52 protein-coding genes, 1 tRNA gene, 1 other RNA gene and 4 pseudogenes (2 of these 58 cut by a window edge) are annotated in these 56429 nt (G+C 71.4%); 26 read left to right on the plus strand and 32 right to left on the minus strand.

Annotation, left to right across the window (positions count from 1 at the left end):
• From RAN62_RS35955 to RAN62_RS35970, 4 genes are all read right to left on the minus strand, one after another.
• A protein-coding gene (locus tag RAN62_RS35955) for a type 1 glutamine amidotransferase (protein ID WP_305789323.1) crosses the window boundary here: on the minus strand, positions 1 to 729 show its 5' portion. 57 nt of this gene lie to the left of the window's left edge; 729 of the gene's 786 nt are visible here — the first part of the coding sequence; its start codon is at positions 727 to 729; the stop codon falls past the left edge of the window.
• Positions 730 to 738: 9 nt separating this feature from the next.
• On the minus strand, positions 739 to 1182 hold the full coding sequence (locus RAN62_RS35960; protein WP_305789324.1) for a GNAT family N-acetyltransferase: 444 nt from the start codon (positions 1180 to 1182) through the stop codon (positions 739 to 741).
• A gap of 1 nt (position 1183) precedes the next feature.
• Entirely contained in the window at positions 1184 to 1609 is a 426-nt protein-coding gene (locus RAN62_RS35965) for a DUF350 domain-containing protein (protein WP_305789325.1), read from the minus strand.
• Between the two features lie 221 nt (positions 1610 to 1830).
• Entirely contained in the window at positions 1831 to 3183 is a 1353-nt protein-coding gene (locus RAN62_RS35970; RefSeq protein WP_305789326.1) for a glutamine synthetase family protein, read from the minus strand.
• Between the two features lie 252 nt (positions 3184 to 3435).
• Between RAN62_RS35970 and panB the strand changes: the two genes are divergently transcribed.
• Genes panB through RAN62_RS35985 form a run of 3 tightly spaced genes read left to right on the plus strand, consistent with a single transcriptional unit; the run spans position 3436 to position 5645 of the window.
• Positions 3436 to 4260, plus strand: coding sequence for a 3-methyl-2-oxobutanoate hydroxymethyltransferase (panB, locus tag RAN62_RS35975; RefSeq protein ID WP_305789327.1), 825 nt, complete (start codon positions 3436 to 3438; stop codon positions 4258 to 4260).
• Between the two features lie 40 nt (positions 4261 to 4300).
• Complete coding sequence (locus RAN62_RS35980; RefSeq protein ID WP_305789328.1) at positions 4301 to 4648, plus strand: VOC family protein; 348 nt, start codon at positions 4301 to 4303, stop codon at positions 4646 to 4648.
• 10 nt (positions 4649 to 4658) lie between these two features.
• Positions 4659 to 5645 (plus strand): NADPH:quinone reductase, encoded by a 987-nt coding sequence (locus RAN62_RS35985; protein WP_305789329.1) that lies wholly within the window; start codon positions 4659 to 4661, stop codon positions 5643 to 5645.
• Here RAN62_RS35985 and RAN62_RS35990 read toward each other — a convergent pair.
• Both RAN62_RS35990 and RAN62_RS35995 read right to left on the minus strand, forming a co-directional pair.
• Positions 5632 to 7032: an RNB domain-containing ribonuclease gene (locus tag RAN62_RS35990; protein WP_438874594.1), complete on the minus strand. Its 1401-nt coding sequence runs from the start codon at positions 7030 to 7032 to the stop codon at positions 5632 to 5634. The two genes, RAN62_RS35985 and RAN62_RS35990, sit on opposite strands and share 14 nt — an antisense overlap.
• Before the next feature lie 117 nt (positions 7033 to 7149).
• Positions 7150 to 7431, minus strand: a complete 282-nt coding sequence (locus tag RAN62_RS35995) for a hypothetical protein (RefSeq protein WP_305789331.1) — start codon at positions 7429 to 7431, stop codon at positions 7150 to 7152.
• Positions 7432 to 8310: 879 nt separating this feature from the next.
• On the opposite strand from RAN62_RS35995, the pseudogene RAN62_RS41310 reads away from it, so the two are divergent.
• Positions 8311 to 8529 (plus strand): annotated as a pseudogene (locus RAN62_RS41310) (hypothetical protein); the annotation flags it as partial.
• A 573-nt stretch (positions 8530 to 9102) separates the two neighbouring features.
• Here RAN62_RS41310 and RAN62_RS36005 read toward each other — a convergent pair.
• Together RAN62_RS36005 and RAN62_RS36010 are read right to left on the minus strand one after the other, a co-directional pair.
• Positions 9103 to 9309 (minus strand): hypothetical protein, encoded by a 207-nt coding sequence (locus tag RAN62_RS36005; protein ID WP_305789333.1) that lies wholly within the window; start codon positions 9307 to 9309, stop codon positions 9103 to 9105.
• Between the two features lie 289 nt (positions 9310 to 9598).
• Complete coding sequence (locus RAN62_RS36010) at positions 9599 to 10624, minus strand: aspartate-semialdehyde dehydrogenase (RefSeq protein WP_305789334.1); 1026 nt, start codon at positions 10622 to 10624, stop codon at positions 9599 to 9601.
• 111 nt (positions 10625 to 10735) lie between these two features.
• Between RAN62_RS36010 and RAN62_RS36015 the strand changes: the two genes are divergently transcribed.
• From RAN62_RS36015 to RAN62_RS36040, 6 genes and pseudogenes are all read left to right on the plus strand, one after another.
• Entirely contained in the window at positions 10736 to 11536 is an 801-nt protein-coding gene (locus RAN62_RS36015; RefSeq protein ID WP_305789335.1) for a methyltransferase domain-containing protein, read from the plus strand.
• Positions 11537 to 11636: 100 nt separating this feature from the next.
• The gene (locus RAN62_RS36020; RefSeq protein ID WP_305789336.1) at positions 11637 to 12521 is read left to right on the plus strand and encodes a hypothetical protein; all 885 of its coding nucleotides are present in this window, start codon (positions 11637 to 11639) and stop codon (positions 12519 to 12521) included.
• A 10-nt stretch (positions 12522 to 12531) separates the two neighbouring features.
• Positions 12532 to 13662 (plus strand): sensor histidine kinase, encoded by a 1131-nt coding sequence (locus RAN62_RS36025; protein WP_369077234.1) that lies wholly within the window; start codon positions 12532 to 12534, stop codon positions 13660 to 13662.
• A pseudogene (locus RAN62_RS36030) lies at positions 13659 to 14285 on the plus strand (response regulator). The gene RAN62_RS36025 and the pseudogene RAN62_RS36030 overlap by 4 nt, the downstream one beginning before the upstream one ends.
• Positions 14286 to 14425: 140 nt before the next feature.
• Positions 14426 to 14701, plus strand: a pseudogene (locus RAN62_RS41315) (RICIN domain-containing protein); the annotation flags it as partial.
• A 44-nt stretch (positions 14702 to 14745) separates the two neighbouring features.
• On the plus strand, positions 14746 to 15093 hold the full coding sequence (locus RAN62_RS36040; protein ID WP_305789339.1) for a rhamnogalacturonan lyase family protein: 348 nt from the start codon (positions 14746 to 14748) through the stop codon (positions 15091 to 15093).
• 406 nt (positions 15094 to 15499) lie between these two features.
• On the opposite strand, the gene RAN62_RS36045 is transcribed toward RAN62_RS36040, so the two are convergent.
• The 4 genes from RAN62_RS36045 to RAN62_RS36060 all read right to left on the minus strand — a co-directional run bounded on the left by RAN62_RS36045 (position 15500) and on the right by RAN62_RS36060 (position 19352).
• On the minus strand, positions 15500 to 16582 hold the full coding sequence (locus RAN62_RS36045) for an NADH:flavin oxidoreductase/NADH oxidase (RefSeq protein ID WP_305789340.1): 1083 nt from the start codon (positions 16580 to 16582) through the stop codon (positions 15500 to 15502).
• Positions 16583 to 16628: 46 nt separating this feature from the next.
• Positions 16629 to 17255, minus strand: coding sequence for a M15 family metallopeptidase (locus RAN62_RS36050; RefSeq protein ID WP_305789341.1), 627 nt, complete (start codon positions 17253 to 17255; stop codon positions 16629 to 16631).
• Positions 17256 to 17501: 246 nt separating this feature from the next.
• On the minus strand, positions 17502 to 18116 hold the full coding sequence (locus RAN62_RS36055) for a GTP cyclohydrolase II (RefSeq protein ID WP_305789342.1): 615 nt from the start codon (positions 18114 to 18116) through the stop codon (positions 17502 to 17504).
• A gap of 99 nt (positions 18117 to 18215) precedes the next feature.
• Positions 18216 to 19352 (minus strand): ABC transporter permease, encoded by a 1137-nt coding sequence (locus tag RAN62_RS36060; protein WP_305789343.1) that lies wholly within the window; start codon positions 19350 to 19352, stop codon positions 18216 to 18218.
• 486 nt (positions 19353 to 19838) lie between these two features.
• Between RAN62_RS36060 and RAN62_RS36065 the strand changes: the two genes are divergently transcribed.
• The 4 genes from RAN62_RS36065 (at position 19839) to RAN62_RS36080 (ending at position 22934) form a co-directional block, all read left to right on the plus strand.
• Complete coding sequence (locus RAN62_RS36065) at positions 19839 to 20909, plus strand: type I glyceraldehyde-3-phosphate dehydrogenase (RefSeq protein ID WP_305789344.1); 1071 nt, start codon at positions 19839 to 19841, stop codon at positions 20907 to 20909.
• Positions 20910 to 20918: 9 nt separating this feature from the next.
• A complete protein-coding gene (locus RAN62_RS36070; RefSeq protein WP_305789345.1) occupies positions 20919 to 21830 on the plus strand; it encodes a serine/threonine dehydratase in 912 nt (303 codons plus the stop codon).
• A gap of 67 nt (positions 21831 to 21897) precedes the next feature.
• Positions 21898 to 22533, plus strand: a complete 636-nt coding sequence (locus tag RAN62_RS36075) for a hypothetical protein (protein WP_305789346.1) — start codon at positions 21898 to 21900, stop codon at positions 22531 to 22533.
• A complete protein-coding gene (locus RAN62_RS36080) occupies positions 22530 to 22934 on the plus strand; it encodes a hypothetical protein (protein ID WP_305789347.1) in 405 nt (134 codons plus the stop codon). Before RAN62_RS36075 ends, RAN62_RS36080 begins: the two co-directional genes overlap by 4 nt.
• A 516-nt stretch (positions 22935 to 23450) precedes the next feature.
• Here RAN62_RS36080 and RAN62_RS36085 read toward each other — a convergent pair.
• The gene (locus tag RAN62_RS36085; protein WP_305789348.1) at positions 23451 to 25427 is read right to left on the minus strand and encodes a sensor histidine kinase; all 1977 of its coding nucleotides are present in this window, start codon (positions 25425 to 25427) and stop codon (positions 23451 to 23453) included.
• A 121-nt stretch (positions 25428 to 25548) separates the two neighbouring features.
• On the opposite strand from RAN62_RS36085, the gene RAN62_RS36090 reads away from it, so the two are divergent.
• Entirely contained in the window at positions 25549 to 25881 is a 333-nt protein-coding gene (locus tag RAN62_RS36090) for a hypothetical protein (RefSeq protein WP_305789349.1), read from the plus strand.
• A 234-nt stretch (positions 25882 to 26115) separates the two neighbouring features.
• On the opposite strand, the gene RAN62_RS36095 is transcribed toward RAN62_RS36090, so the two are convergent.
• The 4 genes from RAN62_RS36095 to RAN62_RS36110 all read right to left on the minus strand — a co-directional run bounded on the left by RAN62_RS36095 (position 26116) and on the right by RAN62_RS36110 (position 29593).
• Entirely contained in the window at positions 26116 to 26364 is a 249-nt protein-coding gene (locus tag RAN62_RS36095) for a hypothetical protein (RefSeq protein ID WP_305789350.1), read from the minus strand.
• Positions 26365 to 26433: 69 nt separating this feature from the next.
• Positions 26434 to 27837 (minus strand): sugar porter family MFS transporter, encoded by a 1404-nt coding sequence (locus tag RAN62_RS36100; protein WP_305789351.1) that lies wholly within the window; start codon positions 27835 to 27837, stop codon positions 26434 to 26436.
• Between the two features lie 58 nt (positions 27838 to 27895).
• Complete coding sequence (locus RAN62_RS36105) at positions 27896 to 28780, minus strand: helix-turn-helix transcriptional regulator (protein ID WP_305789352.1); 885 nt, start codon at positions 28778 to 28780, stop codon at positions 27896 to 27898.
• A gap of 30 nt (positions 28781 to 28810) precedes the next feature.
• The gene (locus tag RAN62_RS36110; RefSeq protein WP_305789353.1) at positions 28811 to 29593 is read right to left on the minus strand and encodes an SDR family oxidoreductase; all 783 of its coding nucleotides are present in this window, start codon (positions 29591 to 29593) and stop codon (positions 28811 to 28813) included.
• An 882-nt stretch (positions 29594 to 30475) separates the two neighbouring features.
• On the opposite strand from RAN62_RS36110, the gene RAN62_RS36115 reads away from it, so the two are divergent.
• Positions 30476 to 30715, plus strand: coding sequence for a DUF3311 domain-containing protein (locus tag RAN62_RS36115; RefSeq protein ID WP_305789354.1), 240 nt, complete (start codon positions 30476 to 30478; stop codon positions 30713 to 30715).
• The gene (mctP, locus tag RAN62_RS36120) at positions 30708 to 32354 is read left to right on the plus strand and encodes a monocarboxylate uptake permease MctP (RefSeq protein WP_305789355.1); all 1647 of its coding nucleotides are present in this window, start codon (positions 30708 to 30710) and stop codon (positions 32352 to 32354) included. The genes RAN62_RS36115 and mctP overlap by 8 nt, the downstream gene beginning before the upstream one ends.
• Here mctP and RAN62_RS36125 read toward each other — a convergent pair.
• A complete protein-coding gene (locus RAN62_RS36125; protein WP_305789356.1) occupies positions 32341 to 32790 on the minus strand; it encodes a MarR family winged helix-turn-helix transcriptional regulator in 450 nt (149 codons plus the stop codon). The two genes, mctP and RAN62_RS36125, sit on opposite strands and share 14 nt — an antisense overlap.
• 100 nt (positions 32791 to 32890) lie before the next feature.
• Between RAN62_RS36125 and RAN62_RS36130 the strand changes: the two genes are divergently transcribed.
• The 3 genes from RAN62_RS36130 to RAN62_RS36140 all read left to right on the plus strand — a co-directional run bounded on the left by RAN62_RS36130 (position 32891) and on the right by RAN62_RS36140 (position 35078).
• A complete protein-coding gene (locus RAN62_RS36130) occupies positions 32891 to 33622 on the plus strand; it encodes a VOC family protein (protein ID WP_305789357.1) in 732 nt (243 codons plus the stop codon).
• A 95-nt stretch (positions 33623 to 33717) separates the two neighbouring features.
• An RNA gene (gene rnpB, locus RAN62_RS36135) (RNase P RNA component class A) lies at positions 33718 to 34134 on the plus strand.
• Between the two features lie 236 nt (positions 34135 to 34370).
• Entirely contained in the window at positions 34371 to 35078 is a 708-nt protein-coding gene (locus RAN62_RS36140; protein WP_305789358.1) for a hypothetical protein, read from the plus strand.
• Positions 35079 to 35139: 61 nt separating this feature from the next.
• Here RAN62_RS36140 and RAN62_RS36145 read toward each other — a convergent pair.
• The 6 genes and pseudogenes from RAN62_RS36145 to RAN62_RS36170 form a co-directional block, all read right to left on the minus strand.
• A pseudogene (locus RAN62_RS36145) lies at positions 35140 to 36408 on the minus strand (glycoside hydrolase family 18 protein).
• A gap of 69 nt (positions 36409 to 36477) precedes the next feature.
• Complete coding sequence (locus RAN62_RS36150) at positions 36478 to 37557, minus strand: histidine phosphatase family protein (RefSeq protein WP_305789359.1); 1080 nt, start codon at positions 37555 to 37557, stop codon at positions 36478 to 36480.
• A gap of 85 nt (positions 37558 to 37642) precedes the next feature.
• Positions 37643 to 38377 (minus strand): zinc ribbon domain-containing protein, encoded by a 735-nt coding sequence (locus RAN62_RS36155; RefSeq protein WP_305789360.1) that lies wholly within the window; start codon positions 38375 to 38377, stop codon positions 37643 to 37645.
• Positions 38374 to 39186, minus strand: coding sequence for a Nif3-like dinuclear metal center hexameric protein (locus tag RAN62_RS36160; protein ID WP_305789361.1), 813 nt, complete (start codon positions 39184 to 39186; stop codon positions 38374 to 38376). Before RAN62_RS36160 ends, RAN62_RS36155 begins: the two co-directional genes overlap by 4 nt.
• Before the next feature lie 21 nt (positions 39187 to 39207).
• Positions 39208 to 39780 carry a flavoprotein gene (locus RAN62_RS36165; RefSeq protein ID WP_305789458.1) on the minus strand — a complete coding sequence of 191 codons (573 nt, stop codon included), beginning with the start codon at positions 39778 to 39780 and terminating at the stop codon, positions 39208 to 39210.
• 16 nt (positions 39781 to 39796) lie between these two features.
• The gene (locus tag RAN62_RS36170; protein WP_305789362.1) at positions 39797 to 41026 is read right to left on the minus strand and encodes a helix-turn-helix domain-containing protein; all 1230 of its coding nucleotides are present in this window, start codon (positions 41024 to 41026) and stop codon (positions 39797 to 39799) included.
• Between the two features lie 242 nt (positions 41027 to 41268).
• Here RAN62_RS36170 and RAN62_RS36175 point away from each other — a divergent pair, with 242 nt between their 5' ends.
• Complete coding sequence (locus tag RAN62_RS36175; protein ID WP_305789363.1) at positions 41269 to 42015, plus strand: bifunctional DNA primase/polymerase; 747 nt, start codon at positions 41269 to 41271, stop codon at positions 42013 to 42015.
• A gap of 172 nt (positions 42016 to 42187) precedes the next feature.
• Here RAN62_RS36175 and RAN62_RS36180 read toward each other — a convergent pair whose 3' ends face one another.
• The 4 genes from RAN62_RS36180 to RAN62_RS36195 form a co-directional block, all read right to left on the minus strand.
• Positions 42188 to 42619 (minus strand): hypothetical protein, encoded by a 432-nt coding sequence (locus RAN62_RS36180; protein ID WP_305789364.1) that lies wholly within the window; start codon positions 42617 to 42619, stop codon positions 42188 to 42190.
• Positions 42620 to 42708: 89 nt separating this feature from the next.
• On the minus strand, positions 42709 to 43572 hold the full coding sequence (locus tag RAN62_RS36185) for a hypothetical protein (RefSeq protein ID WP_305789365.1): 864 nt from the start codon (positions 43570 to 43572) through the stop codon (positions 42709 to 42711).
• A gap of 270 nt (positions 43573 to 43842) precedes the next feature.
• Positions 43843 to 44313 (minus strand): GNAT family N-acetyltransferase, encoded by a 471-nt coding sequence (locus RAN62_RS36190; RefSeq protein ID WP_305789366.1) that lies wholly within the window; start codon positions 44311 to 44313, stop codon positions 43843 to 43845.
• A 392-nt stretch (positions 44314 to 44705) separates the two neighbouring features.
• The gene (locus RAN62_RS36195; protein WP_305789367.1) at positions 44706 to 45572 is read right to left on the minus strand and encodes a TIGR02569 family protein; all 867 of its coding nucleotides are present in this window, start codon (positions 45570 to 45572) and stop codon (positions 44706 to 44708) included.
• A gap of 257 nt (positions 45573 to 45829) precedes the next feature.
• On the opposite strand from RAN62_RS36195, the gene RAN62_RS36200 reads away from it, so the two are divergent.
• The 3 genes from RAN62_RS36200 (at position 45830) to RAN62_RS36210 (ending at position 48992) form a co-directional block, all read left to right on the plus strand.
• Entirely contained in the window at positions 45830 to 46453 is a 624-nt protein-coding gene (locus RAN62_RS36200; protein WP_305789368.1) for a maleylpyruvate isomerase family mycothiol-dependent enzyme, read from the plus strand.
• Positions 46454 to 46750: 297 nt separating this feature from the next.
• Positions 46751 to 47665 (plus strand): hypothetical protein, encoded by a 915-nt coding sequence (locus tag RAN62_RS36205; RefSeq protein ID WP_305789369.1) that lies wholly within the window; start codon positions 46751 to 46753, stop codon positions 47663 to 47665.
• Between the two features lie 1033 nt (positions 47666 to 48698).
• Positions 48699 to 48992, plus strand: coding sequence for a barstar family protein (locus RAN62_RS36210; protein ID WP_305789370.1), 294 nt, complete (start codon positions 48699 to 48701; stop codon positions 48990 to 48992).
• Positions 48993 to 49310: 318 nt separating this feature from the next.
• Here RAN62_RS36210 and RAN62_RS36215 read toward each other — a convergent pair.
• From RAN62_RS36215 to RAN62_RS36230, 4 genes are all read right to left on the minus strand, one after another.
• Positions 49311 to 49385: transfer RNA gene (locus RAN62_RS36215), tRNA-Val, on the minus strand.
• Positions 49386 to 49722: 337 nt separating this feature from the next.
• Complete coding sequence (locus RAN62_RS36220; protein WP_305789371.1) at positions 49723 to 50187, minus strand: peroxiredoxin; 465 nt, start codon at positions 50185 to 50187, stop codon at positions 49723 to 49725.
• A 187-nt stretch (positions 50188 to 50374) separates the two neighbouring features.
• Positions 50375 to 50806 (minus strand): DUF3052 domain-containing protein, encoded by a 432-nt coding sequence (locus RAN62_RS36225; RefSeq protein WP_305789372.1) that lies wholly within the window; start codon positions 50804 to 50806, stop codon positions 50375 to 50377.
• A 95-nt stretch (positions 50807 to 50901) separates the two neighbouring features.
• Positions 50902 to 53187, minus strand: coding sequence for a transketolase C-terminal domain-containing protein (locus RAN62_RS36230; RefSeq protein ID WP_305789373.1), 2286 nt, complete (start codon positions 53185 to 53187; stop codon positions 50902 to 50904).
• Between the two features lie 68 nt (positions 53188 to 53255).
• Between RAN62_RS36230 and RAN62_RS36235 the strand changes: the two genes are divergently transcribed.
• On the plus strand, positions 53256 to 53660 hold the full coding sequence (locus RAN62_RS36235) for a YjbQ family protein (protein WP_305789459.1): 405 nt from the start codon (positions 53256 to 53258) through the stop codon (positions 53658 to 53660).
• 147 nt (positions 53661 to 53807) lie between these two features.
• Positions 53808 to 56429, plus strand: the 5' portion of a protein-coding gene (gene aceE / locus RAN62_RS36240; protein ID WP_305789374.1) for a pyruvate dehydrogenase (acetyl-transferring), homodimeric type. Its footprint extends 117 nt past the window's final position; 2622 of the gene's 2739 nt are visible here — the first part of the coding sequence; its start codon is at positions 53808 to 53810; its stop codon lies beyond the right edge, outside the window.

A 56429-nucleotide genomic window follows, 5' to 3' on the forward strand; every position in this document is an offset into this window, starting at 1 on the left:
CGGCAGCTGCCCCAGCGCCAGCGCGGCGAACCGGGCGGCGAACGGTTGCCACGACTCCTCGACGTCGGCGAGCACTCCCTCGACCGCGTCGACCACGGCCTGCGGGTCGTAGCCCAGCTCGTCGAGGCTGGCCCGGTCGGTGCGGGCCCACTCCTCGATCATCGCGGCGTCGCACTCGAGGTGGAACTGCACGCCCCACGCCCGGTCGCCGAGCCGGAACGCCTGGTGCGGGTAGCGCGTCGAGGCGGCCAGCAGCACCGCCCCGGCGGGCAGCTCGGTGATCTCGTCGCTGTGCCACTGCACCACGTCGGGCAGCAGCGGCACCCACTTGAACAGCGGGTCGGTGTCGGCCGCGTCGCGCCGCCCCACCAGCGCCGGGCCGATCTCCGGACCGGACGGGCTGCGTTCGACCAGGCCTCCGTGCGCCCGCGCGAGCAGCTGCGCCCCCAGGCAGACCCCCAGCGTCGGTACGTGATGCCGGACCGCCTTGCGCAGCAGCCCCTCCAGCGCCGGGAACCACGGGGCGCCCGGCTGCCCGTCCGCGCCCGGGTAGGCCCGCTGCTCCCCGCCGAGCACGACAAGCGCGGCGAACCCGTCCAGTGTCTCGGGGAGCGGATCCCCGGCGTGCGGCCGGACCACGGTCAGCGGCAGCCCCGCTTCGGTGAACCACTCCCCCAGCCGGCGAAGATCGTCGGACGGATCATTCTCGACCACCAGTGCTGTGCCCACGTGTCGAGGCTAACCGGCGGGCGGAGTCCAGCGCGCGATGACCTCGTCGTCCTCGGTCTCGCCGGTCTCCACGAACCCGAGCGACAGATAGAGCGCCCGGGCGCCGGTGTTCCGCGGCAGGTAGCTGAGCGCCACGTTCGGGGTGCCGGGCTGGGCCGCGAGCTGGTCCCGCAACGTCTTGACCAGCGCCCGCCCGATGCCCTGGCGCTGCCGGGACGCGCCGACGACCACCCCGCCGATCCACCGGCTCCGATCGTCGTCGACGGCCCACATGCAGAAGCCGGCCACCTGCCCGTCCACGGTCACCGCCAGCGGGTGCCACAGCTCGCCGTAGTGGCACAGCAGGAGATAGTGCGACGTGTCGTTGACGAAGTCGCGCTGCTCGGGATGCACCTTGAGCCCGGCGACGGCCCGCCAGTTGTCCTTGGTGACGGGCTCGAGATCCACCAGCATGTCAGGCGATGCACGCGCAGACGATGAGGGCGGCGCCGAAGTGGCTGGCCGCGCTGACGATCGCGCCCGGGTGCCGGTCCTCGGAGCAGATGACCTCGCCCAGCTTGCCCGGCGTCATCCAGTCGAGCACCAGGAACGCCAGCCCCATCACCGCGATGCCGAGCAGCCCGAAGAGCGCCGTGGAGGCCAGCCCCTCGGCGAAGTTCTCATAGCTGGTGAACACCGCCGTGAACACGATGCCGGCGATCCCGAGCTGGTTCGCCGCGAGCAGCAGCGCCGCGTTCCGGTTCTTGTCGACCCAGATCAGATCGCGCAGTTTGCCCGGGGTCAGCAGATCCACCAGCACGAACCCGACCGCCATCAGGCCGATCCCCAGCGCACCGAACACGATGCTGCGCCCGGCACCCTCGAGCAGATTCTCCAGCACGTTTTCCCCCTCGTCGCGGCGTTTCCGCAGGCACCGTACCGAACGAATGCTCGTCCGTGATCCACCGGCCGGGTGTGGTTCGTGCTTTTCGAGGTCTTGGATCACGCAGGTAGCCGTGCGGGCGGTGCCGTTCAGGGGCGCTCAGCGCCCCTGGCACCGCCCGTGCGAGCCCTCGGCGGGAGCGACGGTCTGTGATGACCACCCCGCTGCGACATCTGCTTCTAAAGGGTCCCCAGGTAGCGCTCGCGCTCGAACGGGGTCACCTCGCGGCGGTACTGCTCCCACTCCTGCCGCTTGTTGCGCAGGAAGAAGTCGAAGACGTGCTCGCCGAGCACCTCGGGGATCAGCTCCGACTTGGCCATGACGTCGATCGCCTCGGACAGGTTCTCCGGGAGGGCGTCGTAGCCGGCGGCCTTGCGCTCCTGCGGGGAGAGCGACCACACGTCGTCCTCGGCGCCCGGGGGCAGCTCGTAGCCCTCCTCGATGCCCTTGAGGCCGGCGCCGAGCATGACGGCGAAGGCCAGGTACGGGTTGGCGGCGGAGTCGATCGAGCGGATCTCCACGCGGGCCGAGCTGGGCTTGCCGAAGGCGGGGACGCGGACCAGGGCCGAGCGGTTGAGAGCGCCCCAGCTCACGAACGCCGGCGACTCGGTGATCCGGTCCGGCAGCTGCATCGGGAAGAGGCGCTTGTAGCTGTTGACCCACTGGTTGGTGATGGCGGTGTATTCGCGGGCGTGCACCAGCAGCCCGGCGATGAAGGACCGCGCGGTCTTGGAGAGCTTGAGCGGGTCCTGCGCGTCGTGGAAGACGTTGCGCTCGCCCTCCATCAACGACAGGTGGGTGTGCATGCCGCTGCCGGGCTGATCGGTGTACGGCTTCGGCATGAACGTGGCCCGCACGCCCTGGGACAGCGCCACCTCCTTGACCACGTGCCGGAAGGTCATGATGTTGTCGGCGGTGGTCAGCGCGTCGGCGTAGCGCAGGTCGATCTCCTGCTGGCCGGGGGCGACCTCGTGGTGGCTGAACTCGACCGAGATGCCGATCCGCTCCAGCGCGAGCACGGCCTGGCGCCGGAAGTCGCGCGCGACCGAGTGCGTGGTGTGGTCGAAGTAGCCGCCGGCGTCCACCGGCACGGGCACCGAGCCGTCGAGCGGGCCGTCCTGCAGCAGGAAGAACTCGATCTCGGGGTGGGTGTAGAAGGTGAAGCCCTTCTCGGCCGCCTTGGCCAGCATGCGGCGCAGCACGTGGCGCGGGTCGGCCCAGGCCGGGCTGCCGTCGGGGAGCAGGATGTCGCAGAACATCCGGGCGCTCTCGCCACTGGCGCCACCCTCGAACGGGAAGACCTGGAACGTCGTCGGGTCGGGCATGGCGACCATGTCGGACTCGGTGACCCGGGCGAAGCCCTCGATGGCCGAGCCGTCGATGCCGATGCCCTCCTCGAAGGCGGACTCCAGCTCGGCGGGCGCGACCGACACGCTCTTCAGGGTGCCCAGCACGTCGGTGAACCAGAGGCGGACAAAACGGATGTCGCGCTCTTCCAAGGTACGGAGCACGAACTCCTGCTGTCGGTCCACGTCAACCCCTCTGTCGCCCGGCGGCCAGTCTCCCCCGGTCCCGTTACGCCGAGATTACGCTGCCCACGGCCGTCCGGCGCGTCCCGGGTAAGGGCCGATGTCGATCTCAGACAGTACGTTAGGCGCCACGGCCGTGGGGCGAAGAATAAGTGACCGTTTCCACTACTCCCTGACGGGGGCGCCGCCTCCGGTGCGACGCTGGATTCCACACCCGGGGACCGCGCAGTGCGGCCTCGAGGGAAGGAGACAGTGATGTCCGAAGCTCTCTACGGCGGACCGCCCACCCGGCGCGTCCGCACCCGTGACCTGATCGCCGCCAAGGAGCGCGGCGAGCGGTGGGCGATGCTGACCTCGTACGACCAGTACACGGCCGCGCTCTTCGACGCGAACGGCATCCCGGCGCTGCTCGTCGGCGACTCCGCGGCGAACAACGTCTTCGGCCACGAGACGACCCTGCCGATCACGGTCGACGAGCTGCTCCCGCTGGTCCGCGCCGTCGTCCGCGCCACGTCGACGACGCTGGTGGTGGCCGACATGCCCTTCGGCTCGTACGAGGAGGGGCCGGCCCAGGCGCTGCGTACGGCCGTCCGCTTCATGAAGGAGGGCGGCGCGCACGCGGTCAAGCTGGAGGGCGGCCGGCGGATCGCGCCGCAGATCGAGGCCATCACCGGCGCCGGGATCCCGGTCATGGCGCACGTCGGGTTCACGCCGCAGCGCGAGCACGCCATCGGCGGCTACCGGGTGCAGGGGCGCGGCGACGCGGCGGAGGAGGTCGTCGACGACGCGCGGGCCGTCACGGAGGCGGGCGCCTTCGCGGTGGTGCTGGAGATGGTCATGGGCGACGTCGCCGCCCGGATCACCAAGGAGCTGCCGATCCCGACGGTCGGCATCGGCGCGGGCCCCGACACCGACGCCCAGGTGCTGGTCTGGCAGGACATGGCGGGATTGCGGCAGGGCAAGGCGCCCCGCTTCGTGAAGCGCTACGCGGATCTCCACGGCGTCCTCGGGGCGGCCGTCAGGCAGTACGCGGACGAGGTGCGCGCCGGCGAGTTCCCGGCGGCCGAGCACACGTTCTAGATCAACTAAGGTGGCACCTCCGTCCCCTCGGAGGTGCCCCATGTCCGTTCCCGCCCGCATCGGTGTCGCCACCCTCGGCGTGGCCGACGTCGCGCGCGCGAGCGAGTTCTACGCGTCGCTCGGCTGGCGGCTGTCGCCGGACTCGGTGCCCGGCGTGGTGAGCTGGTTCGACACCGAGGGCACGGTGCTCGCCCTGGTTCCCGCCACCGGCGCCCGGCCCGGCGCGGCCATGCTCACCATCGCGGCCGGCAGCCCGGCCGAGGTGGACGAGGTGCTGCGCGCGGCCGTGCGGGCCGGCGCCTCCCTGGTCGAGGCGGGCGGCCACCACGGACGCTTCGCCGATCCGGACGGGCACTTGTGGGAGGTCGCGCACCGCCCGGTCCCGTAATGTCCGTCCCATGAAGGCCATTGTTCTCAGCGACTCCGGGCTGCGGCTCGAGGACCGGCCGGTGCCCGAGCCCGGGCCGGGGCAGATCCGGGTGCGCGTCGAGCGCTCCGGCGTCAACCCGACCGACTGGAAGCGCATCAGCACCGGTCAGACCACCGCCGCCGCCACACCGAACATGGACGGCGCCGGCGTCGTCGACGCCACCGGGCCGGGCGTGCTGTCGCACCGCGCCGGCGACCGGGTGTGGGTGATGCTGGCGTCGCACGGCAGCCCGCACGGCACCGCCGCCGAATACACGGTCGTGCCGGCCGAGCACGCGTTCCCGCTGCCGGAGGGGGTGTCGTTCGACACGGGTGCCGCGCTGGGCGTACCGGCGATCACCGCGCACCGCGCCCTCACCGTCGCCGAGGCCGGGCCCGCGCGGCTCTCCCCCGGCGCGCTCGACGGCCGGACCGTGCTGGTCGCGGGGGGCGCGGGCGCGGTCGGGCACGCCGCCATCCAGCTCGCGCGCTGGGCCGGGGCGACGGTCCACACCACGGTCTCGAGCCCGGCGAAGGCCGCGCTCGCCACGGCGGCCGGCGCGCACCACGTGCACAACTATCGCGACGGCGACCCGGCGAAGGAGATCCGCGCGGCGTCGCCGGACGGCGTCGACATCGTCGTCGAGCTCTCCCCCGGGCCGAACGCGGCGCTCAACCAGGCCGTCGCGGCCAACCACGCGTCGATCGCGATCTACGCCGGCGACACGGCCACCTTCGAGGTACGCCCGCACATGCTGCTCAACACCCGCATGCAGTTCCTCATCCTCTACACGCTCGGCGAGGACCTGCTGCAGGCGGCGGCTGAGGACGTCGGCGCGGCCCTGCGCGACGGCGCCCTGCCGGTCGGCGACGACGCCGGCCTGCCGCTGCACCACTTCCCGCTGGCGGAGACGGCCGCGGCCCACGACGCGGTCCAGCAGGGCGCGGTCGGCAAGGTGCTGATCACTCTGCCCTGACGAATTTCACCGTACGGGTCCGGGGCTCGGCTTCCACCAGACGTACGCGCACCCGCTCGCCCAGCGGCAACGTCCCCGAGCACCGGGCCACCACGGCCGGGTCGTCGATCGCCACGGTCCCGCCCGGCCGCTTGTCGTCCACGTCGAGCACCGCCGCGTCGAAGGTCTCGCCCACCCGGCCCTCGAGCAGCACCGCCTCGGCCAGCGCGACCGCGCCCCGGGCGGCGGCCCCGGCGACCTTGTCCGTGGCCGCCATCGCCGCGGGCAGTCCGGGCAGGGCGGCCCGGGCCCAGTCCGGCACCGGCCGTCCCTCGTGCAGGGCGAGGCAGACCTCGGTCGCGTAGCGGTCGGCCAGCCGGCGCAGGGGCGCGGTCACGTGCGCGTACGGGGCGCCGACGCCGCCGTGCCCGGTCAGCTCGGGCGGCGTACCGTCGAAGGCCGTGTAACCCGCGCCCCGCAACATCTCCGCCGCCTGGTCGAGAAACGCCGCCCCGCGCGGGCTGCCCGGATCCACCGCCGGCAGCGGCGCCCCGGCGGGCCAGTCCAGACCCAGAGATTCCGCCGTACGCCGCAGCGCCTCGACGGTCTCGGCCCGCGGCGGTGGCATCGTGCGCAGCAACCCGACCCCGCCGTCCAGCATGATCCGCGCGGCCGCCCGCCCGGTGAGCAGCGAGATCTGCGCGTTGTGCTCCTCCACGGCGAGCGGGGCCCGCAGCACGAGCCGCCAGCCGTCCCCGTCCCGCTCGACCTCCTGCTCCGGCAACCGCAGATCCACGGCCCCGCGCTCGGCGGCCCGCGCGGCCAGCAACGCCCCGATCTCGGGCAGCAGCGTCACCGCCTCCGGCGCGGTCCCGGCGTCGAGGGCCCGCTGAAGACCTTCGTAATCCAGCTTGGCCCGGCTGCGTACGGTCGCGCGCTCCAGCCGTACGGACGTGGTCTCGCCTCGCGCGTCCAGCTCGATCGTCCACAACACCGCGGCCCGGTCGCCGTCCGGCAGCAGGCTCGCCGCGTCCTCGCTCAGCACCGGCGGATGCAATGGAACCCGCCCGTCCGGCAGATAGATCGTCTGCCCCCGCTTCCACGTCTCCTGCTCGAGCGCACCCCCGGGCCGCACAAAGCTCGCCACGTCCGCGATGGCATACCGAACCACGAACCCGCCGTCCCGCCGCGCCAGATGCAACGCCTGATCCAGATCCCGCGACGTCGGCGGATCCACCGTGACGAGCGGAACATCGGTCCGATCAACCGGCGGCAACGAGGTGGAGCCGGCCGCCGCCTCGGCCTCCCGCCCGGCCGCCTCGGGATAGTCGCCGGGCAGCGACAGCTCCTCGCGGAGCACGGAGAAGTCGATCTGCGGAGCAAGCACGCGAGCAATAGGCACGCTCATTCCTAACCCGTCCCGCCCCATTTCGCTCGGCGCCGCGCTCCCGCCCTTCTCCACACCGCCGGAAAGCAGCAGGGGCCGCGCCATCGTCCGGCGCGGCCCCTGCTGACTGTGTGATTATCAGCGCTTGGCAGCCGCCTTGCGCGCGACGGTTTTCCCCGCCGACCCCGCCCGCCCGTTGCTGGCCGCCGTGGCCTTCCGCGCCGCCCCCGCGTCGGCCGGCCGCGCCACCCGCCCGGCGTTGGTGGCCGAGCTCTTGGTCATCCCGGCCGGCTTCGCGTTGCCGGCCTTGGTGGCCCGGCTCGCCCCGGCCGCCCGCGCCGCCCCGGCCGCGGTGTTCCCGGCCGACCCCTTGGCCGCACTCTTCGCCACCGCACCCTTGGCCGCCGCGCTCTTCGCCACCGCACTCCTGGCCGCCGTGCTCTTCGCCGCCGTGGCCTTCGTCGCGGTCGGCTTGGCGGTGGCCTTCGTGGCCTTGGCCGCGGTTGACTTCGCGCCGGTCGCCTTCGTCGCCGTGGCCTTCGCGCCGGTCGCCTTCGTCGCCGTGGCCTTCGTGGCGGTGGCCTTGGTCGCCGTGGCCCTCGCCGGCGAAGACTTGGACGCTGTCGCCTTGGAAGCAGCGGACTTCGACGCCGTCGCCTTGGACACCATGGGCTTGGAAGCAGTGGCCTTGGACGCCGTGGTCTTCGAAGGAGTGGCCTTGGTGGCTGTGCTCTTGGCCGCGGTGACCTTCTTGGCCGCGCTGCCGGCTGCGGAGGCCGCGCTCTTCGCCGCCGTAGCCGCCTTCTTCGCCACCGCCGTCGCCTTCGTGGCCGTCGCCTTGGTCGCCTTCGTCGCCGTGGACTTGGCCGCCGCGGGCTTGGCCGCCGTGGACTTGGCCGCCGTCGTCTTGGTGGCGGTGGTCCTGCCCGCGGTTGCCTTGGCCGGAGCCGCCTTGGCCGCGCTCTTCGCCACGGTCTTCTTCGCCGGCATGCTCTTCGCCGCGCCCGCCTTCGTCGCCGCAGCCTTGCTCGCCGTCGCCTTAGCCGCCGATGCCTTACCCGCCGTCGCGTTGGTCGCCGTTGCCTTGGCCGCCGTGGACTTGGACGCCGTTGCCTTGGTGGCGGTCGCCTTGGTGGCGGTCGCCTTCTTCGCGGTGGTCTTGCCGGCCGGGGCCTTCTTCGCGGTCGTCTTGCTCGCCGGAGCCCGCTTGGCCGCCGGCCGTCCCGCCTGCGCCGAGCCCGTCGTCGTCTCCGCCGTCGTGTCCGCCGGCATCTCATCGGCCGCCGCGGTGACAATCGGGTGCGCGAGCGTGGAAGTGGCCGCCACCGTCTTCGCGGTCACCGCCTTCGAAGCCGCCGTCCGCCCGGTGGCCCGAGCCGCCGCCGTCGTCTTCCGGGCCGCCGCGACCTTCCCCGCGACCGCCTTGCCCGCCCCAGCCCCAGCCTTCACGCCACTCGCCTTGCCCGCGCTCGTCTTCGCCGCACTCGGCTTGGGGGCACTCGCCTTGGCCGTGCTCGTCTTCGGGCTGCTTGCCTTCGTCGCGGTGGTCTTCGCGGTGCCGACCTTCGCCGTGCCGGGCTTCACCGTGCTCGCCTTGGCCGCGCTCCCCTTGACGGTGCTCGCCTTGGTGCTCGCGGTCGTACCCGCCTTCGCGGCAGTGGCCTTGGCGGCAGTGGCTTTCGTGGCAGTCTTCGCCGTCGTCTTCTTCGCGGGGGCGACGGCGGCAGCGGCGACGGACTTGGTCGCGGTCTTCGCAGCAACCGTCTTCGCGGCGCCGGACTTCGCGGGCGCGGACTTCGCAGCCGCCGACCGCGCCGGCGCGGACTTCGCAGCCGCCGGCTTGGCCGGGGCGGACTTCGGGGCGGCGGACTTCGGGGTGGCGCGCTTGGCGGCCGTGGGCTGGGCGGGCACCGCCTTGCCGGTCGCGCGCGTGGCCGGGGCGCCGGCGGCGGCCGTGCGTCTGGCGGCGGCCCGCGCCGGGGCTGCCTTCTTGGTAGCGGCCATGGGGAAGCTTCCTCCTTGCGAATGACTGCGGGCTCGTCTCCGCCTGGAGACCGACGATTCCGGCGTGGACGTTGGTCCGCAGCCGGCCTAGCTCTCTTCCCCGGTCCAGCGGGCGTCCTCGGCCTCCCACGCCTGGTTGCGCTTCTCGACGGTGTCGAGTGCCCGCGTGGCGTCGTCGGCGGAGGGGTACGGACCGAGCCTGTACTGAGCGGCGCACACGTCGCCGCCGGACTCGACCCGCTTGTGGCGGAGGCACCAGAAGTAGCCGCCCCCACCAGGCCCACTGTCGTTCATGCCATCACTGTGCACCTCAAACCGACCATGCGCTACCGATTCACGCAAAAAGCCCCAGTTTTCCATAGTGGATCGACAGAAAGACCCCCCGAAGGAACGACCGCGGGAAGCCGGGTTGGCGGAGACACGCCGGGGTCAACGCCCACCCGACGCCGAGGACACGCCTGGCACCCCGAAAGGACGCACCGACTAGTGCAAATCCGACAATGCGCCGCGCACAGGTCGGCGTACGCAAGAAAAAAGCGCCCCGCCCACCGAACGGTGAGCGGGGCGCGGGAGAAGGAGCGGATCAGCGCAGGCCGGCCGCGACCACCTCGGCGACCTGAACCGCGTTGAGGGCGGCGCCCTTGCGCAGGTTGTCGTTGGACAGGAAGAACGCGATGCCGTTGTCGACGGTCTCGTCCACGCGGATGCGGCCCACGAACGTCGGGTCCTGACCTGCGGCCTGCAGCGGCGTCGGCACGTCGGTCAGCGCGACGCCGGGCGCCTCCGCCAGCAACGCGCGGACCCGGTCGACCGCCAGCGGCCGGGCGAAGCGGGCGTTCACCTGGAGCGAGTGACCGGTGAAGACCGGGACGCGGACGCAGGTGCCGGAGACCTTGAGGTCCGGGATGCCGAGGATCTTCCGGCTCTCGTTGCGGAGCTTCTGCTCCTCGTCGGTCTCGCCGAGGCCGTCGTCGACGATCGAGCCGGCGAGCGGCAGCACGTTGAAGGCGATCGGCCGGGCGAAGCTGCGCGGCGCCGGGAAGTCGACCGCGCTGCCGTCGTGGGTGAGCTCGGTGGCGCGGTCGGCGACCTTCTTCACCTGCTCGTCGAGCTCGGCCACGCCGGCCAGCCCGGCCCCGGAGACGGCCTGGTAGGTGGTGGCCACCATCGCCACGAGCCCGGCCTCGTCGTGCAGCGGGCGCAGGACGGGCATGGCCGCCATGGTCGTGCAGTTGGGGTTGGCGATGATGCCCTTGGGGCGCTGCGCGGCGGCGTCCGGGTTGACCTCGGCCACGACCAGCGGGACCTCCGGGTCCATGCGCCAGGCGGAGGAGTTGTCGATGACGACCGCGCCGGCGTCGGCGACCTTCGGGGCGAACTCCTTGGAGCTGCCCTTGCCCGCGGAGAACAGGACGATGTCCAGCCCGCGGAAGTCCGCCGCGGCGGCGTCCTCGACCGTCACCTCCCCGTCCCGCCAGGGCAGGGTGCGGCCCGCCGAGCGGGCGGACGCGAAGAGCCGGAGCTGGTCAACGGGGAACTCGCGCTCGGCCAGGATGCGGCGCATGACGCCACCGACCTGTCCCGTCGCGCCGACGATGCCGATCCTCATGCGCACAAAGTTACGGCCCCGCCTGCGCAGACGGAAATCTTTTTGCCGCCCTCGTCTCAGATATCAAGAAAAGTCTCCCGATATTCGAGACACGGTTCTAGCGTCGGGGACATGGCTGCTGTCTACACCCACGGGCACCACGAGTCGGTCCTGCGCTCACATCGCTGGCGGACCGCAGAAAATTCGGCCGGCTACCTGCTGCCCCACCTGACCTCCGGCGCGACGCTGCTCGACGTCGGCTGCGGGCCCGGCACGATCACCGCCGACCTGGCGACGCGAATCACACCCGGGCGCGTCACCGCCCTCGAGCACACCGAGGACGCGCTTGCGCTGGCCCGGGCCGAGATCGCCCGCCGCGGGCTCACCACGGTCGACTTCACGGTCGACGACGTGCACGCCCTCGACTTCCCGGACGACTCCTTCGACGTCACGCACGCCCACCAGGTGCTGCAGCACGTCGCCGATCCCGTACGGGCGCTGCGCGAGATGGCCCGGGTCACGAAGCCGGGCGGCACCATCGCCGTACGCGACAGCGACTACGCGGCCTTCGCCTGGTTCCCGAAGCTGCCCGAGCTCGACGAGTGGCTGGACCTCTATCAGAGAGTCGCCCGGGCCAACGGCGGTGAACCGGACGCCGGGCGCCGCCTGCTGTCCTGGGCCCACGCCGCCGGTCTCACCGATGTCACCGCCACGTCGAGCACCTGGTGCTTCGCCGACGACGAGGACCGCGCCTGGTGGGGCGGCATGTGGGCCGACCGGATCCTCAAGTCGGCCATGGCCACCCAGGCCCTCGCCTCCGGCGCCGCCGACCAGGCCGCCCTCGACCGCATCTCCGCGGGCTGGCGGCGCTGGTCGGAAGAGCCCGACGGCTTCTTCTCCCTGCTGCACGGCGAGCTGATCGTCCGCGTCTGACAAGCCTCCTCCCCAGGGAGGAGACAGCCTCCGCCCCCGGGTCGTAAGTGCGGCCCCGGGGCGGGCGATCCGGCGCCCGGCGGGAACAACGCTGAAAGCCATGACCACCACCTCGAGAACGCTGCTGGGCTTCACCGCCGCCATGGTCGCCCTCGCCGTCGTGTGCCTCGCCGGCCTCGGCCTCGACGACCGGATCATCACGGGCGCGCCGGCCTGGCTGAAGCCGTTCAAGTTCTCCGTGTCGCTGGCGGTCTACGCGGGCACGCTCGCCTGGCTGCTCACCCTGCTACCGGAGCGCAGCCGCCGGGTCGAGCGCGCGGTCGTCGTCATCGTGGCGGCCGGCGCGGTGGAGATGGTGGCGATCGCCGGGCAGGTGCTGAGCGGGCAGACCAGCCACTTCAACGGGACGACCGTGCTCAACGGCGTCATCTTCCAGGCCATGGCGGTCTCGATCATGTCGCTGTTCGTGGCGCAGGCCGTCCTCGCGGTGGCGGTGCTGCGGGCGCGCATCGCCGACCGGGCGGCCGCGGCGGGCGTACGGCTGGGGCTGGGGTTGTCCCTGCTCGGCATGGCCGCGGCGATCCCCATGGTGCTGCCCACGGCCGCGCCCGGCGTCGACGGCATCACCGGCGCGCACAGCGTGGGCACGCTCGACGGCGGGCCCGGCCTGCCGCTGCTCGGCTGGAGCACGGTCGGCGGCGACCTGCGCGCCGGTCACTTCCTCGGGCTGCACGCACTCCAGGCGCTGCCTCTGCTCGCGCTCCTCCTGATCCGGTACGCCCCCCGCCTCACCGCCACCACGAAGGTCCACCTCCTCCGCGTCGCCGGCGCCGCCTACGGTGCCGTGACGCTCCTGCTCACCTGGCAGGCCCTGCGCGGGCAGCCGGTCGTACACCCGGATGGTCTGACGTTGTCAATCCTCGCCGCGATCCTGCTCGGCACGGCGGCCGCGGCCGCGACGGCCGTCGTCAAGAACCCCGCATAGGGTGTGGCTCGTGGGCTGGCTGACCCTGCTGTTCGCGCGACGCGGTGCGCTCGTGCGCATGGTGCTGCTCGATCTCAGCGGGGTCGGCTATCTGATCTTCGTCGCGGCGCCCGGCGCGTGGCAGTGGACCCTCGCCGGGATCGCCTTCGCCGCCGCGCTGGTGCTGCACCGGCGGCCGGCGATCAACCTCGCGGTGCAGGCGGTGCTGTTCGCGGTGGCCACCGCCTGGCTCGACGACCCGACCATCAACGCGGTCGGCGCCGGCTGGGTTCTGCTCGAGGCAACGGTCCGGTCGGCGCCGCCGGTGCGCTGGTGGGGCGCGGGGGCGCTCGCCGTGGTCCAGCTGGCCGGCGGCCCGGGCGACTCGCTGCGGGGCCAGCTCTACAGCCTGGTGCCGCTGGTCGGGCTGCCCCTGCTGGTGGGCGCGCTCGTGCGGGCCACCGGCGAGCGGACCGCCGAGGAGCAGCGCCGCCGGGAAGCCGAGGCTCGCGAGGCCCGCATCGCCGAACGCGGTGCCGTCGCCCGCGAGCTGCACGACGTGGTCGCGCACCAGGTCGCGTCCATGGTGCTGCGCGTCGGCGTCGCGCGGCACGTGCTGCCGGGGCTGACGCCGCCGGTGCAGGAGGTGTTCGACGACGTGCACGCCACCGGCACCACGGCGCTGGCCGACCTGCGCCGGCTGGTCGAGGTGCTGCGGGCCCCGGACGGTGTCCGCGACGACGCCGCGCTCACCGTCATCGAGCCGGCCGCCCTGCCCGCCGCGTTCGACGGCGCGGTGGAAACGGCCCGCCGGGCCGGGCTGGTCGTGGACGCCGACATCGCGCCGGAGGTGCGCGAGCTGGACGCCGTACGCGGCCTCGCCCTGCTCCGCCTGACCCAGGAGGCACTGACCAACGTGGCCAAGCACGCCGGCGTGGGAGCCAAGGTCCACCTGCTCGTGGCGGTCGGGCCGGAGACCGTGACGTGGGAGGTCACCGACGACGGCGGGGCACCGGCGATGGGCGGGCCGGTGGTGCAGGGCGGCGGGCACGGGCTGACCGGCATGCGGGAACGGGTCGCCGTGCTGGGCGGCGAGCTCGAGGCCGGGCGGCACGGCACCGGCTGGCGGGTCCGGACCGTCCTGCCCCGGGCGGCGGCATGATCCGCGTCCTGATGGTGGACGACCAGCAGCTGATCCGGGCCGGTCTGCGCATGCTGTGCGACGCCCAGCCCGACCTGGAGGTGGTCGGCGAGGCCGGCGACGGCCGGGAGGCGGTGACCCTGGCCGAGCGGCTGGTCCCCGACCTGATCGTCATGGACCTGCGCATGCCCGGGCTGGACGGCATCACGGCGACCGGGCGCATCCTCGCGGCGCGACCGGCCGCGCGGGTGCTGGTGCTGACGACCTTCGGCGACGACGACCACCTCTATCCCGCGCTGACCGCCGGCGCCTGCGGGTTCCTCCTCAAGGACGCGTCGCCGGAGGAGCTGCTGGACGGCATCCGCCGGGCCGCCGCCGGCGAGAGCCCGTTCAGCCCCGAGGTGCTGCGCCGGCTCGTGCACCGGGCCGTGTAGGCGCGCGCCCCGCAGGCCGTACCGGCGGCGGGGCTGACCGACCGGGAACGGGACGTGCTCGCGCTGGTGGGCGAGGGGCTCGGCAACACGGAGATCGCCGAGCGGCTGCACATCGGCGTGACCACCGTGAAGACGCACGTCACGAGCCTGATGGCGAAGACCGGGAGCCCGAATCGCGTACGCCTGGCCCTCTTCGCGCACGGAGCTTGACCCCCGGACTTCTGTTGTCGCCGGGCGGCGGGCGCGTCTTCGAGGTGTCCACCCCCTGCGAAAGGAACGTCATGCGCCGACTATTGATGGCCGCCGGTGTGCTGGCCGTCGCCGTGCCGGCCGGGATCGTCGCGGTGTCCATGCTCCCCGCCGGAGCCGCGGTGACCCCGATCGGCGGCGGCGTCTACACGCTGGCCGCGGCGGCCAGCGGCAAGTGCGTCGACGTGCCGAGCTCGTCCACCACGAGCGGGACGCAGCTGCAGCAGTACGGCTGCGGCGACGGCACGAAGACCAACCAGCTCTGGACGTTCACGGCGTCGGCCGCGGCGTCCGGCAAGTTCCTGGTGAAGAGCGTCGCCACCGGGCTCTGCGTCAGCACGAAGGACGGGTCGACGGCCCGCAACAACCCGATCGTCGAGGGAACCTGCTCCTACGTCGCCCGGATGCGAACGACACGTCGGTGGGCGACGCGGACGGCGACGGCAAGGACGAGATTGTCTACGGCGCCGCCGCGATCGACGACAACGGCAAGCTCCTGTGGCGCAGCGGCCTCGGCCATGGCGACAGCCTCCACGTCGGCGACCTGATCCCGTCGCGCGCCGGCCTCGAGGTCTACCGCCCGTCGGAGAGCACCTCCCAGCCGACCGACGCTCGCACGGGCGCCGTCATCTGGTCCCACCCCTCGTGCGGCTGTGACAACGGCCGCGCCGTCGCGGGTGACGTCTACGCGGGCAGCGCCGGCGCTCACCGACTCCTCGGCGCGGCGCAGCAAAAACCAACCCCGCGACCCGGTCGCGCCCGGAGGTGACCCACTCACCCCCGGGCGCGACCATCGCAAGCGCAAAGGCACAGTTGCGGGCGGAGGTGCGGGAACAGTCACGCCGCCGCGCAATCGTCATGAACGCAAGACGCACGTGGCGAAGCCCCGAACGACGCACCTGACGCGCTCGACGCCGGCGCGACCGTCACGGGCCCAAAGCCCAGGCGGCGCGGACGCAGGCGACACACTCGAAGCCGGCGCAGACGTCAACAGCGCAGCGCCCGAGCACGCGCATGTCCGAACGCCACAGGCGCAACGCTCAAGCCCGCGCAGAACCCGAACGCCAAGCGCGCAAGTCAACCCGAGCCCGCGCGGGCCCAACGTCAAAAGCGCAACGCCCAAGCCCCCGCCGACCCGAACGTCAGCAGCGCCCGAACCGGCGCCGGCGGGCAGGTCAGGGGTGGAGGGCGCGGGCGGCGCGGGCGTACTGCGGGGGCAGCGGGTGGTCGGCGCCCAGCTCGAGGGCGGCGCGGCGCGGCCAGAAGGGGTCGACGAGGAGCTGGCGGCCGAGGGCGACCGCGTCCGCCTGGCCCTCGGTCAGAATCTTCTCCGCCTGGTGGGGGTCGGTGATGACGCCGACGGCGGCCGTCGGGAGGCCGGTCTCGCGGCGGATGCGCTCGGCGAACTCGACCTGGTAGCCGGGGCCGACCGGGATCGTGGCCGCCGGCACGTTGCCGCCCGTGGACACGTGGATCAGATCGGCGCCGTCCTCGCGGAGCAGGGCGGACAGCCGCACGGTGTCGTCGGCGGTCCAGCCCTCGGGCTCGACCCAGTCGGTGGCCGAGACCCGCACGAAGAGCGGCAGCCCGGGCCCGATCTCGGCCCGGACGGCGGCCACCACCCGGCGGGCCAGCCGCACCCGGTTGTCGAAGGAGCCGCCGTAGGAGTCGTCGCGCCGGTTGGAGAGCGGCGACAGGAACTCGTGGATCAGGTAGCCGTGCGCCGCGTGCACCTCGATCACCTGGTAGCCGGCGTCGACCGCGCGCCGGGCCGCCGCCGCGAAGTCGGCCACCACCCCGTCGAGCTCGCCGGCGGTCAGCGCGTGCGGCACCGGGCGGGTCTCGTCGAAGGCCACCTCGCTCGGGCCGACGACCTGCCACCCGCCCTCGTCGAGCGGCAGGACGCGGCCGCCCTCGAACTCCTTGGCCGTGCCGCCCTTGCGCCCCGCGTGGGCGAGCTGGATGCCGGGGACCACGCCCTGCGCCGCCATGAGCGCGGTCAGCCGGCGGTGCCCCGCGACCTGCTCGGACGACCAGATGCCGAGGTCGGCGTGCGAGATGCGGCCCTCGGGCGACACCCCGGTCGCCTCGACGAGGATCAGGCCGGGCCCGCCCGTCGCGCGCGCCCCGTAGTGCTGGACGTGCCAGTCGACCGGCTCCCCGGTGACCGGAGCGCTGTATTGGCACATGGGCGCCATCCACACCCGGTTGGGCAGGGTGACGTCACGGATGGTGAACGGGTCGAAGAGCGCGGCCATGATTCGACGCTAGGCCGCGATCAGGCGCAGCGGCCAGAGACGACCGTCACGCCGACTGCGGCTTGTACGCCCAGTGCCACGACTCACGCGGGACATTCTCCACGAAACCGTACTTGTCGGCATTGGCCCGCATCCACTTCAGCGCCTTGCCGTCCAGGTCGAGGTCGGTCGCCATGCCCCAGCCGTGCTCACTGGTGCCGGGCTTGGCCGCTAGCCCGCCCTGCGAGTAGAGGCCCTTGCGCCGGGCCAGATCGACCTGTTCCTCGTACGGACGGTAGCTGTCGGTGATCCCGATGTGCACGCCCTGGGCCTTGGCGTCCTGCATCATCCGGTTGAGGTTCTCGGCCGCCGGCGCCCACAGCTTGTGGCCGGTGCTGCCGACCTTCTCCAGCGCGCCGGCCGGGATCTTCCCGTTCCCGTACGCCGCCAGCTCGGTCGGAATCCCCTTGCTGTTCAGCGTGTACGTCTTGTTCGCCGCACTGGCCGGCGTCGCGTTCTGCGCGCCCATGGCGTTCTGGAGCACCGACGCGAACGCCGCGCCCGAGGCGGTCGTGGCCCCGGGGGCGCCGGCGGCCGTCGTGGCCGGAGCGGTCTTCGTCGCCTGCGCGGTCTGCAGCGCGATCATCCGGCTCTGGATGTCCGCGATCCGGTTGTTGATCCTGTCGATCCCCACGGCGGGTCCTCCGGCTGCTCGGCGGGCTAGGGTCTGTTTCGGACGGGATCGCCGGGCTGCGTCCGGCCCAGCTTCCGCCTGGCCGCACGCCGCGAACATCCCCATCCAACACCGGGATGAGGGCGCCCGCGGCGCACACCCAGACGAAACCTGGACTCGGCCTCGCTCCGACGCCCCGGCCGAAACAGACCCTGACCCCTGCCTCTTCGGCGCAACCGGAGGACAACTGAGCTGCTACCGCCGGTTTCACACCGCCAGCGGCAGATCGATCGTGTGCGCGGTGTGGGAGATCTTGGCCTGGAGATAGCGGACGTTCGCCGCGGAGGCGTGCACCCCGGTCGGCACGACGTGGCGCACGTCCACCCCGAGACCGCGCAGCTGGGCGGCCTTGTCCGGATTGTTGGTGAGCAGGTCCACGGCCGGCGCGCCGAGCGTGGTGAGCATCTGGGCGGCGGCGGTGTAGTCCCGTTCGTCGTCCGCGTGCCCCAGTGCCCGGTTCGCCTCGTACGTGTCCATGCCCAGGTCCTGGAGCGCGTACGCGTCGAGCTTGCTGTAGAGCCCGATGCCCCGACCCTCCTGCCGCAGATAGAGCAGGTAGCCGCCGACGCCGGCGATGCGCTCGACGGCCTCGCGCAGCTGGGGGCCGCAGTCGCAGCGCTGCGAGCCGAACACGTCGCCGGTCAGGCACTCCGAGTGTGGTCGCACCAGCGGCACCGCGGCGTTCTCCACGTCGCCGAGCGCCAGCGCGAGGTGCTCCTTGCCGTCGGCGAGGCCGTGGAACGTGACAACCTGCGCGGTGGTGCCCCACCCGTCCGCGAACTGCAGCGGGACGGTGACACGGCTACGGATACCCAGCGGCATGACGACTCCTTAAGCACTTGACGCTTCAAGTACGAGGTCGACCGTACCCCGCACTTGTTAAGGAGTCCACGCAGCAAACGTCACAACGGATCAAGAAAGTCAGGAAGGAATAGTGGCGGGCTCGCGGACCTCGTTGCCCTCGATGCGGTCCCGGACCTCCAGATCGAGCTCCGAGACGCGGTCGCTGCGGTTCGGCAGCAGGTTCGTGACCAGCACCAACAGGCAGCCGACGCCGGCGTAGAGGCCCAGCACGAGCAGGTGGCCGCCGATCGGCGCCGCCGGGAAGTACAAGTTGTCGCGGACCGCCTGGACCCCGGCGCCGGTCGGCAGATTCTCGCCCAGCACCCGGCCGAAGGCGGGTAGGAACTCGGGCAGGATGCTGGCGCCCGAGATGACCGTCCCGACCGTGAAGTAGAGGGCACCGACCAGGGCGCCCCCGGGCCCGAGAAGGGCCACCGCGCCCGCCGTCGACGCGGTGATCGCGAGCGAGACGAGCCCGAAGATCGCGAACATCTCCCCCTGGTCCGCCCCGGTGCCGACCCCGAACCAGCTCATCGACCACAGGACGACGGCCGCGCTGCTGAGGGCGTACACGATGAGGGTCGCGAGGTGGCCCAGGCCGCGCTTCCAGGATCGGCGGGTGCGCGGGATCAGCCGCCCGAGTCCCAGCGAGGCGATCGTCCCGCCGAGGGCCAGCGCCTGGGTGAGAAAGCCGAGCGAGACGCCGTTGACGTCGTCGGTGGGCAGCGGCACCACGTCGCTGACCGCGGGCGGGGTGGCGAGCGTCTTGGCCTGGGCGATCGACACGGTGTCGCCCTCGCGGGCCAGCGCGGCCAGCTGCTCCTCGTTCTGCTGGGCGATCACGCCGGTGTAGGTCGTCCGCAGCAGGTTCGCGGCGGCCGACCCGGCGGCCCCGGCGACGTAGAGCTGCGGCTGCACGCCGGTGACGTCGACCCCGCCGTAGATCTCACGGCGCTTGATCGCGGTCTGCAGCGCCGGCACGGTGTCGTAGCTCTCGACCCGGAAGGCACCGTCGCGCTCGAGCAGGTCGATGATCGCGTCCTGCTTGACCACGGGCGAGATCAGCCCCACCGGTACGTCGTGCGGGGCGGCCTTGTGCCCCATGCCGAGGTAGTACGCGGTCAGCACCAGCTGGACCACCGCGCCGGCCAGGCACACGACGAGCGCGAAGCGCCGGAACTGGCGGACCGAGGTGATCGGACTGGACTCTGCCATGAGATCCAGGGAACCATTTTTCGCCACCCCGGCCGCGCCGTTTCCCTAAAAGGGGACGACCCGCTCCCCGCACCGGCCCCGGATGAATGAGTGAATCGTCACAGCCCGGCCCCCGCGCGGATAGCGCGGGGCTGGCCGGAATGCGCAACCCGATGTTTTACCTGGGACAACGGACGCCGACGGCCGTGACACCGGCCCGGCGATATTTTCGGGTGGCCCCTCGGGGCCACGACCCGGGCGGCCCGGCCCGAAATCCCCGTTGCCCCAGGTCACTTGAGTGTCCAGTAAGGACATGGATGGACCCGCCCCCGCCCCGGGTGTGTCCTTTGTGACGACGGGCCACCCTCGGCACCCACCGGTTGACGTGCAAGTTGCACACTCATAGTGTCAGATACGTGACCGGCGGTACTGGCCTCGACGCCATTCCGGCCCGGTCCCGGTGCACTCGGCGTGCATTCTTGATCGGCCGACCGCGAGGAGTTCTTGGTGAGTGTCAGGATCGGCATCAACGGATTCGGGCGGATCGGGCGGTCACTCCTGCGTATCGCCGCGGAGCACCCTTCCGCAATCACCGTCGCCGCCATTAACGACATCGCTCCGGTGGACCGTTTGGCGTACGGGCTGAAACGCGACAGCCTGCGCGGCCGCTTCGCCGGCTCGGTGTCGGTGGCCCCCGGCCGGCTCATCGTCGGCGACCAGCCGGTGTGGACCTGGCACGAGGCGCAGCCGGCCCGCATCCCGTGGGCGGACGCCGGCGTCGACGTGGTCATCGAGGCCACCGGCAAGTTCCGCGACGGCGACCTCGCCCGCACCCACATCACCCACGGCGGCGCGCGCAAGGTGGTCATCAGCGCCTCCGCCGACCGGCCCGACGCGGTGCTCGTGTGGGGCGCCAACCACGAGACGTACGATCCGGACCGCCACGACGTCGTCTCCCCCGCCTCGTGCGGGGTCAACGCCCTCTCCGTGCTGGCCAAGGTGCTGCTCGACCGGTTCGGGCTGCGCAGCGTGCACACGACCGTGGTGCTGGCGGCGCAGGGCTGGCAGAAGATCCACGACAGCCTCACGGACACCTCCCGCAACGACCCCCGGCTCGGCCGCGCGGCGCAGACCAGCATCCTTCCCCACGACCACGTGGCCGGCGACCTGGTGAGCGTCGTGCTGCCCGGGCTCGGCCCGATCCGCTACAGCTACTACTGCGTGCCCACCCCGGTCGGCTCGCTGGCCGAGGTCAGCGGCTTCACCGACCGCCCGGTCAGCGCCGAGGAGGTCAACCGCGCGATCGCCGAGGCCGCGGCGGGCCCCCTGCGCGGCGTCATCGACTACGACCCCGACCCCACGGTCTCGATCGACGTCCTCAACAACCCGGCCTCCTGCCTCTTCGACCCGTCCGGCACCCGTACCTCGGCCGACGGGGGCGTGCAGGTGCGCGGCTGGTTCGACAACGAGTGGGGCTTCTCCAACCGGCTCCTCGACCTGGCCCGGCTGCTGGGGAAACGTGAGCCCGTGCCGGCGGGCGCGGGCCGGGCGCCCGAGGTCGTCCCCGCCGCGGTGTAGAACTGACGGGTGACAACCAGCAAGGACGCGATCGAGGCCGCGGCGCGGCGCCTGGCCGGCCGGGTGCGCACGACGCCGGTCCTCGACACCGGCGACGTGCTCTACAAGCTCGAGCTCGTGCAGCACGCCGGCTCGTTCAAGACCCGCGGCATGTTCAACAAGATCCTGACGGCGGCCGAGCAGGGCCTGCCCGAGGCCGGCGTCATCGCGGCGTCCGGGGGCAACGCCGGCCTGGCCGCGGCCTATGCCGCCCGCGAGCTGGGCGTCCCGGCCGAGATCTACGTCCCCGAGACCGCCCCGCCGGTCAAGGTGGCCAAGCTGGCCAAGCTCGGCGCCCGCGTCACCCGCACCGGCAGTGAATACGCCGAGGCCTACGCGGCCGCCGTCGTCCGGGCCGAGGCGAGCGGCGCGGTCTTCTGCCACGCCTACGACGACCCCGACATGGTCGCCGGCAACGGCACGCTCGGCCTCGAGCTGCGGGCGCAGGCCGAGTTCGACACCGTCCTGGTCGCGGTGGGCGGCGGCGGCCTGATCGCGGGGGTCGCGGCGGCCTTGACGGGTACGGCCAAGGTGGTCGCCGTGGAGCCGGAAAGCGCCTGTGCCCTCCACGCCGCCCTCGCCGCCCGCGAGCCGGTCGACGTCCCCGTCGCCGGGGTGGCCGCCGACTCCCTGGGCGCGCGCCGGGTGGGGCGGATCGCCTACGCGACGGCCGCCGGCCTCGGGCTGCCGTCGGTGCTGGTCAGCGATCAGGCGATCGTGGAGGCCCGGCGCCACCTGTGGGACGAGTACAGGCTCGCCGTGGAGCACGGCACGGCCGCGGCGCAGGCGGCGCTGACGTCGGGTGCCTACCGGCCGGAGCCGGGCGAGCGGGTCGTCGTCCTGCTCTGCGGCGCGAACACCGACCCGTCCGACCTTGCCTGACGCCCCGCTCGCGCGGCACCGCGCGCTCATCGAGCGGGTCCGGGACCGCTGCCGCCAGGATCCGGCGGTGACGGCTGCACTGATGTACGGATCCTTCGTGGACGGATCGGCGGACGAGCACAGCGACGTCGAGTTCTGGCTCTTCGGCCCGGTCCCCGACCCGGCCGCGTGGATCACCGGCGTCGAGCCGCCCCTCCACGTGGTCCGGAACGAGTCCGGCGCCCACGTCGCCTTCTTCCCCGGCCTCATCCGCGGAGAGTTCCACTTCGCTTCGGCGGCGGAGACCGGCCAGGTCGCCACGTGGCCCACGGGCACCGCCGTCGCCGTCCTCAAGGGCGCCGTCCCCGACCCGGCCGGCACGATCGACATGACCGCCGACGTGTGCGGCCGCTTCGCCAACTGGCTGATCCTCGCCTGGCACGTCGGGCAACGCGGCGAAACGCTCCGCCGGCGCGACGCCCTCGCCCACGCCCAGCGCCACCTGCTCTGGATGGCCCGCCTGGCCGCCGGCACCACCGAGCACTGGCTCACCCCGTCCCGGGCCGCCGAGGCCGAGCTGCCCGCGCCGACGCTGGCGGGCTTCGACCGTACCCATGACGAAGTCGAAGCGGCCTGGCACCTGGGCCGCGCCCTCTGGCTCGAGCTCGACCCCCACCCGCCGGGGCAGCTTTTCGCCGAGCTCGACCGCATCATGAACCGGTGAACGCCGACGAAGCCCTGCACCACTATGGACTGCACCCCACCGGCCCCGGCCTGACCGACATCCGAGCCATGCTGGTGGCCGAGACGGAAGCCGGCGTGGACGATCAGGACACCGAGCTGATGCTGCTGTGCTGCGTCCAGCTCTTCAACGCCGGCGACCCGGGCGACATCCTGACGATCTGGCAGGCCAAGAAGAGCAGCTTCGACGCCCACTGCGGCATCGACATCCAACTCCTCTGCGGCGCCGGCCTCGAAACCACCAAGAATCATCTGGCCGCCCACCCCGACCCGGCCGCCGCCGCGGCCCTCCATTACCTCCGCGAATGCGAAGCCACCGGCGACTTCGACGAGTTCACGGTGGCCGCCTGGTCCGACAACTACGCCTCCTACTACTCCGCCTGACGGTCCGAGCGCATCCCTTTTCCGCGCGTGTCCCTCATCCTCGACGTCCTGGCCGGGGCCGCCGGCTGCGCGCTGGTCGTCTACCTGATCTGGTGGGCGTCGCAAGCGGGACAGCGGACGGGCCGAGGTGAAGCGGGATGCGGCGCCGGCGGCACGGCGGGGCCGTCCCGGCGCTCGCGGCTTCCCCATCCGTGGCTTCTTTCCGCCGGTCGAGCTTCGTCGGCCGCAGCGAAGCAGCTTGGGCCCATGTCGCTGCACCACTCCTGCGGTGGCTGCACGTGGTCACGCCGGGGGTCGAGTGGCGCAAGATCTCGGACTGCGCCTCGTGCGAGGGACCGAGCTTTCCCCTTGTCCTGGAACCGAAGAGCCAAGCCTTTCGTGATGATTGGCAGCCGTATTCCATTGCCTTCGTCACGGAGAACGGCATCGGAGGACTACGGCGAACGCGGTACCAGCGGCCGCCGTGGCTGAACCGGAAGCCGGGCAGCAGTGCCGGGCGTCAGCTGCGCGGGTAGCTCACGAGACCGGAACAGGGACCGGGGCCGGGGCGGCAGGAAGGGTGAAGACCATCTGCGTGCCGCAGGCGTCCGGGGCGGGCTCGGCCGTGATCAGGCCGCCGTGGCGTTCGACGATGCGGCGGCAGATGGCGAGGCCGAGGCCGGTGCCCGCGTACGCCGGACCGGGGTGCGCCCGGTGGAAGTCCTCGAAGACGGCTTCCCGCTGCTCGGGCGGGATGCCGATGCCGTTGTCGGTCACCGCCACGCGAACCATGCCCGATTTGTCCAGCATGGCGGACACCGTGACCATCGGGGTGACGCCCGGGGCCGTGTACTTGATGGCGTTGCCGATCAGGTTGTCGAGGAGCTGGCGGGTCAGGACCGGGTCCGCCGTCACGGGCGGCAGGTGGCCGACCACGATCCGGGGCACCGCGCGGCCCGCGCCCTCCGCGTGGTCCGTACGGCCGGCGGCGATGTCGGTCACGACGGCCGTGAGGTCGACGCGGTCCGGGACCACCGCGGCGTCGCGGGAGGTGGTGTACGCGAGCAGGTCGTTGATCAGGTTGTGCATGCGGCCGGCCGCGCGTTCGATGCGGGCCAGGGGCATCGCGGCGTCGGGGCGGCCGGCCACGTCGGGGCGCATCGTCTCCGCCCAGCCCTGGATGGTGGTGAGCGGGTTGAGCAGGTCGTGGGCGACCACCCCGGCGAAGGAGCGCAGCTCGTCCCGGTGGCGCCGGTCCGCGGTGACGTCGTGGAACATGATCACGGCGGCCGAGCGGTCGGGCAGGCAGGTGGCGCTCAGGTGGATGACGCGGCCCTCGGGCACGCCCGCGTTGCGGATCAGGTAGTCGCGGCCGCCGGGGCCGGAGCCCTCGAAGGCTTGCCGATAGGGCATCTCGGCCGGGGCGACCGGGCTGCCGTCGGGGTGGAAGAGGCCGTAGTAGGCGCCGTCGCGGATGGTCCCGTCCGGTGAGGTGACGCCGCCCAGGAGGCGGACGGCGGCCGGGTTGCGGAGGATGTAGTTGCCGTGCTCGTCGAGGACGCCGACGCCCTCGGCCATGGTGTCGATGATCGTGGTGAGGAGGGCGGCCTGGTCGCGGGCGGCGCGCTCGGAGCCGCGGAGACGGTCGAGCAGGGCGGCGCGCTCGTCGCGGCTCAGGGCCAGGGCCAGGCCGACCACGGCGACGGTGCTGACGAAGAACTGGGCCGTGAGGGCGCGCAGCGGGACGGAGCCGATCGTCGCGAACGGGCCGTCGCCGTGCAGCGTGAACGCGACGGCCACGGCGCCGAAGACCAGCGAGTGCAGCACCACGAACGTCGTCTCCAGGCGCAGCCCGATCCACACCGTGATCGTGATCAGCGTGAACGCCAGGGGGAGGCCGTCGACCGAGCCGAAGATCACGAGGTACGCCGCGATGGACACAGCGGTGCTCACCGCGTACTCGTAGATGGGGGTGCGGCGGGGCGGCCGGGACCGGAGCAGCTCGCCCAGCGCGGCGCCGACCAGCAGGATCCCGGCCGTGTTGCGGGCGGTCCAGACGGCGGCGGTGTCCCAGCTCCAGGAGCCGGCGAGCAGGCCGGCGGCGGTCGGGCCGATCGCCGCGCTCGCCAGCGTGCTGAGGACGGCCGCCCCGACGACACGCCAGAGCTCGGCGAGCCGGGTGATCGGCGCGTCGCGCCACAGGCCGGGGACCCAGCGGCGGGCCAGACCCGCGAAGACGTACGCCTGCGTGAGGTTGGCCGCCACGAAGCAGGCGGCGAGCCCGGCGGAGGCGCCCGTCGCCATGTTGCCGGCGACCGTGATCACCGTCAGCGCCGCCGCGTCCGCCCAGTGCCACCGCGGCTCCCGGCGGCCGGCGAACCAGACCGCGAGCACGCCGGCGGCGGGCCACACCAGGCTGAGGTGCGTGCCGTCGAGCGTGGCGGACCGGCCGGCGAGCATGGCGACGAGATACAGCAGCGCGAAGGCGACTGTACGCGCGATGGGCCGGCTCACGGTCTCCCTTATCGGTCACCGCCGGACGAAATGAAGTGTCGCGAATCCGCCCGACGTGTTCCCGACACCGCCACGGCGTGCTTAGTCTGCGGACAACTCGCACCCGCTGGAGGCGGTTCCGATGTCCCTCGTACGCCCGGTCGACGCCGTCGCGTGCCTCATCCCCGACCGATCCCGCGCCGAGGCGGCGGCAGCGTCACTGCATGACGCCGGTCATCCCGCTTTTCCCGTACGCCCGGAGCGCCCCGCCCCGACCAGCCTCAGCGCGTGGGGCCCCGACACGACGATCATGCACCTGTACGACCAGGGGTTGCACCGTGGTCACATCCTGCTCGTGGTTCCGACCAGTCCCGATCGCCGCGAGGACGTGAGCCGCCATTTGTTCCGCCACGGGGCCCACGCCGTCTACTACTTCACCGCGACGTCCGTGGAGTGTCTCAGCGTGCTGGTCTGAGCCGTTCCCCCTTCGGTTCCTTCATGCCCAGATACGACCGGAACATCGGGTGCACCTGGAACTGCGAGATGCCCGCCAGGCTGAGATTGCTCTGCGGCCGCGGAACACCTCGAAGACCTCGAGCAGATGCGGATACTCGAACCGGTACTCCGCGGAGATGTCCTTGGCCCGTTCCTCGGAGTAGCGGCGTTCCGCCTCGCTCAGCGCGGCGTATCCGAGCGGCGCGGAGGTGAGTTATCCTCCGGCGCCAGCTCGACCACGTGCACGTGCCGGATTAGTCGCTCGCCGGCCGCCAGCATCGTGAAGATGGCGCTCTTCGAAGAAGCCGCGGTTGCCCAGAATGATGGTCTTGGTGCGGTCGGAGACCCGTTTGAAGGCCTCCGACTCCACGAAATAGTGTTCGAGACCCCGCTGTATGTCCCGTTCCGCGGCGGGCGCCCCGAGGTCGAGCGCCGCCAGGTCCAGCGAAAGGTCAGGGTTCATCGGCCGCACCGCCTTGTCAGGGGAGACTTCCACCCCTGTCGACGTGTGAATCAAGCGGCTTGGTACCTCTCAGAAGTCCGCGGGCTTGAACTTGCCGTCCGCCAGATGCTGTTCGATCTCCTCGAGACTGCGGCCGGTCAGTTCCGGCATCTTCTTCCAGAGGAAGACGAACGCGATGATGTTGAAGACCGCGTACATCCAGAAGGTCTGTCCCGTGCCGATGGCGTTCATCGTGCTGAGCAGGGTGAGCGTGATCAGCACATTGGTGCCCCACAGCGACGCGGATTGCGCCGCGGCACCCGCCGCCCGGGTCGCCAGCGGATAGATTTCCGAGCCGGTGAGCCAGCCCATCAGCTGAATACCGCCCGCGGTGAACGCCATGAAGGCCACCAGGGTCGCGACGATCCACGGAATCATCGACTTGCCGTCGTTGCCCGTCACGAAGAACGTCCCGAGGACGATCAGCGCCAGCGCGGCGAACGGCAACGTCAGCAGCGTCAGGCGCCGCCGCCCGACCCGGTCGATGATCGCCAGACCGATCAACTGCGCGATCAGGTACGTCAGCCCGAGCGCCACGGAGACGCGCAACGCCGTCGAGTCCGAGAAGCCGTTGTCGGTCAGGATCGTCGGCGTGTAATAGACGATCATCTCGATGCCGGACAGCTGGGTGAAAACGGCCAGTCCGCACCCGACGACGAGCGCCGGGCGTACCCAGGCTGCCTTCAAGCCGGACCACCCGCGGGTGCTGGCCTGCTTCTCGGCCTCCACATTCTCGCGAATGCCCTGCAATTCGGCGGACAGATCGCTGTCGCGGTGCCGCACCCGCCCGAGCGCTTCCTCGGCGCGATCGAGATGACCCTCCCGGGCCAGCCAGCGCGGGCTTTCCGGCAGCCGCAGCATCAACGCGAACATGATCGCCGCGGGCACGGCCGCCATGCCGATCGCCACCCGCCAGTCGATGATCTCGGCCGCCCCGACAATGGTCGCGATGACGATGCCGACCCCGATCGCGATCTGGAAGAAAAGCACCAGCCTTCCCCGGTACGCGGTGGGCGCCAGCTCGGCGACGTAGACCGGAGCCGTCTGCGTGGCGCCGCCGACCGCGAAGCCCAGCACCAGCCGGCTGAGCGACAACGTGATCGGATCCGGCGACAACGACGCGGCCAGCGACCCGATGACGAACACAATGCCGATCAACAGCAGCGTCCCGTGCCGCCCGCGCCGCTCCGCCAGCCGGCTGCACGTGAGCGCCCCGATGACCGCCCCGACCAGAATGGAAGCCGCGATCACCTGCTCCCATACGTGCCCGATGTCGAAGTCCTCGCCGATCTGCAGCAACGCCCCGGAGATGATGCCGGTGTCATAGCCGTAGAGCAGCCCGGAGATCGCGGACACCAGCGCCACGACGATCACTGAGCCGGTGAGCCGGTCGCCGCTCCTCGGGGCGGAAACTGCCTGTCCAGCCTGACTCATCGATTCCCCCCGGAGGTCCGCATCCAGTGACAGACATAACTGCCCCGGCGCGCAAGATTTACTCGCGCCGCGCGTACCCGTTGTGGGCCGGCGTCGGCCGGGAGGCCGCCCACGAGGCCAGAAGCGCCAGATTGTCGGCGGTCGGCGTGCCCGCGGGGGCGGTGTAGACGGTGAGATACAGCCCGGGCTCGGCGGGCAGATCCAGCGACTCGACGTCCAGGTCGAGCCGGCCCACGACCGGATGGTGCAGCCGCTTGCGTCCGGACCGGTGCAGCCGCACGTCCTGCGACGCCCATCGCTGCCGGAACATGTCACTACGCGCCGACAGCTCGCCGATCAGGGCGATCAGCTCCTCGTCGTGCGGATCGCGGCCGGCTTCAAGCCGAAGCTTCGCGGCCGCGTCACCGGCGATGTCGTCATAGTCGACAAAGAACTCTCGCGCCGCCTCGGGAGCCAGACAGATGAAGCGCGCCGTGTTGGCGGGCCGTCGCGGGTCCGCCAGCACCGGCGCGAAGAGCGCGCGGGCGAGATGATTCGTCGCGAGCACGTCGTAGCGTCCGTTGCAGATCCACGCCGGCGCATCGGAAATGGCGGCGAGCACCCGCTGCAGTGCCGGGCGCACAGTCACGGCCGGCCGGCGCGGGCGCGGGTCGCCGGACGTTCCGGATCGGCGCGCGAGGTGGAACAGGTGGTCGCGCTCGGCCTCGTCGAGACGCAGGGCGGTGGCCAGCGCGTCGAGCACACCGTCGGAGGCGCCGGCGAGGCTGCCGCGCTCCAGGCGTACGTAATAATCGACCGACACCCCCGCGAGGAGCGCCACCTCCTCGCGGCGCAGGCCCTTGACCCGGCGGTTGCTGCCGTAAGCGGGCAGGCCCGCCTGGTCGGGGGCGATCCGGGCGCGGCGCGACCGGAGAAACTCCCGGATGTCGGTGCGGAGATCCATCGAGGCCATCTCCCCACCGTAGGCCCGGTCCTAGGTCCCCGATGCGGTGGTCGCGATGCCGCCGTCCACCGGGATGACGGTGCCTGTGAGGTACGACCCGGCCCGCGCGGCGAGGAAGACGGCGACACCCGCCATGTCGTCGTCGCGGCCGAGCCGCCGCAGCGGGGCCTTCGCCGCGATCCGATCGCCGACCGCGTCCAGCGTGGCCGCCATCATCCGCGACGGGAACGGCCCCGGCGCCACCGCGTTCACCGTGACGTGCTGGGGGCCCAGCTCCCGGGCCAGCACCCGGGTGAGCTGGTGCAGGGCCGCCTTGCTGCTGGCGTACGAGTAGTTGGGCGAGTCGGCGACGTGCACGGCGGCGATGCTGCCGATGTTGATGACCCGCGCGGGATCGTCGGCCGTGCCCGCCCGGCGCAGGGCGGGAAGCAGCGCCTGCACCAGCCAGAACGGCGACTTGAGATTGAGGTCGAGCACGGTGTCCCACGCCTCGGCCGGAAACGTCGCCAGCGGCTCGCGCCACATCGCCCCCGCGTTGTTGACCAGAATGTCCAGGCGCTCCGCATCGCCCGCGACCCGATCGGCAAGGCGCCGGCACTCGTCCTGCCGCGACAAGTCGGCGGGGATCGCCTCCACGTCGCCGAATTCGAACAGGCGACGCTGGGCCTCCGCACACGCCTCCGCACTGCGGGAACTGACGACGACGCGGGCGCCCGCCTGCAGCAGCCCCCGCGCGATCATCATCCCGATGCCCCTGGTGCCGCCGGTGACCAGGGCACGCTTCCCGCTCAGATCAAAAAGGCTGTCCGCCATCGTTTTCCCGTCCCTCTGTCTGTGGCCGGCGCCTTGGGGGAAGCCGGCCCGACCAGGCTGACAGCCGTTCGGGAAGGCGGGGAGATCCTGATGATGCGGGTACTGCGAGGACCCCTCTCGCCCCGCTGCGCCGGTCCCCGTCACGGTTTCCCGAAGGCAGCGAAGCCGGCCCGGATCGGTGAGCCGACACTTGCGATGCTGATTGCTTGGATGCGACCGGAAGCAGCACGCATTGGCATAGACGCTCGACTAGGTCCGGTCCGATGCTTTGGCGTCGGACTGATGCCTCGCGATGGCCGACGCCGCCAAGCGACCCTCCCCTCGGAGCCGCTCGAATATGCGGCCCTCGGCCGGAGGGAGTGATGAATTGCCGGAGCAGCCCGAGAGGAAGCGCTGGAACTGGCTGGAGAACGAGCGGGTTTACAAAGTCCTCGCGTTTTTCACCGCGCTGGCGAGTCTGATCACTGCACTGCTCAAGGGGTGCGGCGCCGCGTATGCAGCTCGTGAGCTGTCAACGCGGGACGCCGCACGCCGGTTCCCGTCCCTAGGTCAGTTCAGCCGCTGCGAGGGGCGGGGACCGGTCCTCGGCTGTCATCGCTCCCGAGCGACGTTGCCACGAGGAGAGGAGCAGCAGAGGTTCTGGGATGACGGTAACAGGCCAGGTAGCGACGCCAGCAGCGCCACCTCTGCTTTCCCGGCCTGGTCGCACACAAGTCCCAGCCGCTCTCACCAGTCGGTCAGCGCTGGTGGCGGCGTGCCGCTCGGCGCACGGCCCGGGCCGTTCGGCGCAGCATGATCTTACGCAGCGACGCGCGTGTGAAACCTCTCGGTAACCTGCGGCCGACGGCCCGTGATTACTCCTCACAGGAGGTATCACCGATTATGGTTCAACCCGCACCACGCAGCGATCGTAGCCCGTGGAACTGGCTGCTGATCGTGCCGATCGTGGTCCCCGTGCTCACGCCGCTGTTCAATTTCGACTCACCCCGGCTCTGGGGGTTCCCGGCCTTCTACTGGCTGCAGTTTCTCTTCATCCTGCTCGGGGTCACGACCACCACGATCGTGTACCGGATGACCCGCAGGCCGGCCGCGCCGGTCGCCCCGGAGGCGCGCGATGAGTGACCACATCACCGAGATCATCGTCTTCTCGCTGCTCTTCCTGCTGGTCAGCGCGATGGGTTTCGTGGCGGCCCGGTGGCGGGCGCCCAAGGACATGGCCCATCTCGACGAGTGGGGGCTGGGCGGGCGCAGCTTCGGCGGCTGGATCACGTGGTTCCTGGTCGGCGGAGACCTCTACACGGCGTACACGTTCGTGGCGGTCCCGGCCCTGATCTTCGGGGCGGGCGCGGCCGGGTTCTTCGCGGTCCCGTACACCATTGTCATCTATCCGTTGTTCTTTCTGATTCTGATCCGGCTCTGGTCGGTGTCGCACCGGCACGGATTCGTGACGCCGGCGGACTTCGTGCGGACGCGGTTCGGGTCGCCGACGCTCGCGCTGCTGATCGCCATCACGGGCATCGCGGCCACGATGCCGTACATCGCGCTGCAGTTGGTGGGCATCGAGGCCGTGCTCAAGACCATGGGGGTGACCGGTGACTCGATGCTGGCCCGGCACGCGCCCATCATCATCGCCTTCGCGATTCTGGCCGCGTACACCTATCAGTCGGGTTTGCGGGCCCCCGCCCTGATCGCCTTTGTCAAGGACACGCTGATCTACATCGTGATCATCGTGGCGGTCATCTATCTGCCCTACAAGCTGGGCGGCTGGGGGTCGATCTTCGACGACGCGCAGGCGAAGTTCGACGCGTCACCGGCGCCGGGCGACGGGATCACGCTCAACGCCAACAACCAGATTCAGTACATCACGCTGGCGCTGGGGTCGGCGCTGGCGCTTTTCCTCTACCCGCACAGCATCACGGGCGTGCTGGCGAGCAAGAACCGCAATGTCATCAAGCGGAACATGTCGGCGCTCCCGGCGTACAGTTTCCTGCTGGGTCTGCTCGCCCTGCTGGGCTATGCGGCGATCTCGGCCGGCGTGAAGCCGTTGCCGGGCAGCAAGGAAGGCAGCGTCGACAGCAACACCGTCGTGCCGCTGCTTTTCGACCAGCAATTCCCGTCGTGGTTCGCGGGGATCGCGTTCGCCGCCATCGGCATCGGCGCGCTGGTGCCGGCGGCCATCATGTCGATCGCCGCGGCCAATCTCTTCACACGCAACATCTACAAGGAGTATCTGCGCAAGGACGCGACGCCGGCGCAGGAGGCCAACGTCTCGAAGATCACGTCGCTCGTCGTCAAGATCGGCGCGGTCGCGTGCATCATCTTCCTCGACCCGCAGTTCAGCATCGACCTGCAGCTCATCGGCGGTGTGATCATCCTGCAGACCGCCCCCGCGGTGGCCCTCGGGCTCTTCACCCGCTGGCTGCACAAGGGCGGCCTGATCGCCGGCTGGGCGCTCGGCATGGGCCTCGGCATGTGGATGCTCTATCAGATCCCGAACGCCGCGACCAAGCGCGCGCACTTCGGCGGGTCGGCTTTCCCGCTCTCCGACTTCGGCTTCGACACCCCCAAGACGGTGTACGTGGGCTTCGTCGCCGTGGCGGTCAACCTGCTCGTGGCCGTGCTCGTCACGCTCGTGCTGCGCGCCTTGAAGACGCCGGACGGGGTGGACGGCACGCGGCAGGACGACTACTTCGCCGACGCGGGCGACCCGCGGCTGGAGAAGGGCCGTCACACCCCCGACACCCTGGTCAGCGGTCCTTGATGTAGCTGTCCATGTCCCGGGTGAGTCGTTCCAGGAGCGCTGCGAGGTCGCGGCGCTCCTGGCCCGTCCAGTCCTTGAGGATCACGTCGTAGAGCTCCCGGCGCGCCTTCGCCACCGCGTGCACCTGCGAGATGCCCTGCTCGGTGGCCGCGATGACCGTGCCGCGCCCGTCCGTCGGATCGGCGTGCCGCTCCACCAGCCCGTCCCGGTGCATGGCGCTGACCTGCCGGGTCACCGTCGAGCCGTCCAGGTTGAGCCGGGCCGCGACCGCGGAGACATTCTGCGGGCCGGCCTCCTCCAGCAGGCGCAGGATCACGTACGCGGCGCGATCCAGTGCGCGATGCGGGCGGGGTGAGCTCCGCCGGGTCGCCTCCCCGAGCCGGATCAGCATCGCGACCTGCGTCTCAATGCTGGCGAGCGCCGCTTCCTCGTTCATGAGCGGTAACTCTAGGGCCCCCTACCTGAAAGTTAGCTGCGAAACCCGGTTCACCCGTACGGGGATGTGTATCGATCTCCGGCGCCGGGCAGTCGCGGCCATGTCCTGGCCCAGTCTCAACGCCGAACTTTCCGCCTATGTCCGCCCGATCGCCCAGTTCGACGGCCTCGCCCTGTGCAGCCGCGACCCCGGTCGCCTGGCCGGTTTCTGGAGCATGGCCGGCTTCGGCGGCCTCCGCCACGATCTCGCCGACGGCAGCCTGCGCCTCGACCCCGCGTCCGGCCGCCCCAAGGCCGAGATCATGCGCCTGACCCCCGACCCGGCCCCGCCCGGCGACGCCGACCGCATCCACCCCGACATCCGCCTGCCCGGCCGCACACCGGCCCCGCTGATCGCCGCCGGCGCCACGATCGTCCGCCCGCCCGGCGACGACCCCTGGTGGGTCCTGGCCGACCCCGAGGGCAACACCTTCTGCGCGTACGCCTCCGTCGACGACCGCCCCGCCGGCGTCTTCCAGCTCGTCGTCAAATGCCGCCAGCCCCTCGCCCTGGCCAACTGGTGGTCCCGCGTCATCGGCGGCGAGGTCCAGCGCGAAGGCGACTCCGCGGTGCTCAAGGGCGCCCCGGACTTCCCCTGGGACTATCTGGCCTTCGACCTGGTCCCCGAGACCCGGACCGCCCGCAGCCGCCTCCAGTGGCACCTCCTTCTGCGCGACCCCGACCCGTACGTCCTCACCCACGCCGGCGCCACCATGCTCAACGCCTCCCCGGGCGGCCCCTGGCTGCTCGCCGACCCGGAGGGAAACGCTTTCTCCGCAGTCCCGGTGGGATGAAGCCCTCTCCGCGGTCCCGTGGGACAAAGCTCTCTCCGCAGTCCCGGTGGGATGAAGCTCTCTCCGCGGTCCCGCTAGGATGAGACTGCGACGGACGAGTTGGCTGGGCGGTCGCGTCGGAGGCCCTCGCACGGGGGCCGCCGCCGAGGAACGTCCGGACTCCGCAGAGCAGGGTGGTTGCTAACGGCAACCCGGGGCGACCCGCGGGACAGTGCCACAGAGAAAAGACCGCCGGCAGTTCCCCGGAACGGCCGGTAAGGGTGAAACGGTGGAGTAAGAGCCCACCAGCACCCCGGGCGACCGGGGTGGCTAGGTAAACCCCACCCGGAGCAAGGCCAAGCAAGGCCCCCGCCGCGCAAGTGGCGGAGGCCGGCGCAGGCGTTCGAGGGCTGCTCGCCCGAGCCTGCGGGTAGGCCGCACGAGCATGCCGGCAACGGCACGCCGAGATGGATGACCGCCCAGCGGCGAGCAATCGCCGCGGACAAAATCCGGCGTACAGGCCGACTCGTCCGTCGCCCTCAAGTCGCGTTCCTCAGTGCGCCTCCGGCCATCGGTACAGCTGAGTGTCATGGCCGGTGAAGGTGTCGGGATGGATCGGTGAGGTTCAGCTCGCGGGCGTAACGGCTCCCGCCGAGCCGGCAGCTGCGAGAACGCTCGGTTCACGCTTCTGCCGGAACGATTCCGTAGTTCGGTCGCACCTGCCGCCTGCGGCTGGCGTGATTGGCGTGACGGCCTGGAAAATCCGCCCATGACCGGTTGGCAGGACGTGGATTGGGGCAGCGCTCCGACCTGGGTGAGCGCCGCGATCACCAGTGGTTCTTTTCTGGTCGCGGCCACCGCCTACCGCCGCAGTGTCCTGGAGAAGGAACGCGACCAGGCGAGCAAGGTGGCCGCATGGGTGGCGCTGGAGGAAGACGCGGGCACCAGAAAGCGCGTACTACGGCTGCGCAACAGCAGTGATGGGCCGATCTTCGAGGTGACGGTCGAGCTCGCGGGCAAGCCGGTCGTTGAATCGCCCGAACTGGTTCCGGAGACGACGTCGACGTTCGACCTCCCCGACGACGGGTCCGACTACCCGGCGTCCGTACAGAAGGTCACCGTAGAGGTGCAGTCGATCTTCACGGTGGGACTGTCTCGCGAGACCTTGCTGACCGGCCCTACGCCTACGATGACCTTCCGCGATTCGACCGGCAGATGGTGGGAGCGGGACCGTCAGGGCCGCCTCAGACGGTTGAAGAACCGGGTCACGGCCCATGTGTACGGTCTTCGCTACGGACCGCTGACGATTTCTTGGCAGCCCGCTGAACAGCTGACCGGTCATGAGTTGCGAATCGGCACGCTCTGGCCATGGCCGGTCCGGAAGAGCAAGCGGGACCTCAAATCTCGGCCGAAACCCCTGAGCGATGGTGTTGCCGGTGACGCGACAGCCGCCGGCGAGGGCAAACGGCCGGAGTGAAAGCACCGAGTCCGCCGACGCGGGGAGGACGGTGCGCCGACCGGCACACCGTCCTGCCCCTTTACCAGGTGGTGAGGCCGGCCGAGATCGTGCGGGTCAGGGTGGCGTTGGTGTCGTCGCCGTCGAGGGACCACATCATGGCGCCGCCGAGGTTGTGGGTTCGGATCCAGGCGGTTTTCTGGAGGATCTGGGCCGGGTCGTCGTAGGTCTAGAAGGTGGTGCCGTCGGTCAGCCAGGAGTGGCCGGCCCGCCAGTCGCGGTGGACGGTGAAGCCTTGGGCGGGGAATTTCTTCAGCTCCTTGTAGTCCTCGGTGCCTACGGCGAACTTGCCCGGCGCTCCGCCCGCGGCCGGGGAAAACAAACCGGATGCGCCGCCCGTCCAGCCCTGGCCGTAGTACGGGATGCCGAGGACCAGCTGGGAGGCACGCGCGCCGCGGGAACGGTACGCGTTGATGGCTACCTCGATCGAGAAGTCCGGATTGTCCGGGGCGCCGGCGGGGACTTGGATGGCGGACTGCTGGTTGGTGCGGGACTCCCAGGAGCCATGGAAGTCGTAGCCCTGGACCGTGCCGAAGTCGAGGTACTTGAAGATCTTGCTGACCTCGAAACCGGCGTCGATCTTGGCGGGGGCGGCGGGGAGGAAGGCGGTGAGGTCGAAGTGCCGGCGGGCCTTACGTCCGTACGCGTCGAGCTGTTTGCGGAATTCCGCCGCGAGCAGGGTGAAGTTGCGCTTGTCCTCGGGGCGGACGACGTTGCCCGCGTTGCCGTCGGAGCCGGGCCATTCCCAGTCGAGGTCGATGCCGTCGAAGATGCCGGCGGCGGTGCCCGCGGGGAGGCCGGGCAGGTTGCCCTTGAGCCACAGGTCGACGCACGAGGCGACGAGCTTCTTGCGGGAGGCGTCGGTGAGGGCGGCGTCCGAGAAGTACGCGGACCCGGTCCAGCCGCCCAGCGAGATGAGCACGCGGAGATCGGGGTGCTTGGCCTTGAGCTCGGTGAGCTGGTTGAGGTTGCCGGCGAGGGGCTGACCCTCGACGTCCGCCACGCCGTCGACGCTGAGGTCGGCGGGGAACGGGGTCTGCCAGTCCGCCCATGGGTCGGCGGAGTCACAGACGCCGGCCGCGGTGACCGGGCCGAAGGCGTAGTTGAGGTGGGTCAGGCGGGCGGCGGCACCCGACTTGTCCACCTTGGCCAGCTGGAAGTCGCGGCCGTAGATGCCCCACTGGGTGAAGTAGCCCACCTTGACATAGGACCGGTCGTGGGCCTCAGCCGGCGCGGCAGCCACGCCGACCACAACGGCGGCCGCCAGAAAAGAAGCAAGAAGACGACGCATGAGCCCTCCGGGGCGGAGCGTTAAAGAAACTTTCCTTATCGAGGAAAGTAAACGTCCGCCCCCGAGGGGTCAACGCAGGTGCGCGGTCTCGTTCACCGAGCGGACCGCGATCCCGCCGTCCGGCCACAGGTCGACCGTGGACACTCCGGCCGCGTCGAGGAACAGGCGGTGCAGGAAGGCGTCACTGGCGGCGAGCGCGTCGCGGAGGATCAGCTTGATCGGGGAGACGTGCGAGACGACCACGACGGTCTGCGCCGGGTACGCGCTCAGCAGTGTCGCCTGCGCGCCACGCACCCGCTTCGCCACGGCCTGGAAGGACTCCCCGTTCGGCGGGGCGACGCTGGTCGAGCCGAGCCAGCTGTCCAGCTCGTCGGGCCAGCGCTCGCGTACCTCGGCGAACGTCAGCCCCTCCCAGTCGCCGAAGTCGCACTCGATCAGCTTGGGCATGACCGTCACGGTGACGTTGCCCAGCTCGGACGCGATCAGCTCGGCGGTGCGCGTACATCGGGAAAGGGGTGAGGAGACGACGGCCGTGACGTCGCGGCTGATGCCGGCCACCCGCCCGCCCGCGGCCATGGCCTGGGCCTCGCCCTCGTCGGAGAGCGGCACGTCGCCGCGGCCGGAGTAGCGGCCCTGCTGCGTGAGCGCGGTCTCGCCGTGCCGGACCAGGATGAGCCGCGTGGCGTTGTCGAGCGACGGCGGCGCCCAGTCCTTCGGCGGAGTGTCGGAGACGGGCTTGCCGGCGGCCTCGTCCATCGCGCGGTTGGCGAGGGCGTCGGCGAGCTTGTTCCTCTCGCGCGGGATCCAGTCGAAGGTCACCGACGAGAACCGGCCGACCAGCGTCGCGGCCTGCGCGGCGAGCGGGCGCAGGCCCGGGTTCTTGATCTGCCAGCGGCCGGACATCTGCTCGATGACGAGCTTGGAGTCCATCCGCACGGCGACCTGGTCGGCGCCCAGCTCGGCGGCGGCCTCGAGCCCCGCGATCAGCCCCGAGTACTCGGCGACGTTGTTCGTGGTGGTGCCCAGGGCGGCGTACCGCTCGAGCAGGACGCCGCCGGTCTCGTCCAGCACCACGGCGCCGTACCCGGCGGGCCCGGGGTTGCCCCGCGACCCGCCGTCGGCCTCGATCGCGACCCTCAGTGTGCTCATGATGAGCTCCTTCGTGCGGCGCCCGAAGACGACGTCCCGCGTCCGCCGGCGCTCCGGCGGAACACCGCCGCGCCAACTCCGTCGCTCACAGGCCGGACTCCGCGGTCCGGACCATGATGCGGCGGCACTCCTCGCACCGCACGACCTCGTCGGCGGGCGCGCCCTTCACGCGGGCGAGGTCGGCACCGTAGAGCTCGATGCGGCAGCCCCCGCAGCGCCCGGCGCGGAAGAGCGCGGCGCCCAGGCCGGTGTCCTCGCGGATCTTGTCGTAGAGCTTGACCAGGTCGTCCGGCAGATCCGCGGCGAGCGGCGCCCGGGAGCCGGCCTTGAACTCCTGCTCCTTGGCGATGTCCGCGAGCGCCTCGTCGCGGCGGGCCTCCGCGGCCGTACGCTTCTCGACCGCACCGGCGATCCGCTTCTTCACCTCGTTGAGCGTCTGCTCGGCGCTCTCGCGCTGCTCCATGAGCTCGAGCTCGGCGTCCTCCAGCTCGCCCTGCCGCCGGTTGAGCGTCGCCAGCTCGTGCTGCAGCCCCTCGATCTCGCGCAGCGCGCCGCCCGCGTCGAGGCGCTTCTGATCCTTCTCCTTGCGGGTGCGGACCTGGTCGATGTCCTTTTCGAGGCGGTTGATGTCACGGTCCAGGTCGTCGACGGCGACCTGCGCACGGACCCGCTCGTCCTCGAGCGCCGAGATCTCCCGCGCGCTCGCGTCGATCTCCGTCAGCTCCGGGAGCGTCTTCCGGCGGTGCGCGAGCTGGTTGAGCGCGGTGTCCACGGCCTGCAGGTCGAGCAGGCGGCGCTGTGCTTCCGGGGCGGCCTTCACGGCTGGTTCTCCTTGTTCGATCGGACCGCGTGCACGGTCCAGGGGTCGGTGTCGAGGTCGGACACGTGCGCGGTCACGCCCAGCTCGGCCCGCAGCCAGGCCGCGACCTCGTCGAGCCAGGGCCGCTCGCTGGCCCAGTGGGCCACGTCGATCAGGGCGGGACCACCCGCGGCGAGGTGCTCGCTCGCCGGGTGATGCCTCAGGTCCGCGCAAAGGTACGCGTCCACGCCCGCGGCCGTGGCAGCGCGCAGGAAACCGTCGCCGGCACCGCCCGACACGGCCAGCGTGGTGATGATTCTCCCGGGGTCGCCGGCCGCGCGCACCGCGCCGCCCAATTTGTCCGCGACGACGGCGGTCAGTTCGCCGAGGGTGGTCCGAGGGATCTCTCCGACGCGTCCGATGCCGCGGCCTTCCTCCGCCGGCACCAGCGGGCGGGTGCGGGTCAGGCCGAGCCGAGCGGCGAGCGCGTCGGACACGCCGGGGCTGGCGACGTCGGCGTTCGTGTGCGCCACATAGAGGGCGATGTCCGCTTTTATCAGCCGATGGACGATCCGCCCCTTGTACGTGTCCGGGGCCACCGACGACACGCCCTTCAGCAGCAACGGATGGTGCGCGACGATCAGATCGGCACCGGCCGCGACCGCCTCCTCCACGGTCTCGGGCACGACATCGACCACGCAGAGCACCGTGCGGACGGGAGCGCCGAAGTCGCCGAGGACGGGGCCGACCCGGTCCCACGGCTCGGCCCAGGCGCGCGGATAGCGGGCGTCGAGGGCGGCAATCACCTCGCCGACGGTCGTTTCGTTCACGGCCGCCAACTCTACCCAGGTCTAGCTGCGCGCTCCCGGCTCCACTCGGTTGTCGGCCGCGACTTGTGCGTTGACCGCCTGCAGGGCGCGCCGCCAGGGGAACTGGCTGCGGAACTTGTCGTTCTGACCGGGGCCGCCGAGGCGCATCACGTCGTCGCCGTAGAGCACCTGGACACCCCAGCTGCGGATTTTGGCCATGCTGTCGTGCAGCGTCGGGTGGGTGGCCATGACCCGATTCGTGTACGGGACCACGACCGTCGGCGTGCTGAACCCGTACGCCTCGACCAGCAGCCCCAGCACCAGCGTGTCCGTGATGCCGGCGGCCCACTTGTTCACGGTGTTGACGGTGGCCGGAGCCACGATCATGGCGTCGGCCGGCGGGAGCAGGTCCTCGTCGCCCGGGTTCTTGTAGTAGCTGCGCACGTGGTGCCCGGTCTGCGCGCGCAACGCGTCGGTGTCGACGAACTTCCGGCCGTCCGGGGTGGTGATCACGCACACCTCCCAGCCGTCGCGCTGCGCGAGGTCGACCAGGATCCCCACGTCCCGGGCGATGGGCGAGCCGCACACCAGGACGTACAGCACACGATCAGAGATCACCGCGGAACCCACCTCATACGCCGACTCCCATCTGCTCGGCCAGCTCCGCGATCGGGGCCGGCGGGGTTCCCCGCGTGCGACGCAGCACGTCGGAGATGACCTCCTGGGCGAGCGGGCGGCACCGGATCTCCGCGGGGGCCAGCCTGTCGCCCTCGAGCAGCATCTCGCTGGCCATGTCCACGTCACCCAGTTGCGTGTACCCGCGCGCGATGTCCAGGTAGTGGTGCGCGCGCCGTTCGGGCAGCATCGCCGCGAACGATGCCTGATCAATTCTGCGGTGCGTCTCCACCGCTTTGCCACCGTCGCCGAGCTCGACCGCGGCCGCGGCCCGGTGCAGCTCGACGTTCGTGGGCCCGAACGACGTCCAGTAGTAGTTGAAGTCACCGCCCAGGGCACACGCCGCCTGCTCGGCCCCGCTGACCAGATCACGCACCGTGGCGCTGTCGCCGATCCGGGCGGCCGCCATCGCGCCGGTCAGGAGCAGGAGGCCGTACACGGAAAGCCTTTCGGGGGTGGCCATCTCGGCCGTCGTGGGCGCGAGCCGGTTGGCGATGTTGACGTTGACCTCCAGCGCCGAGCGGACCCGGCCCAGGGAAAGCAGCGCCATGCCAACCCGGTGGCTGGCCATGCCCGCGAGCAGCTGGTCGCCGGCGCGCTGCGAGACCGCGATGGACCGGTCCGCCGCCAGCCACGACAGCTCGTGCTCGCCGACCTTGCGCAGCGCCGACGACGCGATCTGGTAGACCTGCCCGAGCAGGTGCGCCGCGTCGTGCGCCTCGTCACCCCCCGCGTGCGCGCTGTCCGCCGCCTGCGCGTCGCGGAGCAGCTGCGGCAGCTTGCGCGCCAGGACCCCGTACTTGGCGTGCTGGTAGGTCAGCCAGGCGTGGCTGACCGCCTTCTTCATCTCGCTCAGCGGCGGCGCCTGGGGCACCGGCTGGAAGAACGCGCTCATCTGGTCGTAACGCTCCAGGGCCGCGCGGATCTCCTCGACCTCGACCTGGTCGATGCAGTTCGGCGTCTCCGGCTTGCGCTCGACGTCCTTGCCGAGCAGCAGCGTCACGTCGATGGCGAGAACATCGGCGATCTCGTAGACCACGGAGAACTTGTCGAGCCGGCGGACCCCCCGCTCCACCTTGTCGACCCAGCTCTTGCTCTTGCCCAGCCGGTCCGCGAAGACCTGCTGGGACATCTTGCGACGGCTACGCCAGTACGCGACCCGGCGGCCGATCGGCAGCTCGTCCACGTTGCCTCCCCAAACTCAGCCGGCGTCCCCCGCCGGTGAGCAACCCCATGTTGCGAGAGCAGTGTGGACCGCACTCGTCCGTGCTGGTCGCACAAGCTGTGTGATCGCCTGCCCGAGGTCGCTCGTAGTTTCTCATGCAACTTGCAATGGGTGATCTGTTCGCTCCAACGACGCGTGTCGCGCTTGGTGACGGCAGCGCCGCCTGGTATGGCGGCGAGTACCGATTCGGGGGTATGACAGGTATGCAGTGGCTTGATCGCTTCCAGCTCCGCCGGGCCGCGCTGCGCTACGCGGCGCACGGATGGGCCGTGACCCCGGGGGCCTGTCTCACGGGTCAGCGATTCCACTGCGGCCGGGCGGGCTGTCCCATCAAGGGCTGCCATCCGGCCATCGAGTCCTGGGAGGACACCGCAACCACCGATCCTTCTCGCGTGGACACCTGGTGGCGGCACCGGCCGCACACCGTCCTGCTGGCGACCGGCGGCGCTTTCGACGCGCTCGAGGTGCCGGCGGCGGTCGGGTTGCGGATGCTCGGCGCGGTGCGGCTGCATGCTCACATGCTCGGTGCGGGTGGACCTTCTCCGGCCGGCTCGTCTTCGGCCGGGCGTTCTTCCGCCGGGCTCGGGCCTTTGGTGGACGGCCTGGCCGGCTCTCGCCGGGGAGACGCGCGCGGTCCGGTCGCGGTCACGCCGGACGGGCGCTGGATCTTCCTGGTACGCCCCGGAGCAGCGCTGCGGCCCGAGCTGACGACCTGCCTCGACGTGCTCCTGCACGGCCGCGGCTCGTGGATCCCGGCCGCGCCCAGCCGGACGCCCGAGGGACCGGTCCGCTGGGCCGTCGCCCCGGAGCAGAACGCCTGGCGCCTGCCCGAGTCGGGGATCGTGCAGGCCATGGTGCTCGACGCGCTCGAAGCCCTGGGCCGGCGCCCGGTCCGGCCGGTGACGCTCAGTGTGCCCCGTCAGATGTCCACCGGGCGCCGCGCCGCGTGACAGGCCCGCGCTTTGACGCCCGGCCGCCGCATCACTGTGGCTGGTAACGGACGGTATCGGGTTCCGGGCACGGGCAGGCATGTCTCGAACACGCTATTTGCGTACCTTGGGGTAGGGAAGTCATCCGTTTGGGTGAAGCTGTGATCACGTAGCGCAGCTGCGTACTTGATTTTCAGCTGTAGAGGTTCATCGTCCAGCTGCAGTTGAGCCAGGTGTCGATCGCGAAGTAGCCGCGGCGCGCGCCCTCGGTGCCGTTGAGCACGACCGTACCCTTGCCGGCGGAGGCGTGCGACTCCTCGTAGCTGTTGGGCTCGCCGGTCCACGAGACGTAGAGGAAGCCGGAGTCGTCGCACTTGTACTCGACGACGGCCTGGTAGGCGGCCTTCGGGATGCTCATCCGGCTGCTGCGCCACTTCTCGTCGCCGCGGTAGGTGGCGATCAGCTCCATGCCTGAGGCCCGCGGCACCTGGGCGGACGCGACACTGGCGGCCGCGTCGGCCTTGTCCGCGGCGGTCACCCGGCCGGCGGCGTGCGCGGAGGCGGCCCCCAGGCCGAAGAGCCCGGTCAGTACGGCAATCGGGGTGACGAGACGGCGACGACGCATGAGCGAACCCTTTCCGAAGCGACCGGTACGGCCACGACGATCGGTCTCGTGGCCGTAATCCTGAGTAGTTGGCTAGTTACTATCTGTGTTTATCGAGCCAGCTCACGGTAGGCGGCGACGACCGCGTTCGTCCGCTCGGCCAGCTCGGGCGCCTGAGAGGCCGCCGGCATGCTCGTGAGCTCGGCCAGCGCCAGTTCCGCGCTGCGAGCCGTCTCGAGCAGGCGCTGCTCCCGGACGAACTCCTCCCCGGTACGCGCGATCGTGTGCAGCGCGGCGAGGATCCGATTGGCCTCGGCGCGGGTCGACTGCCACAGCTCGTCGACGCGGGCGCGCTGCTCGGCGAGGGCCTGGACGGCGGGGCTGGCGGGCGGGAGGCCGTACCCGGCGCTCTCGGCCAGCTCCGCCCGCAGCCGGCACAGGTGTTGCCGCTGCGCCAGGACGCCGGCAAGCTCGTGCAACGCCGCAGTGAGCCCGCGATCGGCGTCGCCGGGGTCGATCATGGGCTGCAGCGCGGGCCAGGTCCGCCGGATGCGCCGGGCCAGCGCGAGGGCCCGGCCGAAGGCGGCGCGTTCACGGGCCGCGACCAGCACATATGCCTCCTGGTGCCCGGCTTTTGCGCTCTTCCCGGTGGCCCGGGGTGATTGTGGTGTGGCCAGCCGGCCCGGTTGCGCCGCTCGCGCCTGCACCCCGGCGACCAGGGTCACCAGCGCCACGGCCACCACCGCCGAGATCCACCACGGCACGCCGACGGTGCTGAGCAGCGCCCCGGCGATGACCGAGGCGAAGGCGACCTGCGAGGCGATCCGGATCCGGTCGGGCCGGCTGCGCCCGCTCGGGGGCCGCGGCACGATCTCGGTCACCGACCCGGACCGGAAGCGCAGGGCCCGCCCGGAGCTCATCCTGATCGGGGTGGGCGACACGACGGTCTTCCCGGGGTCCACACCGATGAACATCGGTCCCGCCTTCCCGCCGGGCCCGGCGTCCGGTGCCGAGCGGACCCGGCCGCCGAGGGGGTTACGGCCGGGCCCGCTCTCCTGCGGACACCCCGCAGGTACCAGAAGGAATCGGGCCGCCGGGCGCTTACATGAGCCGCGCGCGGGTGCAGCGCGGGTGCGCACCGAAGCTCTTCGGTTGCGCCGCCTGTTCCTTCACGGCCGCCGCCGTCCCCTTCTCGGCGGCGTTTCCTGTCTTTCTCGGGCGTCGCTCTTCGGCCGCCGGAGCCGCTAGAGGTACTTCCGCATCTGCGTCTGGGTGACGCCGTAGCCCTCCTGCTCGTACAGCGCCCGCGCCCCGTCGTTCCCGCCGAACACGTTCAGCCCGATCGACGTCACATCCCGGGCCCGGCACTCCTCCTCGAGCGCCCGCATGATCGCCCGCCCGTACCCCCGCCGCCGATGCTCCTCCGCCACGATGATGTCGAAGATCCACGCCCGCACGCCGTCGCTCTTGGTACTGAGGGCGACCCAGACCATGCCCACCTCGGTGTCACCCGAGTACCCCTGGAAGAACAGGTTGTCCGCCGTCGCCAGCCCCTCCGGCAGCAACTTCCCGAACTCCTGTCGCGCCCGCTCGACGGCATCCGCGCGCGTCAACTCCCCCGCCTCCGCGATCTGCCGCGCGTAGCCCTCCTCCGCAGACGCCCGGTAACGCTGATACTGCTCCTCGGTCATCGGCTCCAGCCGCAGCTCAACCATGCCGCGGACCCTATCTCCCCCACCCCACCCGGCGCCGCCGCCTTTCCCCCCGGCCGCGCCCATCCCCCAGCCCCTGTTCCTCCTTGCAGCCCCCGTTCCGCGGCCCCCTTTCTCCGCGCAGCCGTCTCCCCTGCTCCGCAGCTCACGTTTATCCGCACGTCCGCGCCCTGTTGCGCAGCCCACGAGCCAGCACGCCCCTCCACCGAGGCCGTGGGTCGCGTGGTGCAAGGCGCGGCGCGAGCCTCTCGCCGCGGCCTTCCGGCGGCTGTCCGCCGGTCCCAGCGGCTCGTCCCGCGGCTCTCGCGGTTGTCCGGCGGCCCTATGCGGCTGCTCAGCGGATATCCAGCGGGTTGCCTGACAGCTGTTCGGCTTTCTACCCGGCGGCTGTTCGGCTAGCTGCCCGGCGGCTGTTCCGTGCCGACGAAGGCGATGATGTCTCGGACGACAGGCTCGTAGACCTCGACCGGCTCGCCCAGCCAGCCGACCGTGTCCCAGGTACCGAGCCGGAAGAGCGCCGCCCGCAGCAGCAGCTGACCCCACGCGGGCACGTGCTCCCATCGGCGCGCGAGCCCGAAGTCGAAGCCGTGCCACACCATCGCGTCGATCACTGCCACGGCCGGCCCCCACGCCGCAGGCCGCCAGTAGACCGCCCAGTCGATGACGGCCGGCGCCAGCCCGTCGGCGAACAGCACGTTGCCCAGCAGGTCCGCGTGCATCACCTGCTCCGCCGACGCGACCGGCCGCCGCGCCGCGAGAAGGGCGTCGATCAAGGCACTCGGCCGGCGTTCCCCGGGCGGCGGATCCTCCCAGGCGAGCCGGTCACCCTTCTCCCAGGGATTGTCCCGCCGGTCCAGGAACCCCGGCCGCCCCACGCCCGCCACCGCGGCATGGAACGCCTCCCCCGCCCGGACCACCTCACCGACCCGCCGCTGATCGGTCCGCCCGGGCACGAAGCGGGTGGCCTCCCACCCGTACGCGATCCAGTCGCCGTCCCCGGTCGCCACCGGCCGAGCCACACGGAACTCCGGACTCTCGGGCAGCCCCGCCAGCACACCCGCCCGCCACCGCACTTCGTCGTCGCCCTCGGACGGCTTGAGCACCACGTCACCGGCCCGCCACGTGCCGCCCTTGCCGCCCGCCAGCCGCACGGGCTCGCCCCGCGCCCCGAAGGCTCGCAGCACCTCCTGCGGCGGCGGCGCCCCGGCGGGCACCCACGAGGGATCGTGCCGCAACCCGGCCATCCGCTCCGCATGCTTCACCCGATCATTGTGCCGCCCCCTCCCCGCCGGCCCGCCTCTCACGCCACCCCGGACGGCGCGCAGATCCGCATGCCACCCCGACGGCGCGCACGATGCGGTTGCCATCCCGAAGGCGTCCAGGCACGAAGGCCGCCCCGACGGCACGTAGACACGGACGCCACTCCGACGGAGCGCATGCGCAGGCGCCATCCCGACGGCGCGCGGCTGTGGTGCCACCTCGGCGGCCCCGGGCGTACTCGTGTCGTTAGCCTCTGCGGATGGATCTCCGTGCCGCCATCGCCGACGAGCGCCGCCGCGTCGCCGACCTTGTCGACTCCCTGCAGCCGAACCAGCTCGACGCGCCCAGCCTGTGCGGCGAGTGGACGGTGAAGGAGGTCGCCGGGCATCTGCTCGCCGCCTGCGGCAACGTCAAGCCGTCGCTGGGGCTGATCGCGCGCAGTGGCTTCCGGCTGCACGTGGTGAACGCGCGGCTCGCCGTGCAGACGGCGGACCGTCCGGCGGCGGAGCTTGCGCAGGCCCTGCGCGACAACGCGGACAACCCGTTCGAGGCGCCGCTGGTGGGTCATCCGGGACAACTGACCGACCTCCAGGTGCACAGCCAGGACATGCGCCGGCCGCTCGGGCTCCCGCACGGGCTGCGGCTCGAGCGTCTGCGAGTGTCGCTGGACTTCATGACGAGCGGGCGCGCGTACGGCTTCGCGCCCCGGCGGCGACTGAGCGGGCTGCGGTTCGAGGCCTCTGATCTCAACTGGTTCTCCGGGGTGGGTGAGCTGGTGGTCGGACCGGCCGAAGCGGTGCTGCTGGCCATGTGTGGACGGACGGCGGTGCTCGGCGAACTGGACGGCCCGGGCGTCCGGACCCTGCGCAGCCGGCTGCACTGATCCGGGCGGTCCGCGGACGACCCGGGCCCACGGACTCTGCGAAGCCGGCTGGACCGATCCGGGCGCCGGGCGCACGGACCTGCTGAGCCGGCTGCGCCAAGCCGTGCGGCCCGGGGCGTGCCGACCCCTGCGAACCGGCTGCACCGAGCCGGACCCGCCGGGGTGCGACCATCATGGCGACGCCCCCCGACATTTTTCGGCGTCCCGGCGCCTCGTGTCAGCTGCCCGACACAACACGCCTCGCCTCCCGACACGCCGGCCCGAAAAATGTCAGTCGGCCCGCCTAGCGTCGCCGCCATGACTGACACCAAGTACGCGCCGGAGTTCGACCGGCGTGCGCACACCCAGCTGGAACGGCACCTCGTCGTGGGTGCGAACACCTATGAGATCAGCGCCTCGGGCACGGGCGACGAGACCGTCCGCCTGCACCTGACGGGCTGGGGCCCGGACGGCGCCACCGTCGGCGAGATCAGCGGAGGGATCTCCCCGCGCGACCTCCCCGAGGTGGCCGAGGCGCTCTCCTCCACCCTCGCCGGCCTCGTGGCGCTCCGGGCCAAGCGGGCCCCCCGCCCCGCCGCGGCCACCGACGACCGCCCGAAGCGCCACCCCAACCAGGGCACCCGCTGGTCGGCCGAGGACGACGAGCGCCTCCTCACCCGCTGGGGCGAGGGCGCCGGCGAGCGCTCCCTGATGCTCGAATTCGGCCGCAGCCGGGGCGGGATCCGCGCCCGCCTGGAGTCCCTCGGCGCGATCGAGCCGGGCACCACCATCCTCTATCGCGACCGCCCCGTCGGTGGCCCGCGTCCCGCCTCGGCCAAGACGCCCGCCACAGGGCCCGATCAAGCCGCACAGAAACCCTCCGGTCAGGAGGCTGTCTCCACACCGCGGAAATCCGAGCAGGGGACAGCCTCCACACCGGGGGTTATGGAACAGGAAGCTCCCATCACAACCGGCAGTTCGGATCCCGAGCCGATCACCTCGGACGACAGCGATCTTCCTGAGGCGGCCGCGGCGGTGTCCGACGGCCGGGCCGAGAGGAGCGCGACAAGCCGTGATTCGGGCGCGAGTTCGGCATCGGCGCAGTCCGCTCAGGACGTTGCCGCCGGCCGGCCCGAGAGGCGAGGTCCTCGGCTGCTGGGCAAGCCTCCGGCGGAATGGTCGGAGGCCGCGGAATGGTCGGAGCCCGACACCAGCGCGGGAGAGTGGAGGTGACGACCGGCCCATCCGTGTCCGCGTCGATGGCAAGCAGCAGGGCAATCGAGGCGGAGTGCAAGACGCCGCTGCCGGCACTGCTCGGCGCCGACTGACCGGCTCGGGTGTCAGCCGACCGGCACGGCCATGGCTGATCGGCACGGGTGTCCGCCGACATGCACGACCATGGCTGATCGGCACAGCCGCCGACCGACACGGGTGACGGTAGATCGACACGGCCGAGGCTGATCGGTGCACATCGTTCCGGGCGGGCTCCATCGTGGTGTCCGCCCGGAACGGCAAGCCCTGGCGGTGAAGGATTCACCTGCCCGAACAGCCCTGTCACGCGCCTTGGGCACGGTGGTCTTGAGCGGTCGCGCCGACGGACAGGATCGTCGGCGGGGCCGCCCGTGGAGGGGAGCCAGGCACGGCAACTGATCTTCACGTTCGGGGCACTGTCGTGGCGGCAGGCCGCAGGGAGGAGGAAGCTGGACGGCACCCGGCGAGACACCGGTCACTGATCAAGGTCATCCTGGCCATACGGGTCGTTGCTCCCATCAGAGGCGACGATTCGGAGGCCACCCCTCGTCCCACGAAGCGGCTGCGGCTGCACACTTCCGAGCCCCGAGACAGCTGCACCGATGGTCTGCGGCGTCGTCCGGCGCTACATGCGTCGCCTCCGGCATGCGGCGCAGGCCGGGCGCTTGCACCAGGGCTTTGACGCTCGCTGTCGCGCTCACGAGTTCGCGATTGTGGTCGGCTCGCGCGATCCGCGTTTCGCTGTGGGACGAGGGTGCAGTCGCTGACGGCCGGGCGTCGTGACGAGGATCAACACCGCGCCCCGCCCGGCGGACGTCGGGACGCGAGGGTGCGGTGGGGCTGGGGACGCGAAGCCACGACCGGGCGGGGAACGCGGAGCGATGACCGGCAGGGGCACGAAGGCACGACCGGGCAGGGGCACGAAGGCACGACCGGGCGGCGGGGCGTGTGGGGCTCGATCGGGTGGTGGGCTGGGTCGGGCGGCCGGCAGGGGTCGGGGGCGGAGGGGGATGCGGTGAACGTTGTCATTGACGGGCGGTCCGTGCTGGATGAGGCGGATCTGCATCGGCGGTTGGCGGGGGCGCTCGGGTATGGGCCCTGCTATCGGCGGGACATTGATGATCTGCGGCGACATCTGGGGGCCGGTGATCCGCGGCCGGTTCAGCTGGTGTGGACGCACAGTGGGAGCCTTCGGATGGCTCTTGGTGTGACGGTCTACGACGCGCTTGTGGATGCGCTCGAGCAGATCGAGGCCGGGGACGCCGGGCGTCATTGGAATGAGCGCTTCGTGTTCCGCCAGCTTGAGTAAAGGCTAAGGACTTCGCTGCTGGAACTTGTCTGGGCCGGGCACGCCTTCCTCGGCCCACGTTGCGCATGTCGGTGGCAAAGCTGCGGGCCGGGCACGCCTTCCTCGGCCCACGTTGCGCATGTCGGTGGCGAAGCTGCGGGCCGGCCGGGGGCGGACGCCTCGTCTTCAAGCCGTTGCCGGGGGCGCTGATGCAGCTCGGTAGCCCGCGCGAGTGCAGGACTGCTCAACAGGCATCACTGCAGGTGGGGCGCGGAAAGGGCAGTGCGGCGGCGAGGACGGCGGGTGAGCCCTGGTGACGGTTGGGCTGGGTTGATCGGGTGGTGGGCGCGGTAGGTTTCGAACCTACGACCCCTCGCTTGTAAGGCGAGTGCTCTCCCACTGAGCTACGCGCCCGGTTCCTGGTGGACCGGAGTGGTCATCCTACCTTGGGCTCGCGACCGGCTGCCCGTCTGGCCCGGCGCCACGAGGAGGATCAGACTCGGCGGCGCGAGAGGGGACGCGGCCCAGCGTGGCGCAAGGGGATCCGGCCCAGCGCCACGCGAGAGAACGCGGTCCAGCGCCGCGGGAGGAGATCCCGCCCGGCGGCGCAGGGAGGATTCGGCCCAGCGGCACGAGGGGGCCGAGTGGTGAAGGGCGGTGGATGAGTACTCGCTTGTAAGGCGAGTGCTCTGGCGGAGGCCGGGGCGACATCAGGGACCGGCGTCGAGACGATCCGGCCCCCGTGGGCGGGTCAGGGGAGGAGGGTCTTGATGGTGTCGCGCCAGGTTGACTGGTTGCGGGGGTGGCCGGGGGGCTCGTGCTGGGCGAAACGGACAAGACCCTCGGTGTCGATCAGGAAGGTGCCGCGGTCGGCGAATCCTGCTTGATCGTTGAAGATGCCGTAGGACTGGGCGACCGCCCCGTGCGGCCAGAAGTCGCTCAGGAGGGGGAACGTGTAGCCCTCGCGGTCGGCCCAGACCTTGTGGCTGTAGACCGAGTCGACGCTGATGGTCAGGACCTGGAGGCGGTCGTTGGCGTATTCCGGGAGGTTGGCCTGCAGCTCGGTGAGTTCGCCCTGGCAGGTGCCGGTGAAGGCGAGCGGGTAGAAGACGAGCAGCACCGCCTTGCGGGCCCGGAAGTCGGCGAGGGCGACTTCCTGGTTGTTCTGGTCCTTGAGGGTGAAGCCGGGCGCCCGGGAGCCCACGTCGATGGTCACGGCCCCAGCCTAGCCAGGGCACGGTCACGCACCAGGCCCGCCGCGAGCCAGGCACCGCCCCCGGGCGACGAGGGGCGGCCAGGGCACGACGGCGACCAGGGCCCGGTCACGGCCACCAAGGTGGGATGGGCACGACGACATGGCCGCGCGGCGGCGGAGATGCCGCGCGGCAACCGGGGGCGGGGGCCTACTTCTTCTTGGCGCCCCGGGACGAGACCAGGCGGGCCGCGGTCCAGTCCTTGCCGGCGTTCACCGTGGAGGTCTGCTGGAGGCCGGCGGTCGGGGCGCTCTCGCTGACCTCGCTGGGCTCGACGTGTCCGTCGCGTCCGGCCTTGGGGGTCAGGAGCCACACCACGCCGCTGTCCGCGAGCGGGCTCAGGGCGTCCGTCAGTACTTCGAAGAGATCGTCGTCGCCGTCGCGGTACCAGAGGAGGACCGCGTCGACCACCTCGTCGGTGTCCTCGTCGACCAACTCGCCCACGCGTTCGGTCAGGGCATCACGGAGATCCTCGTCGACATCGTCGTCGTAGCCCATCTCCATGACCACCATGTTCGGCTCGAAGCCGAACCGGTCCGCCAGGCTGCGTACGCCGTCGGCCTGACCAGCGGTCGCGCTCACTGTCGAATTCCTCCTTGCTGTTCTCGGCACATGTGTGGGGGTAGTCCACACATTCGCGGCCCTGTGCGCAAGTGGCGCACCGGGTGTGTGGCAATTTACCGCGCCAGCAGGGCATGGGCACCCTGCGTGATGGCATCTTCCCCGATCAGGACGTGCTGCGCCGCCGGACCGAGCGGAACAGGGGTGTCCGCGCCCGCGATCCGGCGCACGGCGCCCACGAAACCGCCGTCCACCAGGGCAGCGAGAATGCCCTCGCCGACCCCGCCGGAGCGCCGGGTCTCGTCCACGATCAGGACCCGCCGGGTGGCGGCGGCCTCCCGGAGCAGGTCAGCGGTCGGCAACGGGCTCAGCCAGCGCAGGTCCACCACTCGGGATCCGTAGCCCTCGGCGGCGAGCTGGGCGGCGACCCGCAGCGACATCCGGACCCCGTTGCCGAAGGTCAGGATGGTGAGATCTTCCCCGGAACCGACGGGGTAGGTCTGCGCGCGGCCGATCGGGATGTGTGCGCCGGCCCACTCCCCCGGCGGGGCATAGGGCGCCAGCCACTCGTTGTCGCCTTGTTGATAGAGGTCCTTCGTCTGATAGAGGGCGAGCGGCTCCAGGAACACGCTCACCGTCCCGTCGCAGGCCGCGGCGGCGACACAGGACCGCAGCAGCGGCGCCGCGTCGGCCGCCCGGGAGGGCACGGCCAGGACCAGGCCGGGCACGTCGCGCAGCACGGCGACGGAGTTGTCACCGCCGAAGGAGTGCTGATAGGCGAGCCCGGCCACCCGGACGACCATGGGGTTGCGGAATGCGCCCTGCGAGAAGAACTGCATGGTCGCCGCCTCGCCGCGGAGCTGGTCCTCGGCGTTGTGCAGGTAGGCCAGGTATTGGATCTCGGGGATGGGCAGCAGGCCGGCCAGCCCGGTGCCCAGCGCGAGCCCGAGGATCGTGGTCTCGTCGAGCAGCGTGTCGAAGACCCGCTCGCCGCCGAAGCGGTCGCGCAGGTTGCGGGTGACGCCGTAGACGCCGCCCTTGACCGCGACGTCCTCGCCGAAGACCAGGGCGCCCGGGTGGGCCAGCATGGCGTCGGTCAGGGCGGCGGTGAGGGTCTGAGCCAGGGTCAGCGGGCCCGCCTGCTCGGGCAGCCGGCCCCCGAAGGCCTGCGTGCGGGCCATCGAGCCGATCCCGCTCGCGCGGCCGGCCGTGTCGGCGACGTGTTTCGCCACGCGCAACGGGCGGCGCGGGGCCAGCGGCGCGGCGACTTCCGCGAGGGACGCCAGCTTCGGCTCGCCCAGGACCTCCTCGGCGACCTTGCGGACCTGCCAGCCCAGTTCGTCGTACCTGGTCATGAGGTCCTCGGGGGTCGCGAAGCCGCCCTCGACGAGCAGCCGCGCGGTGCCGGCCAGGGGATCCCGCTCCAGGTCGCGGGCGATGTCCGCGGCGGTACGGTAAGCCGTCTCGCTGTCCGCGCCGGCATGACCCATCAGCCGTACGACCGGCAGGTGCACCACCGCGGGCTTGCGCTCGCCCCGGACGTAGTCAGCGGCCTCCCGCGCCACGTCGAAGGTCGCCGCGAGATCGGTGCCGTCGGCGTGGAAGTAGCGGAGCCCGGGCCGGCTGCTCAGCGTCTCGGCGACCCAGCCTTCCGGCGACGGGACGCTCAGCCCATAGCCGTTGTCCTCGCAGACGAGCAGCAGCGGGAGGTTCCGGCCCTTCCGGGCGTACCACCCGAGGGTGTTGAAGGCCGTTGCCGCCCCGGCGTGGTTGACCGACGCGTCGCCGAAGGAAGCCACGACAAGCGCGTCCGACGGCCACGGCGTGCCGGCCCCGCGCAGGTGCGGGGCGGCGCTCATCGCGTACGCGATGCCGACCGCCCGGGGCAGATGCGCCGCCACCGCCGCCGTGGCCGGGACGATCGCCAGGTCGGCCCGCCCGAAGACCTTGTGCCGGCCGCCGGCGACGGGCTCCGCCGCCGACGCCACCACCCCGCGCAGCACGTCGCCGGCCGCCTCGAGCAGCGGATCGTGCTCAGGATCACGCGGTTCGGACGAAGCGGCCTGGAGCACTCGGACACAGTGGAAGGCCGCGGACCGGTAGTGGAGGAGGGCGGGGTCGTCGAGGCGCAGGGCCGCGGCGACGGCGGCGTTGCCCTCGTGACCGGACGAGCCGATCGTGTAATAGCCCTCGTTGAAGCTGCGCAGCCAGCGCGCGGCCAGGTCGAGATGGCGGCTGACCAGCTGGGCGTCGAAGAGCTCGCGCGCCCGCGCGCCGGTCAGCGCCGAGCCCTCCCGGACGGGCTCGCCCTGGTCACGACGGTGCCCGGCCGGCCGCAGGGCCGCCACCGCGTCACGGAAGCGCTCGTCGAGCTGCTGGGGGGTCGTCACGGCATCCAGCATCGCGGACCTTGGCCACACCCGCCACCGCGCGCACGCGCACCGGACGCCGCATGGAAGACTTCCCGGTCATGGACACCACCGTGATCTCCGTCCGGACGGGGAACCGTCCGGTCGTCCGTGACATCACGGGCGAGGCCGAGCGGTTCGTGCGGGGGCGCGGCGACGGCCTGCTGCACGTCTTCGTCCCGCACGCGACGGCCGGCCTGGCCGTCATCGAGACCGGCGCGGGGTCCGACGACGACCTGCTCACGGCCATCGACGACCTGCTGCCGGCCGAGGACAAGTGGCGCCACCGGCACGGGTCGCCCGGTCACGGCCGCGACCACGTGCTGCCGGCCTGGATCCCCCCGTACGCGACCCTGCCGGTCGTCGACGGCCGGATCGCCTTCGGCACGTGGCAGAGCCTGTGCCTGGTGGACCCCAACGGCGACAACCCCGAGCGCCAGGTCCGCTTCAGCTTTCTGAAGGGTTAAGTAGTTGTTACCCCCGAGTACGTGTGTCGAGCATCGCCCGCGAACCCCGTAGGCGTGACGACAAGCACCGTTTGGGGGCAGGATGGAGCCATTGCCGTGCGGTTCACACAATGGGCGTACGGTCCGAACCGACCAAGAGGAATGCCTGTGGCCACGGAACGCAAGCGCCCGGTGATCACTGACGGCCTGCCGAGCCAGCTTCCGGACATCGACCCCGAGGAAACCCGGGAATGGGTCGAGTCGCTCGACGGAGTCATCGACGCACGCGGCGGAGACAGAGCCCGCTACGTCATGCTGCGCCTGCTCGAGCGGGCCCGGGAGCGGCAGGTCGGCGTCCCGCCCCTGACCTCCACCGACTACATCAACACCATCACCCCGGACCGCGAGCCCGAGTTCCCCGGCGACGAGTTCGTCGAGCGCCGCATCCGGGCGTACATCCGGTGGAACGCCGCCATGCTGGTGCACCGCGCGCAGCGGCCGGAGATCGGCGTCGGCGGTCACATCTCGACCTACGCGTCGAGCGCCAGCCTCTACGAGGTCGGCATGAACCACTTCTTCCGCGGCAAGAGCCACCCCGGCGGCGGCGACCACATCTTCTTCCAGGGCCACGCCTCCCCGGGCATGTACGCGCGGGCCTACCTCGAGGGCCGGCTCACCGAGCACGACCTCGACGGGTTCCGCCAGGAGCTGTCCCACCCGGGCGGCGGCATCCCGAGCTACCCGCACCCGCGGCTGATGCCCGACTTCTGGGAGTTCCCGACGGTCAGCATGGGCATCGGCCCGCTGAACGCGATCTACCAGGCCCGGTTCAACCGCTACCTGCACAACCGTGGCATCAAGGACACCAGCCAGCAGCACGTCTGGGCGTTCCTGGGCGACGGCGAGATGGACGAGGTCGAGTCGCTCGGCGCGATCGGCCTGGCCGCCCGCGAGGAGCTCGACAATCTGACCTTCGTCATCAACTGCAACCTGCAGCGGCTCGACGGCCCGGTGCGCGGCAACGGCAAGGTCATCCAGGAGCTCGAGTCGTTCTTCCGCGGCGCCGGCTGGAACGTCATCAAGGTCGTCTGGGGCCGCGAGTGGGACGACCTGCTCGCCCGGGACACCGACGGTGCCCTGCTCAACCTCATGAACACCACGCCCGACGGCGACTTCCAGACCTACAAGGGCGAGTCCGGGGCGTACGTCCGGGAGAACTTCTTCGGCCGCGACCCGCGGGCCAAGAAGCTGGTCGAGGGCATGTCCGACGACGAGGTCTGGAACCTCAAGCGCGGCGGCCATGACTACCGCAAGCTCTACGCGGCCTACAAGGCGGCCACCGAGCACACCGGCCAGCCGACGGTCATCCTGGCCCACACCATCAAGGGCTGGACGCTGGGCTCGCACTTCGAGGCCCGCAACGCCACGCACCAGATGAAGAAGCTCACGCTCGACGACCTCAAGGGCTTCCGCGACCGGCTCTACCTCGACATCAGCGACAAGCAGCTCGAGGAGAACCCGTACCTCCCGCCGTACTTCCACCCCGGCCCCGAGTCGGACGAGATCAAATACCTGCAGGAGCGGCGGCGCGAGCTGGGCGGCTATGTCCCGACCCGGCGGACCAAGGCCAAGGCGCTGGCGATCCCTGACTCGGCGCGCTTCGGTGACGTCAAGCGCGGCTCGGGCAAGCAGAAGGTCGCCACCACGATGGCCTTCGTGCGCCTGCTCAAGGACATCATGAAGGACAAGGAGTTCGGGGCCCGCTGGGTGCCGATCATCCCGGACGAGGCCCGCACGTTCGGCATGGACTCGCTGTTCCCGACCCGCAAGATCTACTCGCCCCACGGCCAGACCTACACGTCGGTCGACCGGGAGCTCTTCCTGTCCTACAAGGAAGCGACCAACGGCCAGATCCTGCACGAGGGCATCAACGAGGCCGGCTCGACCGCCAGCTTCATCGCCGCCGGCACGTCCTACGCGACGCACGACGAGCCGATGATCCCGCTCTACATCTTCTACTCGATGTTCGGCTTCCAGCGCACGGCGGACGAGCTGTGGGCGGCCTCGGACCAGATGACCCGCGGCTTCCTGCTCGGCGCGACCGCCGGGCGCACCACGCTCAACGGCGAGGGCCTGCAGCACGAGGACGGGCACTCGCTGCTGATCGCGGCGACCAACCCGGCCGTCGTGGCCTACGACCCGGCGTTCGCGTTCGAGATCGCGCACATCATGGAGCGCGGCCTGCACCGGATGTACGGCGAGCAGCAGGAGAACGTCTACTACTACCTGACGGTCTACAACGAGCCGATCCTGCAGCCGGTCGAGCCGGCCAACGTCGACGTGGAGGGCCTGCTCAAGGGCATCTACCGGTACGCGGCCGCCCCCGAGACGACCGGGCCGAAGGCGCAGATCCTGGCGTCGGGCACGGGCATGCAGTGGGCCCTGAAGGCGCAGCAGCTGCTGGCCCAGGACTGGGGCGTCGGGGCCGACGTGTGGTCCGTGACCTCGTGGACCGAGCTGCGCCGCGACGCCGTCGAGGCCGAGGAGCACAACCTGCTCAACCCGGGCGACCAGCCGCGGAAGCCGTACATCCAGACCAAGCTGGAGGGCACCGAGGGCCCGGCGGTGGCGGTCAGCGACTGGATGCGCGCCGTGCCCGACCTGATCAGCCGGTGGATCCCCAACGACTACACCTCGCTGGGCACCGACGGCTTCGGCATGAGTGACACCCGGCACGCGCTGCGCCGGCACTTCCACGTCGACGCCGAGTCGGTGGCGGTGGCGACGCTG

Source organism: Symbioplanes lichenis (assembly GCF_030709675.1).
Lineage (GTDB): Bacteria > Actinomycetota > Actinomycetes > Mycobacteriales > Micromonosporaceae > Actinoplanes > Actinoplanes lichenis.

Bases quoted from the DNA above. Each gene is read 5' to 3' on its own strand.
- RAN62_RS35960 (WP_305789324.1), bottom strand. From the start codon at position 1,182: ATGCTGGTGGATCTCGAGCCCGTCACCAAGGACAACTGGCGGGCCGTC.
- panB (WP_305789327.1), top strand. From the start codon at position 3,436: ATGTCCGAAGCTCTCTACGGCGGACCGCCCACCCGGCGCGTCCGCACC.
- RAN62_RS35980 (WP_305789328.1), top strand. From the start codon at position 4,301: ATGTCCGTTCCCGCCCGCATCGGTGTCGCCACCCTCGGCGTGGCCGAC.
- RAN62_RS35985 (WP_305789329.1), top strand. From the start codon at position 4,659: ATGAAGGCCATTGTTCTCAGCGACTCCGGGCTGCGGCTCGAGGACCGG.
- RAN62_RS35990 (WP_438874594.1), bottom strand. From the start codon at position 7,032: ATGAGCGTGCCTATTGCTCGCGTGCTTGCTCCGCAGATCGACTTCTCC.
- RAN62_RS36005 (WP_305789333.1), bottom strand. From the start codon at position 9,309: ATGAACGACAGTGGGCCTGGTGGGGGCGGCTACTTCTGGTGCCTCCGC.
- RAN62_RS36010 (WP_305789334.1), bottom strand. From the start codon at position 10,624: ATGAGGATCGGCATCGTCGGCGCGACGGGACAGGTCGGTGGCGTCATG.
- RAN62_RS36015 (WP_305789335.1), top strand. From the start codon at position 10,736: ATGGCTGCTGTCTACACCCACGGGCACCACGAGTCGGTCCTGCGCTCA.
- RAN62_RS36020 (WP_305789336.1), top strand. From the start codon at position 11,637: ATGACCACCACCTCGAGAACGCTGCTGGGCTTCACCGCCGCCATGGTC.
- RAN62_RS36045 (WP_305789340.1), bottom strand. From the start codon at position 16,582: ATGGCCGCGCTCTTCGACCCGTTCACCATCCGTGACGTCACCCTGCCC.
- RAN62_RS36055 (WP_305789342.1), bottom strand. From the start codon at position 18,116: ATGCCGCTGGGTATCCGTAGCCGTGTCACCGTCCCGCTGCAGTTCGCG.
- RAN62_RS36060 (WP_305789343.1), bottom strand. From the start codon at position 19,352: ATGGCAGAGTCCAGTCCGATCACCTCGGTCCGCCAGTTCCGGCGCTTC.
- RAN62_RS36090 (WP_305789349.1), top strand. From the start codon at position 25,549: ATGTCCCTCGTACGCCCGGTCGACGCCGTCGCGTGCCTCATCCCCGAC.
- RAN62_RS36095 (WP_305789350.1), bottom strand. From the start codon at position 26,364: ATGAACCCTGACCTTTCGCTGGACCTGGCGGCGCTCGACCTCGGGGCG.
- RAN62_RS36100 (WP_305789351.1), bottom strand. From the start codon at position 27,837: ATGAGTCAGGCTGGACAGGCAGTTTCCGCCCCGAGGAGCGGCGACCGG.
- RAN62_RS36105 (WP_305789352.1), bottom strand. From the start codon at position 28,780: ATGGATCTCCGCACCGACATCCGGGAGTTTCTCCGGTCGCGCCGCGCC.
- RAN62_RS36110 (WP_305789353.1), bottom strand. From the start codon at position 29,593: ATGGCGGACAGCCTTTTTGATCTGAGCGGGAAGCGTGCCCTGGTCACC.
- RAN62_RS36115 (WP_305789354.1), top strand. From the start codon at position 30,476: ATGGTTCAACCCGCACCACGCAGCGATCGTAGCCCGTGGAACTGGCTG.
- mctP (WP_305789355.1), top strand. From the start codon at position 30,708: ATGAGTGACCACATCACCGAGATCATCGTCTTCTCGCTGCTCTTCCTG.
- RAN62_RS36125 (WP_305789356.1), bottom strand. From the start codon at position 32,790: ATGAACGAGGAAGCGGCGCTCGCCAGCATTGAGACGCAGGTCGCGATG.
- RAN62_RS36130 (WP_305789357.1), top strand. From the start codon at position 32,891: ATGTCCTGGCCCAGTCTCAACGCCGAACTTTCCGCCTATGTCCGCCCG.
- RAN62_RS36140 (WP_305789358.1), top strand. From the start codon at position 34,371: ATGACCGGTTGGCAGGACGTGGATTGGGGCAGCGCTCCGACCTGGGTG.
- RAN62_RS36150 (WP_305789359.1), bottom strand. From the start codon at position 37,557: ATGAGCACACTGAGGGTCGCGATCGAGGCCGACGGCGGGTCGCGGGGC.
- RAN62_RS36175 (WP_305789363.1), top strand. From the start codon at position 41,269: ATGCAGTGGCTTGATCGCTTCCAGCTCCGCCGGGCCGCGCTGCGCTAC.
- RAN62_RS36180 (WP_305789364.1), bottom strand. From the start codon at position 42,619: ATGCGTCGTCGCCGTCTCGTCACCCCGATTGCCGTACTGACCGGGCTC.
- RAN62_RS36185 (WP_305789365.1), bottom strand. From the start codon at position 43,572: ATGTTCATCGGTGTGGACCCCGGGAAGACCGTCGTGTCGCCCACCCCG.
- RAN62_RS36190 (WP_305789366.1), bottom strand. From the start codon at position 44,313: ATGGTTGAGCTGCGGCTGGAGCCGATGACCGAGGAGCAGTATCAGCGT.
- RAN62_RS36200 (WP_305789368.1), top strand. From the start codon at position 45,830: ATGGATCTCCGTGCCGCCATCGCCGACGAGCGCCGCCGCGTCGCCGAC.
- RAN62_RS36205 (WP_305789369.1), top strand. From the start codon at position 46,751: ATGACTGACACCAAGTACGCGCCGGAGTTCGACCGGCGTGCGCACACC.
- RAN62_RS36230 (WP_305789373.1), bottom strand. From the start codon at position 53,187: ATGCTGGATGCCGTGACGACCCCCCAGCAGCTCGACGAGCGCTTCCGT.
- RAN62_RS36235 (WP_305789459.1), top strand. From the start codon at position 53,256: ATGGACACCACCGTGATCTCCGTCCGGACGGGGAACCGTCCGGTCGTC.